This is a genomic window from Pseudomonas tremae, assembly GCF_001401155.1.
GTDB classification, from domain to species: Bacteria; Pseudomonadota; Gammaproteobacteria; order Pseudomonadales; family Pseudomonadaceae; genus Aquipseudomonas; species Aquipseudomonas tremae.
The window spans coordinates 132,031-173,270 of the sequence record NZ_LJRO01000313.1; the positions used below are offsets into that span (position 1 = coordinate 132,031).

Below are 41,240 nucleotides of genomic sequence, written 5' to 3' on the forward strand. Positions count from 1 at the left end.
GATGCTTTTCCAGCAGGTGCTGGAAGTTCATGATCGTGGTGTCTTCAGGTATCGGGGCGCTTAAAGTCAGGCGTGCAAACTGGCGCATGGGCGTGGTTTCGTAGAGCGCTTCTTCCATGGCCGGGTCGCTCAGGGAGAACCAGTTTTGCAGCAGATGAATGCGCAGCATGGTTTCCAGAGGATAAGGTTTTCTGCCACCGCCAGCCTTGGGGTAGAACGGCTCGATAAGGTCCAGCAGACCTGTCCAGGGCACGACCTGATCCATCTCGGCGAGGAAGCGTTCGCGGCGTGTCTGCTTGCGCTTGCCAGCATATTCGAAATCGGAAAAGCTCATCTGGCTAATGGGCAGCTCGGATCAGGTGGTCAGGCGTATTTCATCAGATTTGGGGACTTGTTCGGAGATTACCTTGGTCAAGGAGGAGGAATCACAGCCTTTCCACGTGACCAACGAGCCATCCATACGAGCAACACCATCATCCCTACCGGGCAAGCCATGACCGCCAACAATCCAATGTGAATGTCTGAATAATTTATGATGACACCCACCAACCAAGGGACAATACTACACCCCGCGTTGCCGATCGCTGTCAATACAGAGAACATTGTCGCCCCTCCCTGGGGGTAGGCATCAGCAGAAACAGCTAGCATCGTTGGCCAAAGGCAACTTCCCGAAAATCCTGCGGCAATAGCAGCAGCTATTGCAATTACAGAGCTAGGCGGAAAACTGATTAGTATGAAAAGAACAGCAGTAACCGCGCAACACCCCAGCATCAGAGGAACTGGTGGGACGTGCTCTTGCAAGACCGCAGCGACCATTCGGCCGAGTGCCATACCGACGGAAAATCCAGCCAGCGTAAAGCCACCAGCTTCTTTCGAGTACCCTAATCCTTGTTCGACGTAGGTAGGCAGCCATTGTGAAAGCCCTGTTTCGGTTGCCCCACCTAAAAAGATGGCGATCAGACAAACGATAAAAAAGGGTTGCCGGATAAGCCCCGGCATCGAGTCCCGTTGCGTGTCTTCATCTATTAAGGGCGGCAAGGTCAAACGCAGAAACAGCAAAAAAGTAAATAAAGGCGCAGCCATCATTACGAGTGAAACAATGCGCCACGAAATACCCCACCTCAGCGCGACACTGGCGATCAGCACTGCCCCCACAGCACCTACGCAGAAAAAAGCATGCAACCAGTTCATGGCTGCGCTACGCCGATCTGGCTGCAGGGCCGCCACGATGGGGCTCAGGATCATGTCCAGTACACCGGCGCCAAAACCCATAACCGCAACGGCGAACAACAGAAAGTAGTAGGAAGGAGAGCAGGCGACTACTCCCAAACCGGCCATGGTGATCAGCAGACCGATGAGAATGAAAGCTATGGCGCTGCCACGGTCCGCCAAAGGCCCCGTAACCAGAATTGCAACGATGAAACTGAGAAACATGACAGCGGGAATTCTGCCAAGTTGCTCAGCTGTAAGCCCTGATGCTCCACCGAACGTATCACTGAATGAAGTCAGGTATACCGGTAGGAAGTTAAGCGCCATGGCCAGACATGCCATGGCGGCGTAGCACGCATAAAGTGCGCGACTGTTTTGGCTGAATAGATTTTTCATTACTCACACGACTCTTTGAATTAGAAACGGGAGGAGGTATGCGCATCCCACAGACATTCTGTCCACTCTATTTCCGAAAAGTGTGCGGCAAATGACGAGTCACCGGGGCTACTCGCAAAGAACCCGAATTGAACCGTGGTATGTGCTTGAAACATATGAAACATCCGCATCATATTAAAGATTTTTCCGTCAGCGGAATGCTCGAGCAGAAAATCGTTGCCCCTGCGACTAAGTCGGTAGTACATAGTCTGCGTAACACGATCAAGATTGGTCATTGCCCAATCCGAAAACCCGTTATTCGTGACCACCGAAAAAAGCTGCTGATAGCCATTACTCTGATATTCGATCCCGCTTTTCATCCAGTTATTATCATCTATATAGATCAACATTCCACACTGATCAAAAAACATATTGGATTCAAACGCGACCTTAGATTTCAGCGTCCAGAAACGTTCCTCGCTGCGCATCACAATACCCGGAGCATTACTGTATTCAAGACCATAATAGGTACCCCGCCAAAAGTCAGTATCAGGTGACGTATGGATGACGAGTTCATTTTCGGTAATCGAGAAATTCTCAGGAGTGTTAATCCAGTTCAGCTCGGAAAAGTTGAGTTTTTTCATACTATTTTTCTGCAAACCATTGCTTGATGTCATAATGATTATTGGCGATCAGATCAGCAGCGCTCAGATCCTGCTGCAATGAGCTGGGATGACGCAAACCTATACAAAACATATGGGCGGCCTTCGCAGCGGTAACACCGTGATGGGAGTCTTCAATAACCAGACATGCACGAGGTGACACTCCAAGTCCCTTGGCCGCCGTAAGAAAAATCTCCGGATTCGGTTTACTCTCTTTAACATCAGTACCACAAATAACCTCTTTGAAAAATCGACGCAATTTCGTTTTCTTCAATATAAGCTCGACCAAATTACGTGGAGACGAAGAGGCTACGGCACAGGGCACTCCGGTATGCTCAAGTAAATTGAGAAGCGCCTCCACGCCAGGCATGGATTGAAACGATTCAAAACTGATTGAGCGCATTAATTGCTGTTGATGCTGTGCCATCAGGTGGTCGATGGATTCAGTGAGCGCGTACTCATTTTTAATCGTGCTCCACATGTAGTGCTGTGTAGTTCCCAAAAAACGTGACAGATCTTTTTCATTAAGGGTCACGCCGTAGCGCAAACAGGAACTCTTTTCCTGCTCCATATAAAGGGGCTCACTGTCAACCAGAACTCCATCCATATCAAAAATAACAGCCCCTATCGCCTGCATCAGTATGGGCTCCGATTGTTCGATTCGCGCTTGAAGTGCATGAGATTGTAATGGGGGCGTGCTTCTAAAGCATACAGCGTAAACGAATTGGCCATGTTGATATCCCGATACCCCACCCCGTCAACAAGCGTTGCAGTTGCCGCACCACCTATGATGATAGGCACCTGCATGAGTATAATTTCATCTACCAGATCGAGATTGAATACCTGCCAGTTCAGGTGGCCACCGCCCTCAACCATGATGTGGTTTATTCCGCGCGCCTCCAGCATAGGGAAAAGTCGTGTAAAGTCGACATGCTTTGCACCGACAAAGAGCACCTCCTTTCCACAAGCACGGATATGTTTGACCATTTCATGATCACGAGCCTGTTCGGTAGTTGCGATAATAGTTTTCTCTGGTGATTTGAAAATACTGGCGGAAGTAGGCAGATCTAAGGAGGTGGTGGGAATGATACGTATTGGGTTACGACCCGACTCATAGCGATTGGTCAATTGTGGATCATCAGTAACAATTGTATTGCGCCCTACCATGATTGCGTCGACTTCGCCGCGGAATTTATGGATAAAACGCATATCATCATCATCAAAGTTCTGAAACAACGGCTTGCTGGATGCGCCTTCGCCCATCGTCAACTTGCCATCAATTGATATCTGACTGAATACAGTAACTTTCATATTGATTCCTTTATTCCTTTATTCCTTTATTACTTTATTACTTTATTCCGCTCGTATCATACAGAGGAAATTGCGTATTAAAGATAAGCGAGATTTGGTGTGAATACGCTTTTTATATTGGGAGCGGAAGCATCGTTCAGAAGTGCATCGAAAACCTCCGAGTGATTTTCTAGTACGTAGCGATGCGTTACCAGCCGCCCTAGCTCAGGAAGTTTTTGCACAAGACGAATTGCTCTAGGAAAGTGCTGATTGTATTCTCCAGCAGAAATAATACTGATAGCGTTAACCAGGAAGTACTTTACAGGCAGCATGTAATGATAGTCACTATCAAATCCAAAAAGTACAATTCTCCCACCGCGACCGATGTAGCGTGAAGCTGTATCGATCTGATTACCGACAGTATCGATAACAACATCAAACTTTTCTTGGTGCTGCATCTGCAACTCAAGATCATCGGCATGTATAACATCAAGACTTTGTGAGCGGCCGAACTGTATGCGATGTGTGTTTCGATCAGTGGCGAGCGTGTCAACTCCCATTGAGCGCAGAACGATCTGCGCAATCAGACTCATAGGGCCAGACCCTAGGATCAACACACGCTCTCCCGCTCGAATGAACGCCTGGTCTATATTATTCAGAATGCAGGCAACAGGCTCAACCAACACACCAGCTGCCCAGCTCGTATCGTCTGGCAATTGATACACAAAACGCTCACGAGTAACGAAGCGCTCGGCAAAAGTTCCATGTTTGTTGACACCTGCGATATCCAACCCAGCGTTCACCCCCCCATTGCATAGGTGCGTTTTAGCAAGACGGCAAGGTTCGCAAACGCCACAGTATTCGTTGGGATCAACAACCACCCGCATCCCTTTTTGTAGGTGTACTACACCCTTACCTACATCGATAATAATGCCAACTGCTTCGTGCCCGCGTATAATGCCCACCTCTCCACCTTCACGGCCCGACAATACCGCCAGATCAGTTCCGCATATACCTGATAGCACGATATCGATTTCTACGCCGTCAGGAGCAAGCATGACAGGATCCTTGCAATCCACAAGTTCAAGCCTCTGGTTATCCATTAAGCCCAGTGCTTTCATAAGTTGATAATCACTCCATTTCTACCAGGAAAACATTAGCCATAAAGCGCTTGTGCTGCCAAACCTGCAGCAACGCTTAGCCTTAAGCAATGTTGGTGTCTGCCCAACTATCTCTGTCCCAAACCGACAAAATTCGCGCACGTGAGTGGATGTTTTTCCAGTTTTGGTTCCAAATTTTTCGCGCATCGCCTCCCTGCTGCCCAGTTCCCCATACAAACGGGTTGATTTTTCAGCCCCTCTCCTCACAGGCGCAATGAAGCAGGCTGAGGCAATCAAAGCCCCAAAGAGCCGAAATGGTCTGAAGCAAATGGCAAGGCGAAGGGTTTGAATGGAACGGGGAATAAGGGTAAGTGCCTTACCCGAAAAGGCCGGCGGGCCCGCCGGAAATGGATGCCGAAAGGGCTAGAAAGGCAGCTTTGCACGAATTGAATTTTACAAAAAACCATCCTAAACAAGCACTTGGACACTACATTTTCTTCGGCAAGCATGGCAACATCGGTTCGCTGACACTGTTTGGATCCCAACCATTCAGGTGGCGGCTGATGTACTTAACCTTTCCAGGATGGATATGGGTTTCGACTTGTCACGCTGAGCCCTATAGAGCAAAAGGCCCACCATGACTTCATCATGGGTGCCTCAATGCTTAGTTTCTTTCAGCGAAGAAAAACATCGCCAACCACGCTCTCCAATGCTGCTGCAGGGTTTATAAAACCCGAGTCTTCCGACGCGTTACTGTCTACTCCCCGACGGCGTCAGCTCATTGAAAACATTTGGCAGAGAACGTCCCTGCCCCGCGCGCAGTTCGATACGCTATACGTGCAGGCATTCAAGAGCTACGCAGCCTTGGTGCAGCATCTCCCTGCCTCGGAGAATCATCACCATGCCTATCATGGTGGCATGCTGGATCACGGTCTTGAAATCGTCGCCTACGCACTGAAGATTCGGCAAATGTATCTGCTGCCAATCGGAGCTCCGCCCGAGTCACAGGCTGCCCAGTCCGAAGCGTGGTCTGCAGCATCGGCTTATGGTGCGCTCGTCCATGACCTGGGCAAGATTGCGGTAGACGTCAAGGTTGAACTGGCAGACGGCACGACCTGGCATCCATGGCATGGGCCACTGGATCAGCCATACCGATTAAAGTACGTGAAAGGTCGGGACTACCGGTTGCATGGAGCTGCTTCGTCGCTGATCTACGCGAATGTCATTCCGGCGAAGGCCCTGGACTGGCTCAGCGGGTTTCCCGAGCTCTGGACCCAACTGGTGTTCGCGTTCGCAGGGCAATATGAGCATGCCGACATCCTGGGAGAAATTGTCTCACAGGCGGATCAGGCATCGGTGGCGCAAGAACTCGGCGGCAATCCGGGTCGGGCAATGTCAGCGCCTAAACAATCCATTCAGCGACAGCTGGCCGAAGGCTTGAGGATGCTCATCTCTGAGAAATTCAAGCTGAACCAGCCCGATGGTCCTTCAGACGGCTGGCTGACGCAGGACGGCTTGTGGCTTGTCAGCAAGCCTGCGGTAGACCAGCTCAGGGCTCATCTGCTGTCACAGGGCATTGAGCACATTCCGACGTCCAATGCCCCCATGTTCAATCTGCTCCAGGATCAGGCAATCATTCAGCCTAATGGAGAGGGAAAAGCCATTTGGAAGGCCAGCATCGACAATGGTCGAGGCTGGAAGAACACGCTCACGGTACTGAAAATCGCGCCGGCATTGATCTGGCCGAACGCTACCGAAAGACCAGAGGCGTATACCGGCACCCTTACGGTGGAAGCCGCAGGACCGGTGGAAGAAGTCGAGCAAGCGCTTGTGGGAGCCGCCGAACCACTAACGGTAGATAACAACAAGAAGATACCTGCCGCGGTCAATCAGACGGCGCAGCAATCCTCGCAGAAACAAGCACCGGCACCAGTAAAAGATTTTGATGCGCTGGATGAGCTGCTCGATCTATTTCCCGATCCAGTACCAACTGCACCAGTGCAAAGTAGCCCGGAGAGCACTGACGACGACCAGATCCCCTTTTCTCTTCCAACCAAACCACCTGCACGGCTTAGTCAGCCCAAGCAGGCTGAGGCTGACATCCCCGTTTTTGAGACAACTCCAGCAACAGACACTGCCAAGAACTCGACTGACTCGGCCCCGAATCATGGCACCAACTTCCTCACCTGGCTGAAGGGCGGTGTGATCTCTCACCGGATCATCATCAATGACGCCAAAGCGCGTGTACATACCGTGGACAGCACGGCGTTTCTGGTCAGTCCGGATATCTTCAAACGTTACGCGCTTGAGCATCCGGCGATTGAGCACGAGGCGAAAGAGCGCGATCTCGAAGCCTGGCAATTGGTCCAGCGATCTTTTGAGAAGCTGAAAAAACATCGGAAGACGCCCGCAGGCCTGAACATCTGGACATGCCTGGTCAAAGGACCGCGCAAAAGCAAGCAACTGCGGGGCTATCTGCTCCTAGAGCCCACCGACGTCTTCAGTGAAGTGCCCTACGATAACCCTGTGGTCAGCTTGGCGGACTTGGCAGATAAGGAAGCATCTGAATGAACACGATGACACTGCCTGAACTGACCCAGGAATACATCCTCACTCATGACCTGAGACCCGACACCGTCAAGATCTACTGGGCTGCCACAAAGTCCTATGTCAGATTCTTCGGTAACCGTCTGGCAAGCGAGACGACGCACCGGGACATGCTCGACTGGCGCAGATCCGAACTGGAGAGAGTTTCCAAGCGGAGCTGGAATACGTACTCCAGTCACCTGCGAACGGTATACCGGTATGCAATGGAACACGGTCTCGTCGAACTCAAGGTGAATCCTCTGAAAGAAACGCGCGTGATTCCAACAAAACGTCCGAAGAAAACCATCAACACAGACGCCATTGTGCGCGCAAGAAACTGGCTAAACATTTTGGTCCAGGAGGAGCGTGCAACCGGGAACAGAACAGAGATCACCCCCGCATGGTTCTGGCTCGCAGTATTTGAAATGTTCTACTACACGGGCATCAGGCTCAATGCACTGATCTGCTTGAGGTATGCCGATATAGATTTGGGACAACGCCTGATCAGAGTCAGGGGAGAGACAGAAAAAACCCATAGAGAATTCATGATCCCCATTCCAGACGGACTGATGCCTCATCTGAAATTGCTCATGGAAATCGCGCACAAAGTTGGCTTCGCACCCACGGATCAGATTTTCAATGTTAACAGGTTTTCCGGCCATTACAGTCGGTCACAGATGAACTCTGACCAGGTGGAAGCCATGTACAAAAGCTCACCGCTATGACGGGCGTTCGAATGACCCCTCATCGCTTCAGACATACCATCGCCAGTGAAATGATGCGACAACCGGAGCGCAATATTCACATTACAAAAAACCTGCTCAACCACTCCAATATCGCGACCACTATGGAATATATCGAGCCAGATTACGATGTGATGCGTGAGGTCATGAATGAGCGCGGCAAGAGACCGGCAAAAATTAATTATCTGCCCAAGTCAGATGCCGCCAACCGAGAGAGTGCGCGTACAGGTAAAAAAGCTCCCGCAAAACATCTGACCCAACGCTCAGTCATCAGCAGCCCTGCCGTCAAATCAGGTAGCCTCTCCCAACCTACACCCCCTGCTGCCCCAGCAGCCAATGCCCACTCACCATTGAAAGCTGATGAGATACACCGCGCGGGTATGCAGGTAAAAAACACCGAGTCCAATCTTTCAGAAAAATATGGAACTGACCCAGAGGAGCGAGCAAATCCTTTTGACGACTCCACTGAGACGCCCATGAGGCAGGCTCTGCCTCATGATCTGTTCAGCCCGGAAGACCTCGCACGACAGCTTGAAGCGTTTTCGCAGTGGGTAAGAGAAGCCGCTAGCGGCAGAATAGTCGTATGTCCTACAACCACTGACAGCCGATTACCGGCAGGCCCAAACGAGCAAATGGGCAACCCACTGTTGTCAGGCTTTGACGCAAGCGTCTGGAACAACCGCACCGGCTAAAGTAGGGTGCTAAGACAATTGCTAACTGCCATCAGTAATGGTCATACCCGCCTATTGTCTGTGCCAAGAGCCGGCGTCAGGAAGACGGTACGAGGGCAGATAAGCGATGAACGCTGATTCGCACCCGAAAAAAAACGCCCTGTTCACAAGCTTTCGCCTGGAACAGAGCGCTGCAATTTGACATCACCGCGTGTCGGAGTTATGTTTCCCGACAGACGGCTGCTTGCCTGGATAAATCGTTTCACATGCAATGCTCGCCCTCAATAAGCAGACGACACACCGTAATTGAAGATTTGAAGCACACAACAGTGTTTGGTCGGGGTAAGGGGATTCGAACTCCTGACATCCTGCTCCCAAAGCAGGCGCGCTACCGGACTGCGCTATACCCCGGTAAATCAAGGCACCTCAACCAGCTGCCTGCGACCTGATACGAGTGGCATCAGATCTTTAAGATTCGGCTCCAAGGTAAACCTTGGAACCAAAAATGGTGGGTCGTGTGGGATTCGAACCTACGACCAATTGGTTAAAAGCCAACTGCTCTACCAACTGAGCTAACGACCCAAATATGGTCGGGGTAAGGGGATTCGAACTCCTGACATCCTGCTCCCAAAGCAGGCGCGCTACCGGACTGCGCTATACCCCGACTGAAACTGTATTGAACCTTGCGAAATCTGGCTCCACGACCTGGACTCGAACCAGGGACCCAGTGATTAACAGTCACTTGCTCTACCAACTGAGCTATCGCGGAACTATCGATTTCAGATTCAACTTTACCACCTGTAGCCTTGAAACCAGCATGCTGTTAACTCGTTGATTTCAATCTCATCGACCTTTGCGCTTCGTTTGTATCGTTGCGTTCACGTCTCTGAGGCGCGCTATTCTACAATTTTAAAAACACCTGTCAACCCTATAAATTGCTTTTTAAGACAATGATTTGCGATTTTTTTCCAGATCGTCTTGCCGACCCGATTTTACGGTTGGCTGCCCCGACCTGAAAAGGGCCCTCATGCCGAGAGCCCTTCTCTAGAGACGCCGACGGGCGAATCAGCTGAACACAATCTCGTCGTCGACCACCTTGCCGGTGATGCTGGTACCGGCCTCGAAGCCGCCCGACAGGATCAGCTGCGCCAGCGGGTTTTCGATCCAGCGCTGGATGGCGCGCTTCAGCGGGCGTGCGCCATAGACCGGGTCGTAGCCGACGGCAATCAGCTTGTCGAGCGCCTCGGGGCTCAGCACCATTGTCAGTTCGCGCTCGGCCAGGCGCTTGCGCAGGCGGCCAAGCTGGATATCGGTAATACCGGCAATCTGATCACGCGCCAGAGGCTCGAAGATCACCACTTCGTCGATCCGGTTGACGAACTCCGGACGGAAGTGGGTGCTGACGGCATCCATCACCGCCGCGCGTTGCGCCTCGCGGTCGCCCACCAGCTCCTGGATCTGCGCCGAGCCCAGGTTGGAGGTCATGACGATCACGGTATTGCGGAAATCCACTGTGCGCCCGTGGCTGTCGGTCAGGCGCCCGTCCTCCAACACTTGCAGCAGGATATTGAACACATCCGGGTGCGCCTTCTCGACCTCATCGAGCAGAATCACCGAATACGGTTTGCGGCGCACGGCTTCGGTCAGGTAACCGCCCTCTTCATAGCCGACATAGCCTGGCGGTGCACCGATCAGGCGAGCCACGGAATGTTTCTCCATGAACTCGGACATGTCGATGCGCACCATGGCCTCTTCGGTGTCGAACAGGAATTCGGCCAGCGCCTTGCACAGTTCGGTCTTACCCACACCGGTCGGGCCGAGGAACATGAACGAACCGCTTGGGCGATTAGGGTCAGACAACCCGGCACGCGAACGGCGCACAGCGTTGGCAACGGCGACCACAGCTTCGTCCTGGCCTATAACCCGGTTGTGCAGCAGGGTTTCCATGCGCAACAGTTTGTCGCGCTCGCCTTCAAGCATCTTGGACACGGGAATGCCAGTCCACTTGGAGACGACTTCAGCAATCTCTTCCTCGGTCACCTTGCTGCGCAACAACTGGTTTTCGGGCTTGCCGTGCTGATCAACCATTTGCAGGCTGCGTTCCAGGTCCGGAATGATGCCGTACTGCAGCTCGGCCATACGATTCAGGTCACCACGACGACGCGCGGCTTCCAGTTCCTGACGCGACTGCTCGATTTTCTGCTGGATCTGCGCAGAGCCGGTAACTTCGGCTTTCTCGGACGTCCAGATCTCTTCGAGGTCGGCGTATTCCAGTTCAAGCCGCTCGATTTCGCCCTGAAGTTTTTCCAGACGCTTGATTGCCGCCTCGTCCTTTTCCTTCTTGAGCGCCTGAGCTTCAACCTTGAGCTGAATCAGACGACGCTCCAGACGGTCGAGCACCTCAGGCTTGGAGTCGATCTCCATGCGAATGCGGCTGGCTGCTTCATCGATCAGGTCGATGGCTTTGTCCGGCAACTGGCGATCAGTGATATAGCGATGGCTCAGTTTGGCCGCCGCAATGATCGCGCCGTCGGTAATCGCAACCTTGTGGTGTACTTCATAGCGCTCTTTCAGGCCACGCAGGATAGCAATGGTGTCCTCTTCACTCGGCTCGTCCACCAGCACTTTCTGGAAACGGCGTTCGAGGGCGGCGTCCTTCTCTATATATTGACGGTACTCGTTGAGCGTAGTGGCGCCGACACAGTGCAGCTCACCGCGCGCCAGCGCAGGCTTGAGCATGTTGCCAGCGTCCATCGAGCCTTCGCCTTTACCGGCGCCGACCATGGTGTGCAGCTCATCGATGAAGAGGATGATCTGGCCTTCCTGCTTGGACAACTCGTTGAGCAGCGACTTCAGGCGCTCTTCGAACTCGCCACGGTACTTGGCACCGGCGATCAGCGAGCCCATGTCCAGCGACAGCAGACGCTTGCCACGCAGGCCATCCGGCACTTCGCCGTTGATGATGCGTTGCGCCAGACCTTCGGCGATGGCGGTCTTACCCACGCCAGGCTCGCCGATCAGTACCGGGTTGTTCTTGGTGCGGCGTTGCAGGACCTGAATGGTGCGACGAATTTCGTCATCACGACCGATCACCGGGTCGAGCTTGCCTTCTTCGGCGCGCTTGGTCAGGTCGACGGTGTATTTGTCCAGCGCCTGACGTGACTCTTCGACGTTCGGGTCATTCACCGCGCCCTCGCCGCGCAGGTTGTTGATGGCATTTTCCAGCGCTTTCTTGCTCACGCCCTGCCCCAGCAACAATTTGCCGAGTTTGCTGTTCTCGTCCATTGCCGCGAGCAGCACCAGCTCGCTGGAAATGAACTGATCGCCTTTCTGCTGCGCCAGACGGTCAGCCTGGTTGAGCAGCCGCGCGAGGTCCTGCGACATGTTGACGTCGCCGGTCGGGTTCTGGATTTTTGGTAGTCGGTCCAGTTCTGCGCTGAGTTCCTTGCGCAGGCTGTTGATATCAAAGCCGACTTGCAGCAGCAGAGGCTTGATGGAACCGCCCTGCTGTTCCAACAGTGCCTGCATCAGATGCGCAGGCTCGATGGCTGGATGGTCGAGGCCGACGGCCAGAGACTGGGAATCCGATAACGCTAACTGTAATTTACTGGTCAATCTGTCGATACGCATTAGTCACCTTCCTTTTAATGCAGGCCGGAGCAATGAACACACCTATGAAGAAAACCTGCTTGATAGCCCGTTAGATGCGGCCGATTCTGCGTGTTTCAAGCTGGTGCGGGTTGATGCAGATCAGACGAATGATCAGGCAAGCCTAGCTGGTCCGCGTAAAACAGCCTGTAATCAGGCGTTATCGATCCAGATTAGCGAAGCGAAGCGGCCTGTGCGGGCAGCGCGGCGGTAGGAAAAGAAACGTGGATCGGTGAACGTATCCAGCCCGCCGCCATAAACAGCGGAGATGCCGTGGGCCGCCAATCGCAGCCGGGCGAGCGTATAGATGTCGGCCATGAAACGATCCAGATTAGGACTGGCGACAAATGCATCGGCGGTCTGCGGGTGACTGCCGATAAAGGCTTCACGCACTTCAGGGCCTACTTCGAACGAAGGCTGACCGATGGCGGGACCCAGCCAGACCAGAATGTCTTGCGGATCGCTTTGCAGGCTATCCGCCGTCGCTTCCAGCACACCCGCTGCCAGACCGCGCCAGCCCGCATGCGCCGCCGCGACACGCGTACCGTCGCGGCGACAGAACAGGGCTGGCAAGCAATCGGCAGTCATTATGGTGCAGGCCAAACCGGGGCTGCTGGTCCAGCTGGCATCGGCTTCGTCAACACGGGAGGGATCGGCATGGACGACATTCACGCCATGCACCTGACGCAACCAGGCGGGTCGAACATTCAGATGAGTGGTCAGGCGCAGGCGATTATCCGCCACGGCCGCTGGGTTGTCATCGACATGATCGCCCAGGTTGAAGCTGTCGAACGGAGCCAGGCTGGCCCCGCCCGAGCGGGTGGTGACGCACGACTTGATCTGCGCTGGCACAGGCCAGTCAGGTATCAGCCAGTCATTCACCCGATGAAGGCCTCGCGATCCTGCTTGAGCAGCGACAGCAACCAGACGAAATCATCCGGCAACGGCGATTCCCAGCTCATGCGCTTGCCGGTTATTGGATGGTCCAGCTCCAGAAAACGCGCATGCAACGCCTGACGCGGGAAGGTCTTGAGTGAATCGACCATCGTCAGGCTGGCCGCCGGGGGAATACGGAAACGGCCGCCGTAGGCTGGGTCTCCGACCAACGGGTAGTTGATGTGCGCCATGTGGACGCGGATCTGGTGCGTGCGGCCGGTTTCAAGCTTGACCCGCACGTGCGTGTGCGAACGGAAACGCTCCAGCACGCGGTAATGACTGACCGCCTGCTTGCCACCTTCCATCACTGCCATACGCTGGCGCTGCTGGCCATGACGACCGATTGGTGCATCGATCTTGCCACCCGCGGTGACCACGCCGATCACGATGCACTCGTAGATACGGCTGACACTGCGGCTCTGCAATTGAGTGACCAGTTGTGTCTGCGCCTGAATGGTCTTGGCGACCACCATCAAGCCGGTGGTGTCCTTGTCCAGTCGATGCACGATACCGGCGCGCGGGACATTGATGATGTCCGGCACGTGGTGCAGCAAGGCGTTGAGCAGCGTGCCGTCGGCGTGACCGGCAGCCGGATGCACCACAAGGCCCGCAGGCTTGTTGATGACGAGGATCTGGTCGTCTTCATAGATAATGTCGAGCTCGATGTCCTGAGCGACCCATTCACCCTGGGCCTCCTGCTCGGCAATCAGCTCGAGAACAGCGCCACCATGCACGATGTCACGAGGGCGCAGAACGCCTCCGTCCACAGTCAGGCGGCCGTCCTTGATCCAGGCGGAAAGGCGCGAGCGCGAGTGCTCAGCGAATAATTGTGCGGCGACTTGATCGAGGCGTTGACCGCCCAATTCGGACGGCACCTCTGCGCGAAGTTCTATATTTTCGGACATGACCAGACTAGGTGGCGGCTAGCCTTTGGTTTCGGCAGCGCGCTTGTGGTTAAATACGGCGTCTTTTGTCCCGCCGGTATCGCGGGGCGCTCATCATAACAGGACGGCCCCGCCCAAGACAGCAGGCCGTTATAGGGACGCAAGCCGCCATGCAAGTGAAACACCTGCTGCTGATCGCCATCCTCGCATTGACTGCGGCCTGTTCGTCGAAGGAAGTCATCGACGAAAACCTCAGCGAAGTCGAGCTGTACCAGCAGGCGCAGGCCGACCTGGGAAACAATAGCTATAACAGTGCCACGGAGAAGCTCAAGGCGCTGGAATCCCGCTATCCGTTCGGTCGCTACGCTGATCAGGCCCAGCTCGAGCTCATTTACTCGAACTACAAAAACGGTGAACCCGAAGCAGCCAAATCCGCTGCCGAGCGTTTTATCCGCCTGCATCCGCAGCACCCGAACGTTGACTACGCGTACTACATGAAGGGCCTGACCTCCTTCGACCAGGACGTGGGCCTGTTGGCGCGCTTCCTGCCGCTGGACCAGACCAAGCGTGACCCGGGTGCTGCACGCGACTCGTTCAACGAGTTCGCCCAGCTCACCAGCCGCTTTCCGAACAGTCGCTACGCGCCCGATGCCAAGCAACGCATGATCTACCTGCGCAACCTGCTGGCGTCCTACGAAATTCACGTAGCCGACTATTACCTGACTCGTCAGGCCTATGTCGCTGCCGCCAACCGCGGTCGCTATGTGGTGGAAAACTTCCAGGAAACGCCTTCGGTCGGCGACGGCCTGGCAGTGATGGTCGAGTCCTATCAGCGTCTGCATCTGGACGACCTGGCCGCCACCAGCCTTGAAGTCCTGAAGACCAACTACCCGAACCACCCGCAACTGGCTGACGGCAAGTTCACTCCGCGTGAGGCCGAGGCCGATAACCGCTCGTGGCTGTCGAAAGCGACGCTGGGCCTGATTGACGGTAGCGCGCCGCTGCCACCGGGCCAGACTCGTGCCGACCAGGACATGAAAAAGCAGTACCAGGATGCCAAGGACTCGATCCCGAAAGAGTTGCTGCCTGAAAATCAGGCAGAACTGGACGAGCAGGCTGAAAAGGAAGCCGAAGAAAACGGCACCAAGAGCCGCTCCTGGCTCAGCTACATGACCCTGGGTCTGTTCGACTGATCCTTGTCGGACATGACGCACCTGAAAAGAGGCTTTCGAGCCTCTTTTTTTATGCATCACATTTATCCACGACAGCCACTGTGCGCCCGCCTGCAGCTTGGCTACACTGCGCCATCGTCAATCACTAAGCGGGTAATCATGATTCGCCTATTAATGTGGGTCGCGTTGATCGCCGCGGTGATCTGGTTCGTCAAGCGCCTGATCAATCCCCCCAAACCAAAGACCCGCCCGGCGTCACCTGAAATCGACGCAGCGCCGATGGTCCGCTGCGCCCACTGCGGCGTTCACTCCCCACGAGACCGCGCGTTGAGTCAGGGGCAGCAATGGTATTGCAGCGAGGCACACCGGCTGCAAGGCCCTGCGGCACGTGACCGCTGATACGCCTTACCTTGCCAGCCCACAGGCGCAACGGATTCTGCGGCTGTATCACCTTTATCGACTGACCATCGGCGTCGTCCTGGTGTTGCTCATTTCCACAAGCATGGAGACCGAGCTTCTACAGTTGGCCAACCCGAACCTGTTCCGGGCAGGTTGCTGGCTGTATCTGGTGTTCAACATTCTGGTCGTGGTGCTACTGGAACGCCCTACGCGCCAGGCTCAGCTGTTCAGCCTGGCCATGACCGACGCAATCATGCTCTCAGGCCTGTTCTATGCGGCGGGCGGCCCTTCCAGTGGTATCGGCAATCTGCTGATTGCTTCGGTGGCCATCAGCAACGTGCTGTTGCGCGGTCGCATCGGTCTGCTGATCGCTGCCATATCGGCCATCGGCATCATTTACCTGACGTTCTATATCAGCTTCGGCACACCCTCGGTTTCCAATGATTACGTGCAAGCGGGGTCCTTGGGCGCTTTGTGCTTTGCTGCTGCGTTGCTGGTGCAGGCGCTGACGGCACGCATGCAGGTCAGCGAGGGGCTGGCCGAACAACGGGCCGCAGATGTCGACAGCCTTGAAGAACTCAACGCGCTCATCCTGCAACGCATGCGCACCGGCATTCTGGTGCTGGACGCCCGCCGCCAGGTGCTGCTGGCCAATCAGGGCGCGCTGACCCTGCTGGGCCACGAGCGGCTGGTCGGTCAGGTCATCGACGCTTATTCGCCGCAGCTGGTGGATCGCCTTCGGCAGTGGCTGATCAATCCGATCATGGTGCCACGCAGTATCAGCGTCTCGGCGATCGGCCCGGAGCTGCAGCCGAGTTTTGCCGCACTCAATCGTGGCGATCAGCGCCAGACGCTGATCTTTCTCGAAGACCTGTCGCAGATTGCTCACCAGGCACAGCAGCTCAAACTGGCAGCGCTGGGCCGTCTGACTGCCGGGATTGCCCATGAAATCCGCAACCCCTTGGGGGCTGTCAGCCATGCGGCGCAGTTGCTCAACGAATCGGAAGAGCTCAGCACGCCGGATCGCCGCCTGGCGCAGATCATTCACGACCAGTCGCAGCGCATTGACCGGGTGATTGAAAACGTACTGCAACTGTCCCGACGACGCGAGGCGAAACCGGACCTGCTGGACCTCAGCGTCTGGCTTGAAAGATTTGTCAGCGACCTTCGCGCCTCTGTCCCGCCCGATCAGACTATCCACGTGGAAACAGGTCCCGGCGTGCTGACCACCCGCATGGACGCGGAGCAATTGACTCAGGTCATGACTAACCTGGTGCAGAACGGCCTACGCTACAGCCGCCAAAATCATGCGTACGCGCAGGTCTGGCTGAGGCTGCACCATGATCCGAAAAGCGCCCTGCCCGTTCTGGAAGTGCTGGATGATGGTCCGGGCGTCAGTGAGCAGCACCTGAGCAAGATTTTCGAACCGTTTTTCACGACTGAAAGCAAAGGCACCGGCCTGGGTCTATACCTTTCCCGAGAGTTATGCGAAAGCAATCGGGCGCATTTGGAATACGTCTCCCGACAAAGCGGTGGCAGTTGTTTGCGCATCACCTTCGCCCACCCGTTCAAAACGAGTTGAGCATGAGCCAACGGCAAAAGATTCTGATCGTCGACGATGAGCCGGATATTCGTGAACTCCTGGAGATCACCCTGGGGCGCATGAAGCTCGATACCCGCAGCGCTCGCAATGTTGCCGAAGCGCACGAATGGCTGGCGCGTGAGCCGTTCGACATGTGCCTGACCGACATGCGCCTGCCTGACGGCAATGGCCTTGAACTGGTGCAGCATATACAGCAAGGCTACCCGCAGGTGCCCGTGGCAATGATCACGGCTCACGGCAACCTCGACACGGCCATCCATGCGCTCAAGGCCGGAGCTTTTGATTTTGTCACCAAACCTGTCGACCTCAACCGACTGCGTGAGCTGGTCAACAGCGCCCTGAGCCTGCCTTCCAGCCCGCCACCGGTGCGCAGTGTCGACAGCCGCCTGTTGGGCGAGTCGCCACCGATGCGCAGTCTGCGCACGCAAATCGGCAAGCTGGCACGCAGTCAGGCACCGATCTACATCAGTGGCGAATCGGGCAGCGGCAAGGAACTGGTCGCGCGACTGATCCATGAACAGGGTCCGCGCAACGAAAAACCCTTCGTCCCGGTAAACTGCGGTGCCATTCCTTCAGAACTGATGGAAAGCGAATTTTTCGGTCATCGCAAAGGCAGCTTCAGCGGCGCCCACGAAGACAAACCTGGCCTGTTTCAGGCGGCCCATAACGGTACGTTGTTTCTTGATGAGGTCGCCGACCTGCCGTTGGCTATGCAGGTAAAGTTGCTGCGAGCGATTCAGGAAAAATCCATCCGCAGCGTCGGCGGTCAGCAGGAGCAAGTAGTGGATGTGCGCATCCTGTGCGCCACTCATAAAGACCTGGCTGTAGAGGTCGCCGCAGGCAGGTTTCGTCAGGATCTGTATTACCGATTGAATGTGATCGAGCTGCGCGTGCCCTCATTGCGCGAGCGACGTGAGGACATCGACCAGTTGGCAGCCAGTGTTTTGCGACGACTGGCTGGCAACGGCGCTCAGCCAGTTGCGCGCCTGCACGCGCAGGCGCTGGAAACGCTGAAAAGCTATCGATTCCCCGGTAACGTGCGCGAACTGGAGAACATGCTGGAGCGCGCATACACCTTGTGTGAAAACGATGAAATCCATGCCAGCGACCTGCGCCTGGCCGAATGCGCCAGCTCCCAGGAACAAAATGGCCCGAGCCTGGCCGACATCGACAACCTTGAAGACTACCTGGAAAGCATCGAGCGGAAACTCATTCTGCAAGCCCTGGAAGAAACCCGCTGGAACCGCACTGCAGCGGCGGACAGGCTCAGTCTGTCTTTCAGGTCGCTGCGTTACCGACTGAAGAAGCTGGGGCTGGATTGAGGTAAGGGAGAACGCATATCGTGCCCATCGCTCCAGCGTGGGCACGTCGCTCTGAGCGCTCTGCGTCCAATTTTTGTCCTGACGTGGCAGCGCAAAGCGTGACCACCGCACGATACAGTCACTTATTGTTCACTTACACCAATGCCAGTAAGCTCCGCCACATGAACAAAATCATCGGCAATACAGCAGCAGGCCGTGGTCCGGTGGATCATGAGATTCGTGATCAGATCGTGATCGCGGCCACCGAGCATTTCAGCCAATACGGTTACGGCAAGACCACCGTCTCTGATCTTGCCAGGGCCATTGGTTTTTCCAAGGCATATATCTACAAGTTCTTCGAGTCCAAACAGGCCATCGGTGAAATGATCTGTGCCAACTGCTTGGGCGTAATCGAGGCAGAGGTCAGGGCAGCGGTGAACGAAGCCGTCAGCCCACCCGAAAAGCTCCGGCGCATGTTCAAATCGGTCGTCGACGCCAGCCTGCGTCTGTTTTCACAGGATCGCAAGCTGTACGAGATCGCCACATCGGCAGCGACCGAGCGTTGGCAGGCGACGTTGATTTACGAGGAGCACCTCAAGGCTATTCTTCAGAACATTCTTCAGGAAGGACGGCAAAGCGGCGACTTCGAACGCAAGACACCGCTCGATGAAACCGTCATGGCGATCTATCTCGTGATGCGCCCCTATATCAACCCGCTGCTTCTGCAGCATGGCTTCGATCACACCGAAGAAGGCCCCGGCCAGTTATCGAGCCTGGTGCTGCGCAGCCTGTCGCCATGAAAAAACAACGATTGTGACCATTGACTAATTTAGTCACTAGAATCAAAGTACAGGCATTAATCCCTGCACGTTGAGATTTCCATGCTCCGGCACCGCTTTGCTTTGCTTGTTCTCGCCAGTGTCCTGCCAGTTGCCCTGACCGCTTGCAGCGAAAAACCGCAACCAGACCCGCGCAGCGAGTCGCCGTTGGTGCGGGTCACGGTACTCAAGAAGGCTGGCGCAACGCCCCGCTCTTTCACAGGAACCGTTGCAGCGCGAGTGCAGAGTGATCTTGGTTTTCGCGTCTCGGGCAAGGTGTTGGAGCGGTTTGTCGATACCGGGCAGACGGTGAAAACCGGTCAACCGCTGATGCGGATAGACCCTGCCGACCTGAAGCTGGCTGCACTCGCACAACGCGAAGCAGTGACAGCAGCGCGAGCACAGGCCAGGCAGACGGCGGACGAAGAGAAGCGTTACAGCAGCTTGCGCAGCAGTGGTGCCATATCGGCCTCGAACTACGACCAGATCAAAGTGGCGGCGGACTCGGCCAAAGCCCGATTGAGTGCTGCCGAGGCACAGGCAGAGGTCGCCTTCAACGCGACTCGCTACACCGACCTCCTGGCGGATGCCGACGGTATCGTCATGGAAACCCTTGCCGAGCCCGGTCAGGTCGTCAGCGCCGGGCAGGTTGTGGCGCGCATAGCGCATGTTGGCCCTCGTGAGGCGGTTATCCAGCTTCCGGAAAACCTCCGGCCAGCGCTTGATTCCAGCGCCCAGGCCACTCTGTTCGGCAGACCGGGCCTCAATGCCGCGACACGGCTGCGTCAGCTCTCGGATGTTGCAGACCGCCAGACCCGCACCTTTGAAGCGCGGTATGTGCTTGAAGGCGAAATGGCTAATGCGCCACTTGGCACCACCATTACCGTGCAGATTCCCCCTGCAGACCTCTCCGCACAGGAATGGATGCAAGTGCCTGTCGGGGCCCTTCACGACGCAGGCAAGGGACCGGGTGTCTGGGTGATTCAAGGCGAGCCGGCACAGGCGCACTGGGCGCCGGTATTGATTCGGCAGATGGACGACGAACAGGCACAAATCAGCACGCAGCTCGCACCCGGTACGCGAATAGTCGCGCTTGGCGCGCATCTTCTGCATGAAGCACAGGCTGTGCGGGTGATCGCCCAACCGACTATTGCCGAAACCCAAGGGGCGCGACCATGAGCAATCGTCGTTTCAATCTGTCCGCGCTGGCTGTACGCGAACGCTCGATCACTTTGTTCCTGATCTGCCTCATCTCACTGGCGGGGATCATTGCCCTCTTCAAACTGGGACGCGCGGAAGACCCGGCGTTCACGGTCAAGGTGATGACCGTGGTATCCGTCTGGCCCGGAGCGACCGCCCAGGAGATGCAGGATCAGGTGGCAGAAAAAATAGAAAAGCGCCTTCAGGAATTGCGTTGGTATGACCGCTCGGAAACCTACACACGCCCCGGCCTGGCGTTCACCACCCTGACGCTGCTCGACAGTACGCCGCCATCGCAAGTACCGGACGAGTTTTATCAGGCGCGCAAGAAAATAAGCGATGAATCCATGGCTCTTCCGTCCGGGGTCATCGGGCCAATGGTCAATGACGAGTACTCGGACGTTACCTTCGCTGTTCGCGCTCAAGGCCAAGGGCGAACCGCAGCGCGTGCTCGTGCGTGAAGCCGAAACCATGCGCCAGCGCCTGCTGCATGTGCCGGGCGTGAAGAAGGTCAATATCGTCGGCGAGCAGCCCGAGCGAATTTATGTCGAGTTCTCTCACGAACGGCTGGCAACACTGGGTATAAGCCCTCAAGAGGTATTCACTGCGCTGAATAACCAGAATGCGCTGACTGCAGCAGGGTCGGTCGAAACCCGAGGGCCGCAGGTTTTCATTCGGCTTGACGGTGCGTTCGATGAGCTGCAGAAGATCCGCGACACGCCGGTTGTTGCACAGGGCCGCACGCTCAAGCTGTCGGACATTGCCACGGTCAAGCGTGGCTACGAAGATCCGGCAACGTTCATGATTCGCAACGGCGGCGAGCCGGCATTGCTGCTGGGGATTGTCATGCGTGATGGCTGGAACGGTCTCGACCTGGGCCAGGCGCTGGATCACGAGACAAGCGCGATCAACGCCGAGCTGCCGCTGGGCATGAGTCTGAGTAAAGTCACGGACCAGGCCGTCAATATCAGCTCGGCAGTCGATGAGTTCATGATCAAGTTCTTCGTTGCGCTGCTGGTCGTCATGCTGGTGTGCTTCATCAGCATGGGCTGGCGCGTGGGGATAGTGGTAGCTGCCGCAGTACCGCTGACCCTGGCGATGGTCTTTGTGATCATGGCCATGAGCGGCAAGAATTTCGACCGCATCACGCTGGGCTCGCTGATCCTGGCGCTTGGGCTGCTGGTCGACGACGCGATCATTGCCATCGAAATGATGGTAGTGAAGATGGAAGAAGGTTACGACCGCATCGCCGCCTCGGCCTATGCCTGGAGCCACACCGCAGCCCCCATGTTATCCGGCACGCTGGTAACCGCTGTCGGCTTCATGCCCAACGGTTTCGCGCGCTCCACCGCTGGCGAATACACCAGCAATATGTTCTGGATCGTCGGCATCGCGCTGATTGCCTCGTGGGTGGTCGCCGTATTTTTCACGCCATACTTGGGCGTCAAACTATTGCCCGATGTGAAGCCTGTCGAAGGCGGGCATGAAACGCTCTACAACACACCACGCTATAACCGGTTCCGCCGGATTCTGGCACGCGTCATCGCAGGCAAGTGGCTGGTCGCCGGCTCGGTCATCGGGCTCTTTGTGCTGGCCGTGGCGGGCATGGGGCTGGTCAAGAAACAGTTCTTCCCGGTGTCCGACCGCCCTGAAGTGCTGGTCGAAGTGCAAATGCCTTATGGCACTGCAATCGCCCAGACCAGCGCCGCAGTGACAAAAGTGGAAAACTGGCTGGCCGAACAGCCAGAGGCCGCTATCGTGACCGCCTACATCGGCCAGGGAGCTCCGCGTTTTTACATGGCGATGGGCCCGGAATTACCCGACCCGTCATTTGCCAAGATCGTGGTCCGAACCAGTAGCCAGGAGCAGCGCGAGGCACTGAAACAAAAATTGCGCCAGGCGATTTCCGAAGGCCTCGCAATGGAAGCGCAGGTGCGCGTCACCCAATTGGTCTTCGGCCCGTACTCGGCATTCCCTGTGGCCTACCGTGTGACTGGCCATGATGCGGATACCCTGCGCAGCATTGCAGCACAGGTGCAGGCGGTCATGATTGCCAGCCCGATGATGCGCACCGTCAACATGGACTGGGGCACTCGCACCCCGACACTGCATTTCACGTTGCAACAGGATCGCCTGCAGGCCATCGGGCTGAGCTCCAGCCAGGTCGCGCAGCAACTGCAGTTCCTTTTGACAGGCCTGCCTGTTACAGAGGTGCGCGAAGACATTCGCACCGTCCAGGTGGTCGCTCGCTCGGCAGGCGACACGCGGCTTGATCCGGCGAAAATCATGGATTTCACGCTTTCGAGCGCCAACGGGCAACGGATCCCGCTGTCGCAGGTGGGTAGCGTCGATGTGCGTATGGAGGAACCGGTGATGCGGCGTCGCGACCGCATGCCGACCATCACGGTGCGAGGTGATATCGCCGACGGCCTGCAACCACCGGACGTGTCGACGGCAATCACACATCAACTCCAGCCCATCATCGATAAGCTGCCCAGCGGTTACCGCATCGAGCAGGCAGGTTCGATTGAGGAGTCAGGCAAGGCGATGACCGCAATGCTGCCGCTGTTCCCGATCATGCTGGCGGTCACGCTGATCATCATCATTTTGCAGGTGCGCTCGATATCGGCCATGGTCATGGTATTCCTGACCAGCCCGCTTGGGCTGATCGGCGTGGTGCCGACACTGCTTCTTTTTCAGCAGCCATTCGGCATCAACGCGCTGGTCGGGCTTATCGCACTGTCCGGCATCCTGATGCGCAACACGCTGATTCTGATTGGCCAGATTCACCACAACGAACAAGAAGGGCTCGACCCATTTCAGGCGGTGGTCGAAGCGACCGTGCAACGTGCGCGCCCCGTGCTACTGACGGCGCTGGCGGCCATTCTGGCGTTCATACCGCTCACTCACTCAGTGTTCTGGGGCACGCTCGCCTACACGCTGATCGGCGGCACATTCGCCGGTACGGTACTGACGCTGGTGTTCCTGCCAGCCATGTATTCGATCTGGTTCCGAATCAGGCCGGACAGCAGCAAACAGCCAATAGCGGGGCAACCTGCCTGAATACAGTCAGTCAGACAAGCAGCCGGCCTGCCGCTACGTAAGGCGCAGGATCGATGATCGGCTTGCGGCCCAGCAACAGGTCGGTGAGCAACTGGCACGAGGCAGGCGCCAGCACCAGGCCGTTGCGGTAATGGCCGCAGTTGAGCCACAGCCCGTCGAAGCCGGCCAGCGGTCCAATGAAGGGGATGCCTTCGGGCGAGCCCGGACGCAAGCCTGCCCACTGGAAGACCGGTTGGGCATTGGCCAGCTCCGGAAGCAATTCGATGGCCGAGGCCTTGAGACTTTCCAGCGCGGCCTGCGTGGTGGTCTTGTCGAACCCTTCGTGCTCCAGCGTGCTGCCGATCAGGATATGTCCGTCACGACGCGGGATAGCGTAGCGGCCTTTGGCCAAAACGATGCTGGACAAGAAGTCCGATGCACACTTGTAGAGGATCATCTGGCCTTTTACCGGTTCGACCGGCAACTCCAGACCGAGGGTCTTGAGCAGTTTGCCGCTCCAGGCACCCGCTGCGAGAATCACCCGATCACCGGTAACAGTCCCCGCCAATGTGCTAACGCCTGAAACCCTGTTGCCTTCGCGCACAAAACCGCTGACTTCGCATTGCTCGCGAATCTCGACATTGGGCATCGCCAGCAGCGCGGCCTTGAGCGACTTGACCAGCCGCGGGTTGCGCACGTTGGCTACATCGGCCATGTAGATCGCCCGTGAGTAGCCCTCTCCCAGCGCTGGCACCGCATCATTCACCGCCGAGATATCGACACTGCTCAATGGCCGGTTCTCGCGCGCAGCCCAATCGAGTGCAGCCTGTTCGTCATCAAGGTCGAGCCAGTACAGGCCAGTCTTGTGAACTTCGGGGTCGATGCCGGTCTGTGCCAGCAAACGCTCGCCGAGATGCGGATAGAAGTCCTGCGACCAGTGCGCCAGTGCGGTAACAGCCGGGCTGTAGCGCCATGGGTAAAGCGGCGAGACAATCCCGCCACCGGCCCAGGAAGACTCTTGCCCGACAGCCGAACGATCAAGCAATACGACATTGATCTGCTCGGAGGCGAGGTTGAAAGCGGTCAGCAGACCTATGACTCCACCACCGACAATGACTACTTTTTGCTTGGACATCTTGGTCTCGGGACAAGGAAAACGGTTCTAGCGGCCCCAGCAGTCCTTGGGCGTTACGCCAGCTGCGGAACCAGGGTTAGTACGCGCCCCGGTATTGGTAATCACGAAACTGCCGCACTTGTCGCCAGCCATCATCGTGCCTGGGATAGGTGTGGCGGTCAGGGTGAAATCAGTGGCCGTTGGGACCGAGTCAATCTTGTAATACGTGTTACCACCACTCACGGTCGCGCCTATGTAAGTAGACGGACTGATTCTCGAATAGTAACGCTCCAGCGCTTGCACCTGCTCTGAAAGCAGGCTGGCGATAGCCGAACGCTGAGTGCGCTTCACGTATTCGGTGTAACTGGGATACGCAATGGCGGCCAGAATACCGACAATTGCCACGACGATCATGAGTTCGATCAACGTAAAGCCCCTGGATATCGCTGGCATGATTCGTTTCCCTATTGAATTTGTCGCCACATGATGCGCTGGAAGACGTTGCCACTGCCGCCTCTTTCTTTCAGACGATCAGGCGTGTCACCCGTGGAATTGTTGATGATCTTGACTTCATTACCGTCTGCCGTGCCCGAGACGATCGCCGAGACGACAGGGATACCCGTGTACCCTATCCCGGCGGCATACAGGTCTGAACTGTTGATGCTGTTATCGCCGTTGGTGTCGAGCACCTGATAGTTGAGCATGCTGCCGGTGGCAGCATTGAGTTCAAATACGCGCCCGGTGCCTGTGCTTTCACAAGGGTCAGCGGAGTTTACGGATGCGGTCGAGAAAATAATCCGGTCTCGACTGGTCTGCGCAGGATAGATGATTCGCTCACCCAGATACGGCGCCACAGCCGAGAGCGGCATGTACCAGCCTTTTTTGACAGACCAATCCACATCATTGTTGGTTGACGTGAAATAAGTGGCGCCGTTGCTGGTGACACTGCCATTGACTGCTTGCGCCTGCAGGTTTGCCTCTACAGTGCTGCCCGCCCCGGTATCAGCGTCCCATATCGCATAGAAGTCCTGAAGTCCGGTAGTTTGCTTGTCTGCGACCTCAATGAACTTGCCGGTCCCGAAATAGACGATCTTGCCGTTGAGGGGGTGATCCAGCACAAATGGCTGGACTGTAATGGGCTGAGCGGCCCCACGTGGCGCGGTAAACATAGGCGCGCCGCCAAAAGCCACTTTCCAACTGGTGGCGGCTGCCCCAGTCATATCGAACTTCCACAACCGCCCTTTCAAATCGCCGGCGTATGCAGCCTGAACCACATTCTGAGCGTTGACGCGCAGTTTGACCGACGACAGACCGTTATCTGTTTCACTGTTAAGAACAGGGGTCTGGATCTCGGTGATGAATGCCCCGGTATTGGCATTCAGTACATAAAGCGACGCCCTGCCGGTGAAGCTGCCATAACCGTTCCCGACCACCACAATTCCGGTGCCATCCGCCATCCGGGCAACGTCCGGTTTCGCATAGGTATAGCCAAGATTGTTGAATTTATTGTTGGTGTCGGACGTATCGGGCGCTTTGACCTCCCACAACGCGCTGACAGTGTTACTTGTACCCTCGAATAACTTGATGGCGAAGAATGCCTTGCCCCCCGCGCCGGTACCGCCGTAAGCCACGGTGCGCCATGAGGAACCCGCAGAAAGTTGTGTATCGAAAACCGCAACCTGACCATCTACGGTAAATTTGTGTACGCCAGCCCCATAGGTGGTCGATGCGATGGTCGCCAGTGACGTTAAGGCCGTAGACGGCATATAGGCGTATCGTCTCGAACCATCGCTGGTGCTGATTACATTGAAAAAGCCATCATTGGCGTTGGCCAGAATGCTGGGGGTCATGCTGCTTGCCTTGGTGGCCAGATACGCGGTGTAGGTAGTGTCACCCGTCAGGTCAGCGGCAGTCTTTTGCAACGGGAATGCAGTACCGAGTGAAGAATTGACAATATCGCCCAGCAGCCGAGTGCGTGTTCGAAACTTCGCATTGGCAGTGCCCTTGGCCCAGGCAATAAGCTCTGTACCGGTGACATTGGTTGGCAGCGTTGCATTCAGTGCTGCCTGTTGAGCAGGGCTGAAGTTCGCGTAATCCAGGGTAATCCTCTTCGGCGTGGCAAGAGTGCTCCACGACTCGAACACCGGCGGGGTAGAGCCACTGACAATGGCCGTATCCGTAGTCCATACCGGCGTACTCAAAGTCCCGGTAATCTGATCCAGATTGAAGGCTCTGACGGTGCCATGCCAATCCGTTGGATCATAAAGCGTCTGGTAGAACTGGGTACCTGTCTGAAGCGTCGACGAGTTGGCCGCGCCCCCTGCGCCAGAGCCGACTTTCGCATAGATGTCGCTCAACGCCAGATTCAAGGCTGAAGTCAGCCCCGCGCTGTCATTGGCCTGAAAGTATCTGCCATGTCCATGAGTATCATTGGCGGCATCGCTCAGCATCTGATTAGACGCAGTGAAGCCGATGGTATACGTACTCATGTTCTGTTTAACGAAACCCGCGGCGTCCCAGCTTTTGCCGGTCAGGTCCCCCCCGGAAGTCACGGCATCCCGGCGCAGATCAATGTCGTAGGCAAACTTGGCCAGATCGTCCAGATAGAGGGTATCCCCCTCGTTATCACCAAACCGGTTGGCACCGTCATTGGCTGCGTTCAGGTCCCAATTGGGCAGTGAGCGAGTCCGGTCCAGAGCAGCATCAGGATCATCGGTGGGAAAGGTTCGATCGTAAGTCGGCAAACCATCAGTCACTACTACGCCGTAGTTTTTTTGGCAGCGGTACTGAATCGGACTCACGTAGTTCGAACCACTTTGATAGAACGGTGACATCCCGCGAAAATATCGTGTGATTTCGTAGTAGGTCTCCGCCAGCGGGGTGTTGGCTGTCGGGTTCAGGTTGGTAATAGCCTGTTTCAGAGCGTTGATGTTTGCGGTGGCCTGCGCCTGGGTAACACCAACGGGCTGGTAGGTATTCGCCGTCACAGGGGACAGGTCTGTAACGATCCTGGCTATCTTGCCTCCCGCCCCCAGATCGAAATTGTTTGGATCATTGAACGTCGCAAGCCCGATCCTCAGCGACGTATTGTTGGTTACCAGATTGGTCGCTACGTTCTTTGCGACGTTCATGCGGTAATCGTTGGGGATGACGCCATTGGTGTAATTGCGAACACCAAAGAAACCAGGATTGACCAGATCAATGAGGTACGACAGGTAGTCAGCTGTGTAACGAGTTAGGCCATTCCCTGCGGGATCCGGCAGGTTGAGGCAGTATTGGTTGCCATTACGAAAAACAGGGCGCCCGCCGAAAGGGCACATCAATGACAGGTCGATAATACTGAGGGCGTTGATGTCCCCCAGTGCCAGTGTATCGTCGCCAGAAATAGTACTTATGAAGGGGCACACCACAGTGACCAGACCACTTATGCATTGCGTCGAGAAGTAATCGATATTCGGGCGATCCAGCAACGGGTCGAACCCCGATGCCCAGATGATGTTGTACATGCTGCCCGAGTTGTCCACGAGTAGCATCAGATTGGGCGGCACTGCCGGGGAGCTCAACAAGGGCACTTGTGCTGGCGTGAAGGCATAAACCGGGCTGGCCAGATAGAGCGCCAGCAGCGCACCGTAGATATATTTCAGACCGCCACGAAGCGCCTTAACAATTCGCATAGATACTCTCCAGCACCGTTCGCGACGTGCCTTGAATGGCAATGGCGGTGACCCGATACATCGTGACCGAGCCTGTGCAATTTGCAGGACGTCTTATGGGAGTAGCTGTTGTGCCCAGATTCTGGATGCCGAACAAGGCCACGCTTGTCCCGATCCAGTTCACGCCAGAAGTACCCACCCCCGGATTAACCACGGTAGTCGACTCGACAGGTGGGGCGCAGGTATTTAGGCTGCAAGCAGGAATTGGGACGTCAGCCGCCTTGATCTTCGACTCGCCGAGGCGCAGTTGCGCCTCGGCCGCCTGAAACGAAATATTTCGAACCGCGACGCTGCCCGCCATCTTTTCCTGCAGAGTAGCGTTCTGCATGGATGAAATACCCAGTAGCGTCAGCAGGAGCAGAAACACCAGACTGACCAACAGCACCATCCCGCGTTGCCTGACAGGGAGTGCAACCGGGTAATTGAAACGCCTTTTAGTGTTCATGCTCGGCCCGTTCAAAAGCGATTACGCAGATAAGCGACGACGTTGTACTGCTGATCCTGAACCCGTCGATCAGGGTCCGATAATGTCAAGCGGATGCGCACGCTGCGTATATCGCCAGCGTTGGCTGGCGTAATGGTCTGGGTGTAGGACATCGGGTTACCAACCATACCGAAGAAAACCTCGAACCCGACGACATTCTGCAGCAACGGCTCCGGCCTTCCCGTCGTAGTGGACTGAATGCTCAGGTCTGTCCCGGTGAGGGTGTAAACCAGTTGCCGCACAGGAAACGCGATCTCCCCGACAGCTGGCGCTCGAGGGCCAACATATAGCTGGGTCGATGCTTTGCAATCAGAGATGATCGTCCAGGTCGGCGCGCTGCCAGTGTTTCCGATATCAGCGGTCACCAGCGTCAACCTGCGGTTCGCGTTATCCCAGAGTATCTGGTTGTTAAACGCAGCCGGCGGGCTGATTGCAGGCGCGACGGGTAAAGATCCGTCGAGCCTCAGGCAACCATTCATTCCGGTCATCCTGATTTCCTGAATCAGTTTGCTCAATATAAACCGGGCATCTTCCTGCATCCGGGCGGCCGAGTTCTGGCTCTGATAGGTGGCTCGGGAGGCGCTGAATATCTGGACGATCCCCAGGCTCACCACCAAGCCGATGACCAGCGCCACCATGATTTCGACCAGCCCGAACCCTCTGGAAAGCTTTCTCATTAGTTGACCCCGATCCGGGACTTCAGGCTGAATCTCTGGGTAGTCGGACTGCCGGTCGTGCTGCCTATGGCCTGATTGCTTGCACCTGCCGCTCGCGTATCGCTCCAGCCAATGTTGATGGTGACTTCAGGTGCGTGGGTGACATCGATACTGCCCGTACCGCTCGCGCCTGCAAAAGTAATGATGTTGTCTCTGAAATCGGACAGATCCTGCTCACGCGCATTATTAGGGTTCGCAACCGGGGCCGCTGCCAGACTCGGCAAACTATACGTCGCCAACACATTGGTCGAGCCGTTGGCACTCGCGTTGCCATCAACATTGGCGCGAATGCGGTCCATCATGTCGTAGGCAATGAAGCTGGCCTGGCTGCTCATGGTCGAGCTGTCGGTGTACTTGAGCGCATTGAGCTGAATGGCGGCCGCGCCCAACAGGCCGATGGCCAGGATCAATATCGAAACCAGCACCTCGATCAGTGTCATGCCGGTCTGACGATGTAGGGCGCTATTGGGCATTGCAGGTCCCACCGAGGACGATTCGGCCAGTCAGACAAATATTCATTGTTTTGGTAATGCTGCCCCGGGTGTAGGTCATGGCCAGCGCTGTCGCCGGCGCAGCAAGCCCGCCAAGGTTGTTGAATTCAAGTGCCGCAACGTTATTTTCCGTGACCAGCGTGCCGCCGCTACTCATGGCTGGCACCTTGCGAAGTGCAGTGGGTGGCGTGCCGACGTCAGATTTCAGATACACCTGCAATTCACCAGTCCACGCCGTCCCGCTGGTCGGTGCAATACGCACCGTCACTCCCCTGTTTATCGCCTCGAGCCGCGCATAGTTGAGCGCCCGCTGCAAATCGCTGATTTCGGTGTCGGCCTTGTTGCTCTGGATGGAGCTGGTGAAATTCGGGATAGCAATAGCCGCCAGGATACCCACCAGGGACACAGTGACTAACAATTCGATGAGGCTGAATCCCTTGGCTATATGACGCATTGAGTGTCTCCTAGACGTTATGACTATAAGGCAGCAACGCCGCAGGAAAATCCATAGCGGGACGTACGGTTGTTTTGTGACGACGAACGCCCGCAAGGTTCTGAAACAGCGTTTTCCAGGGAGGAAAAGCACATGAGGCATGCAGGGTTCACACTGATCGAATTACTGATCGTCGTCGCACTGGTCGCCATTCTCGCCAACATCGCAACACCTTCTTTCAAAGAACTGATCGATTCCAGTCGGGGGCTTGCAACCGCGCAGGAACTGGCCAGCGGCATTCGCTCGGCAAGGGTCGCTGCGATAACGCGCAATCAGATCGTGACGATTCACGCCATTGACGATGACTGGAGCAATGGCTGGCGGATCATACTCGACCCGAATGGCAAAGGTCCGGATGAAAACGATACGTTGCTTGTAGAACGTGCCAATGACGGCAAAAGTCGGGTTGCAGGCAGCCGCAAGCGCGCCAGGCAGATGAGTTTCAACGGCTTGGGCGGTTTGCGAGGCAGAACCAACGATACGCTGCATGTATGCGCCAGGGCCCAACCGGTCAGCAACTATCGTGTGATAGTCGCCGCCACCGGCAGGGTCAGACTTGAGGATAACAAGAAGGCTTCAGCCTTGTGTGGCTGAGGGGGCCTAGAGCAGCGACTTGACGCGCAGCTCCTTGGGCATCGAGAACGTGATGTTCTCTTCGCGGCCGGCCAGCTCGTCCGCACCGGTCGCGCCCCAGGCCTGCAGTTGCTGAATCACGCCACGCACCAGCACTTCGGGCGCGGACGCACCGGCAGTAATACCGATACGCTCGACGCCTTCGAACCAGCTCTGCTGCATGTCCTCGGCCCCATCAATGAGGTACGCCGGGGTGGCCATGCGCTCGGCGAGCTCGCGCAGGCGGTTGGAGTTGGAGCTGTTCGGGCTGCCCACTACCAGCACGACGTCGCATTCGTCGGCAAGTTGCTTGACCGCATCCTGACGGTTTTGTGTGGCGTAGCAGATATCGTCCTTGCGTGGCCCGCCAATGGCCGGGAAACGCTGGCGCAGGGCGTCGATGACCCGGCTGGTGTCGTCCATCGACAAGGTGGTCTGGGTCACGAATGCCAGCGATTCAGGGTTACGCACCTGCAGGCTGGCGACGTCTGCCTCGTCTTCGACCAGATAGATCGCGCCACCGTTGGCAGCGTCGTACTGGCCCATGGTGCCTTCGACTTCCGGGTGGCCAGCGTGGCCGATCAGAATGCACTCACGACCATCCCGGCTGTAGCGAGCGACTTCGATGTGAACCTTGGTCACCAATGGGCAGGTGGCATCGAAAACTTTCAGACCCCGGCCAGACGCCTCAGTACGCACGGCCTGGGATACGCCGTGGGCACTGAAGATGACGATCACGTCGTCCGGCACCTGGTCCAATTCCTCGACGAAGATAGCCCCGCGCGAGCGCAGGTCTTCGACGACAAATTTGTTGTGAACGACTTCATGGCGCACGTAGATCGGCGGACCAAACACTTCCAGAGCGCGATTGACGATTTCGATCGCGCGGTCCACACCGGCACAAAAGCCGCGGGGGTTGGCGAGTTTGATTTGCATGCTGTGCCTCATGGTTGGTACGGGGCAGCCCGGCCTGAGCCGGGCTTGACGGCGAAGGTCAGGAAGCCAGAATCGCCTTCACTTCGAAGATTTCCACTTCAAAGCTCAGAGTCTTGCCTGCCAGCGGATGGTTGAAGTCGATGGTGACCTGCTCGTCATCGAATACTTTCACCACGCCAGGCAACTCGGTGTTGGCCGCGTCATTGAAGATCACCAGCAACCCTTCGGACAGTTCCATGCCCGCAAACTGCGAGCGTGGCATGATCTGTACGTTTTGTGGGTTGGGCTGACCAAAGGCGTTTTCTGGTGGAATCTGTACGGTCTTTCTGTCGCCCGCTTTGAAACCGAAAATCGCCATTTCAAAACCGGGCAACAGATTACCGTCGCCAACCTTGAACGTGGCCGGAGCCTTTTCGAAGGTGCTGTCGACGGTGTCGCCGTTTTCCAGGCGCAGGGCAAAATGCAACGTGACCTGCGTGTTCTGACCGATACGCAGCTCGTCAGACGAGCCTTGAGCCGACGTCTGTTCAGCCATTGACGGTTTCTCCGGTTTTCTTGCTCTTGAACATGTCCAGAGCCAGCATGATTGCACCGACAGTGATTGCGCTGTCGGCGACGTTGAACGCAGGGAAGTACCAGCGGTTCTGCCAGTGGACCAGAATGAAGTCAATCACATGACCCAATACAATGCGGTCATAGAGATTACCCAACGCGCCACCCAGCACCAGCGCCAACGCGACAGCCAGCCATGTGTCATCGCGGCCCAGGCGTTTGAGCCAGATCACAAGCACAGCACTGACCGCCACCGCAATCAGGGCGAACAACCAGCGCTGCCAACCGGCGCCATCCGCCAGAAAACTGAAGGCAGCCCCTGTGTTGTAGGCCAGGGTCCAGCTGAAGTAATCCGGAATCACGATGATCTGTTGATACAGGGTCAGCGCGTTCTCGAAGTAATACTTGCTGGCCTGGTCAATGACCAGGACCAGCACGCTCAACCACAGCCAGGCCAGGCGGCCGAACGAGGCATTAGGCATAGTGACGCACCTCGCCTGCACCGCTGATGTTGTCCACACAACGGCCACAGATTTCCGGATGTTCGGGGTTCACACCCACATCCTCGCGGTGATGCCAGCAACGGGCGCACTTGGCATGGCTGGACTTGACCACTTTCAGCTTCAGACCTGCAACCTCGGTGACCACCGCATCAGCCGGAGCCGATGCGAACGAGGCCACACTGGCCGTCGAGGTGATCAGCACGAAACGCAGCTCGTTGCTCAGCTTCGTCAGGTCAGCAACCAGCGAATCTTCTGCGTACAGGGTCACTTCGGCCTGCAGGTTGCCACCGATAGCCTTGGCAGCGCGCAAGTTTTCCATTTCCTTGTTGACCGAGGTTTTCACCGCCATGATCCGCTCCCAGTAGGCGCGGTCCATTTCAAACCCGGCAGGCATTTCGGTCAGGCCTTCGTACCAGGTATTAAGCATCACCGATTCATTGCGCTCGCCCGGCAGGAACTGCCACAGCTCGTCGGCGGTGAACGCCAGGATCGGCGCGATCCAGCGCACCAGCGCCTCGGAGATGTGGAACAGAGCGGTCTGGCAGGAGCGCCGCGCAGTGCTGTCGGCAGCCGTGGTGTATTGACGATCCTTGATGATGTCGAGATAGAAACCACCCAGCTCCTGCACGCAGAAGTTGTGGATCTTCGAGTACACGTTCCAGAACCGGTATTCGCCGTAATGCTCTTGCAGTTCGCGTTGCAGCAGCAGCGTACGGTCCACCGCCCAACGGTCCAGCGCGAGCATTTCCTCGGCGGGCAGGATGTCGGTGGCCGGGTTGAAACCGGTCAGGTTCGAAAGCAGGAAGCGTGCAGTGTTGCGGATACGCCGATAGGCGTCGGCGCTGCGCTGCAGGATCTGGTCGGAAACCGCCATTTCGCCTGAGTAATCAGTGGCCGATACCCATAGGCGCATGATGTCCGCACCCAGCGAATCGTTGACCTTCTGCGGCGCCACCACGTTGTTCAGCGACTTGGACATCTTGCGGCCGTTCTCGTCGACCACAAACCCGTGGGTCAGCAGTTCGCGATACGGTGCGTGGTCGTCCAGCATGCAACCGGTCAGCAGCGACGAGTGGAACCAGCCGCGATGCTGGTCTGAGCCTTCCAGGTACAGGTCGGCGCGCGGACCGCTTTCATGGCCCATCGGGTGTGAACCGCGCAATACGTGCCAGTGCGTGGTGCCAGAGTCGAACCAGACGTCCAGTGTGTCAGAGATCTTGTCGTACTTACCGGCCTCGTCACCCAACAGTTCGCTGGCGTCCAGCTTGAACCAGGCCTCGATGCCCTCTTTCTCGACACGCTGCGCCACTTCTTCCATCAGCTCGACGGTACGCGGGTGCAGGTCGCCGCTTTCTTTGTGCAGAAAGAATGGAATCGGCACACCCCAGTTGCGCTGACGCGAGATGCACCAGTCAGGGCGGTTGGCGATCATCGAGTGCAGGCGCGCCTGGCCCCAGGCCGGCACGAACTGGGTGTCTTCAATGGCTTTGACCGCACGCTTGCGCAGCGTGTCGCCGCTTTCAGGCTGCTTGTCCATGCCGACGAACCACTGCGCGGTGGCGCGGTAGATCAATGGCGACTTGTGGCGCCAGCAGTGCATGTAGCTGTGGCTGATGGTTTCGGTGTCCATCAGGCTGCCGACTTCAACCAGTTTGTCGATGATGTTCTGGTTGGCCTTGAAGATGAACTGGCCACCGAAGAACTCCAGCGACTCGACATACACACCGTTGCTCTGCACCGGGCTGATGATGTCGTCGTTGCTCAGGCCGTACTGCTTGCAGATATTGAAGTCGTCCACGCCATAGGCAGGCGAACAATGAACAATACCGGTGCCCGCGCCCAGCTCTACGTAATCAGCCAGATAGACTGGAGACAAACGGTTGTAGAACGGGTGACGGAAGTTGATCAGTTCCAGCGCCTGACCGGTGGTGGTCGCGATGACCGAGCCTTCCAGTTTGTAGCGGGCCAGACAGCTTTCGACCAGCTCGGACGCCAGCACCAGCAGCTTGTCGCCAACATCGACCAGCGAGTACTCGAACTCCGGGTGGACGTTCAGCGCCTGGTTGGCGGGAATGGTCCACGGCGTGGTAGTCCAGATCACGATGGAAGCAGGCTTGCCCAGCGCGGTCAAGCCGAACGCTGCTGCCAGTCTGGCCTCGTCGGCAATCGGGAACGCGACGTCGATGGTCGAGGATTTCTTGTCCTGATACTCGACTTCGGCTTCAGCCAGGGCCGAGCCACAGTCGAAACACCAGTTGACCGGCTTCAGGCCCTTGAAGACGAAACCGCCCTTGACCATTTCGGCCAGCGCGCGGATTTCCCCGGCTTCGTTGGCGAAGTTCATGGTCAGGTACGGATTGCTCCAGTCGCCCAGCACACCCAGACGGATGAACTCGGACTTCTGGCCTTCGATCTGCTCGGCGGCATAGGCACGGCACAGCTCGCGCGTGCGATCGGCAGAGAGGTTCTTGCCGTGGGTCACTTCGACCTTGTGTTCGATCGGCAGACCGTGACAGTCCCAGCCCGGCACATAAGGGGCATCGAAGCCCGCCAGGGTCTTGGAACGCAGGATCATGTCCTTGAGAATTTTGTTGACCGCATGACCGATGTGAATATTGCCGTTGGCGTACGGAGGGCCGTCGTGCAGGACGAACTTGGGACGATCCTTGCCAATCTCGCGCAGCTTCTGGTACAGGCCAATGCTGTCCCAGCGCTGCAGAGTTTGCGGCTCGCGCTGGGGCAGGCCGGCCTTCATAGGGAAGGCGGTGTCCGGAAGGTTTAGCGTGGATTTGTAGTCGGTCATTTCAGGCTCTTGTTTAGCGGTTGGCCATGCCAATGGGCACGGGCGGCAGCGACGTCCGCATTGATCGCCGTCTTGAGCGCCTCCAGTGAGGCAAAACGCTGCTCATCACGCAGCTTGTGGTGGAAAGCCACCGTCAAACGCCGGCCATACAGGTCGCCGGCAAAATCCAGAAGATGCACTTCAAGGTGAGCACTGCCATCACCTGCCACCGACGGGCGTACGCCGATGTTGGCGACACCCGGCCAGGACTTGCCGTCTATGTCCATGCTGACCAGGTATACCCCGCTCAACGGCACGCGACGACGCTTGAGCTGCACGTTGGCAGTGGGCGTACCCAACTGACGTGCCAGCTTCTGGCCATGCAATACCCGTCCGGTGATCTGGAACGGGCGACCGAGCATGCGCTCGGCAAGTGCGAAGTCCGCCACAGCAAGGGCTTTACGCACCTTGGTGCTGCTGACCCGGACGCCATCGATCTCAACGGTCTGCGCCGCTTCTACGGTAAAACCATACGTCGTGCCGGCCTGCTGCAGGAAGGCGAAGTCACCGACCCGGTCGAAACCGAAACGAAAGTCATCACCCACTTCCAGGTGCTGAACACCAAGACCGTCGATCAGCACGGTTTCAACGAAACTCGCCGCGCTGAGTTTGCACAGGCGCTGATTGAAGGACAGGCACAGAACCCGGTCAACGCCTTCGGCACTCAGCAACTCGAGCTTGTCTCGTAGACGGGCCAGGCGCGCCGGCGCCGTCTCAGGCGCAAAAAACTCACGCGGCTGCGGCTCGAAAATCACCACGCAGCTGGGCACCCCCAATTCGACGGCACGTTCGCGCAGACGCGCCAGGATAGCCTGGTGGCCGCGGTGAACGCCGTCGAAATTGCCAATCGTGGCGACGCAGCCCCGATGCTCGGGGCGCAGGTTGTGAAGGCCTCTAACCAGCTGCATAACGCACTTCTTGCTCATAAAGTGGCCGATTATAACCACACACGGCCGTGGACGACAGGCAACACACCAAGAGCGGGGCAACGTTCTTGATGTGTTACGGAAAAAACCGACAGCCAACCCCTGTCATGCAGCCTACATGACCGCCTTGCGGGCGAAATCCTTCAAGCGAAAGCCCAGCAACAGAAGCATCGCGAAATAGGTGACGACGCCCGCCGCTACCAGCGCCCCCAGACGCAGAAAGCGCTCAAGCATCTGCCCTTCGTCCCATGCAGGCATCCAGTGCATCAAACCCAGCAGGACAGCCGACATCACGGCGACAGCAACCACTAGCTTGAACAGGAACTTCGTCCAGCCGGGCTGGGGCTGAAACAAATCCTGCTTGCGCAATTGCCAGAACAGCAGCCCGGCGTTGATGCACGCCCCCACACTGATAGCCAAGGCCAGACCCGCGTGCTGCAACGGCACGATGAACGCGAGGTTGAGCAACTGAGTGACTATGAGGGTGAAGACCGCAATTTTCACCGGGGTGCGGATATTTTGTTGAGCATAAAAGCCGGGAGCCAGCACTTTGATCAGAATGATGCCCAGCAACCCGACCGAATAAGCGACCAGTGCGCGCTGGGTCATGGCGGAGTCCAGCGCATCGAACTTGCCGTACTGAAACAGCGAAACGGTCAGCGGCTCGGCGAGCAACCCCAGCGCCAGCGTGCAAGGCAGGACCAGCACGAAACACAGACGCAGTCCCCAGTCGAGAATCCGTGAATACTCCTGGCGATCACGCTGTGCGTAGGTTTTAGACAGGATCGGCAGCAGGATCGTACCCAGCGCAACGCCCAGCACACCGGAAGGCAATTCCATCAGACGGTCGGCGTAGTACATCCACGATACGGAACCTGCGACGAGGAACGAGGCAAATATCGTGTTGATGATCAGTGAGATCTGACTGACCGATACGCCAAGAATCGCAGGCAGCATCTGTTTCATCACTCGCCAGACGCCAGTGTCGCGCAGGTTCAGTCGTGGCAGTACCAACATGCCGATCTTTTTCAGGTGCGGCAATTGGTAAAGCAGTTGCAGCAGACCACCGACCAGTACCGCCCAACCCAGCGCCATCACCGGCGGGTCGAAGTACGGCGTCAGGAACAGCGCAAAGAAAATCATGCTGACGTTGAGCAGTGTCGGTACGAACGCAGGCACCGAGAAGCGGTTCCAGGTATTGAGGATCGCGCCGGCCATCGATGACAGGGAGATCAGCAATATATAAGGAAAGGTCACGCGCAGCAGATCGGAGGTCAGCGCGAATTTTTCCGGCGTATCGACAAAGCCTGGTGCCGTGGCCCAGATGACCCAGGGCGCAAAGATCACCCCCAGCAGCGTCACCAATGCCAGCGCCAGCGTCAGCAATCCGGTCACATAGGCGACGAACGTACGCGTCGCCTCCTCACCCTGCTGGCTTTTATATTCAGCCAGGATCGGCACGAACGCTTGGGAAAAGGCGCCCTCTGCGAAAATCCGGCGCAGCAGGTTGGGCAGTTTGAAGGCAATGAAAAACGCATCCGTCGCCATACCCGCCCCGAAAGTGCGCGCGATAATGGTGTCGCGGACAAAGCCAAGAACCCGGGAAACCATGGTGATAGAGCTGACGGCGGCAAGTGACTTGAGTAGGTTCATTGAAAGAATTGTGCGCCTTGGCAAAGGATGGGCGATTAAGCCAGCCGTTTATGCGATACTTCGCGCCGCAAAAACGCCCGAAGCAAGGCCGCGAGTTTACAGGTCACAGGCCGGAAATAAATCCTCTGGTCAAATGTAGCAACCACTCAGCGGATCACCTTAACTGCCCTTGACAAGACTTCAACTCATCGGCATGATTCGCGGCCTATTTTGTTTGCTATTTCACAAAGTCTTTCGAGGAGCTCGACGGTGGCCAACACACCTTCCGCCAAAAAACGTGCAAAACAGGCTGAGAAGCGTCGCAGCCACAACGCCAGCATGCGTTCCATGGTTCGTACCTACATCAAGAATGTAGTTAAAGCCATCGACGCAAAAGACGCTGAAAAAGCGCAAGCTGCTTATGTTCTGGCAGTGCCGGTTATCGACCGTATGGCCGATAAAGGCATCATCCACAAGAACAAAGCTGCTCGCCATAAAGGTCGCTTGAACGGTCACATCAAGGCTCTGAGCCTTGCTGCTGCAGCCTAAGCGATCCGCTTGTTAAAAAACCGACCTCAGGGTCGGTTTTTTATTGCCTGTAGGAAAGCTGCACAGGCAGTGAGCCTACAGAATCCCCCCCCCGAGAGGCATGCTGCTGCCGCAGCCTCAGCACCCAGGCTATTTCTGCCGGGGGGATAAAACACTGGCGACTTTTTTCCCCAACCTGATAAACGGCGTTTCAATCCAGTTGAACATCACGAACGCCACACCGATGCTGACAGTGATCGACAGGACGAATAGACCTGCTTTATCAATGGTCGATGCGTTATCAGGGATGAATCGACCCAGGAAAATTATCAGCGCGTAATGAACGAGATAAAGCGAGTAGGAAATATTACCGAGAAAAATCAATACACCGCTACCGGCTGCCTCAGAGTGGTAACTGAGCATGACTGTCGACACCACGATTACCAATGCCAGCCAAAAGCCGCCACTCATGCCGAAAACCCGCGACCCGATAATGCAGGCACTTATCACTGCAAGTGACAGGGTCATTTGTATAAGCCTTCGGCCGGACCGCGTCAGAACGGGCAGCTTGTTCGCGAGCATTAACTCGGCCAACATCATGCCAGCAATGAACTCGACAGTGATGGTATTGGAAATCAATTTAATCCAGGCTTGCCAAACATGCACCGTAGGACTATCAAGCGCAGACTGTGCAGAGAAATCAAAACGGCCATTATAATACAACTGAAAAACTATCGAAGACGCCATGAAAAAAAGTGCACAAACCGCGCTGCGGTAGCGATAGCTGATACTCATTGAAAGGGTAAATATGAGGTAGAACATAACCTCATAGGTAAGAGTCCAGGGCGGCCCCAGCGGGCTAAAGCCGAACGACGGCCCCTCGGCGCTATAGTCCTGAAGACAGAAATAGAGACTGCACACCCTCTGAGAAAAGTCGGCCTCAGGATACACAAACAGACAGGAAACCAGCCACACAACAAACAGGGCCGGCCACAGACGAAAGAGGCGTCTGATAAAAAACGATATCGGCCGCTCAGGAGACTGATAAGTGATCAGCGTCATAATGAAGCCACTGATAATAAAAAAAACATCCACTCCCAACGCACCCGGTATGTGACCCGCCCAGCCCTCTCCTAATAAAAACGAGTTATGCGCAACGACAACCAACAATGCAGCGAACCCTCGCAAATACTGTAACGAGACTATCTTCATTAACTGGTGATCCTCGCAACACGCCAGACACGCCAGACACGCCAAGAACATACCCACTGACGAGCACGATTATTAATTAACAATCTGCTCGCCTGACACCACACAATCGAAAGCAATGCCGATTTAATTCAAGGATGGCACTAGCACCCAACCTTTAATATCTTGAGTTACTTCAACAGAACCCCGGCAGACCGCCCCTTTTCCGACATTCGCCGTTCGAACGCGAAAAACACCTCAGCCGACTATTACGCGAGAGCTACATCAAGCCACTTCACTCATCCATCCGTCTACTGTCAGAAATAACAGGTACGCAGAGGCCGCAGCCTGATACTCCGTCAAACGACACGGGCTCATTGACCTGCAAAGCTTCAGATGTGGGTGCGCGAGGAAGGGATCACGAAATACCTGCCAATGCGGAGCATTGGCAGGCGAGCAAGGCCTGAATCAAGGTGCGGGCGCGGCTGTCCATGGCAGGATCGGGATCGCGGTGACAGCGTTTTGCGGACTGCCTTCGATGACGCGGTCGCTGTAGACCAGATAAACCAGCGCGTTACGCTTCTTGTCGAAGAAACGCACCACCTGCATGGTCTTGAAGACCAGCGAGGTACGCTCCTTGAATACCTCGTCGCCGTCCTTGAGGGTTTCCTTGAAGCGGATAGGCCCCACCTGACGGCAGGCAATGGATGCTTCGGCGCGATCTTCGGCCAGACCCAACCCACCCCTTACCCCGCCCGTCTTGGCGCGCGACAGGTAGCAGGTCACTCCGTCGACCTTGGGATCATCGAACGCTTCGACAACGATCCGGTCGTTAGGCCCCACCATTTTGAACACCGTCGATACCTGACCG

33 protein-coding genes, 4 tRNA genes and 2 pseudogenes are annotated in these 41,240 nt (G+C 56.5%); 11 read left to right on the forward strand and 28 right to left on the reverse strand.

Translation table 11 applies throughout. From position 1 onward, the window contains the following. The 6 genes from ALO43_RS31560 to ALO43_RS18350 all read right to left on the reverse strand — a co-directional run. Positions 1 to 343 (reverse strand): transposase (locus ALO43_RS31560; protein WP_412778922.1); only part of this gene is annotated, 343 nt, incomplete at its 3' end. A gap of 68 nt (positions 344 to 411) precedes the next feature. After that, a complete protein-coding gene (locus ALO43_RS18330) occupies positions 412 to 1,605 on the reverse strand; it encodes an MFS transporter (protein ID WP_054997886.1) in 1,194 nt (397 codons plus the stop codon). A 20-nt stretch (positions 1,606 to 1,625) separates the two neighbouring features. After that, on the reverse strand, positions 1,626 to 2,228 hold the full coding sequence (locus tag ALO43_RS18335; protein WP_054997887.1) for a DUF1349 domain-containing protein: 603 nt from the start codon (positions 2,226 to 2,228) through the stop codon (positions 1,626 to 1,628). Between the two features lies 1 nt (position 2,229). Next, entirely contained in the window at positions 2,230 to 2,883 is a 654-nt protein-coding gene (locus tag ALO43_RS18340; protein WP_054997888.1) for an HAD family hydrolase, read from the reverse strand. Next, complete coding sequence (locus tag ALO43_RS18345; protein WP_054997889.1) at positions 2,883 to 3,557, reverse strand: RibD family protein; 675 nt, start codon at positions 3,555 to 3,557, stop codon at positions 2,883 to 2,885. The genes ALO43_RS18340 and ALO43_RS18345 overlap by 1 nt, the downstream gene beginning before the upstream one ends. Before the next feature lie 77 nt (positions 3,558 to 3,634). Further along, positions 3,635 to 4,657, reverse strand: coding sequence for a zinc-dependent alcohol dehydrogenase (locus tag ALO43_RS18350; protein ID WP_054997890.1), 1,023 nt, complete (start codon positions 4,655 to 4,657; stop codon positions 3,635 to 3,637). Positions 4,658 to 5,284: 627 nt separating this feature from the next. Between ALO43_RS18350 and mobH the strand changes: the two genes are divergently transcribed. Both mobH and ALO43_RS18360 read left to right on the forward strand, forming a co-directional pair. Further along, positions 5,285 to 7,207, forward strand: coding sequence for a MobH family relaxase (gene mobH, locus ALO43_RS18355; RefSeq protein WP_083492201.1), 1,923 nt, complete (start codon positions 5,285 to 5,287; stop codon positions 7,205 to 7,207). Further along, positions 7,204 to 8,657, forward strand: a pseudogene (locus tag ALO43_RS18360) (site-specific integrase). The gene mobH and the pseudogene ALO43_RS18360 overlap by 4 nt, the downstream one beginning before the upstream one ends. Before the next feature lie 313 nt (positions 8,658 to 8,970). On the opposite strand, the gene ALO43_RS18365 reads toward ALO43_RS18360, so the two are convergent. From ALO43_RS18365 to rluD, 7 genes are all read right to left on the reverse strand, one after another. Then, positions 8,971 to 9,047, reverse strand: a tRNA-Pro gene (locus ALO43_RS18365). Positions 9,048 to 9,142: 95 nt separating this feature from the next. After that, a tRNA-Lys gene (locus tag ALO43_RS18370) sits at positions 9,143 to 9,218 on the reverse strand. Between the two features lie 5 nt (positions 9,219 to 9,223). Continuing rightward, a tRNA-Pro gene (locus ALO43_RS18375) sits at positions 9,224 to 9,300 on the reverse strand. Between the two features lie 29 nt (positions 9,301 to 9,329). Next, positions 9,330 to 9,405: transfer RNA gene (locus tag ALO43_RS18380), tRNA-Asn, on the reverse strand. Positions 9,406 to 9,701: 296 nt separating this feature from the next. Continuing rightward, entirely contained in the window at positions 9,702 to 12,266 is a 2,565-nt protein-coding gene (gene clpB / locus ALO43_RS18385) for an ATP-dependent chaperone ClpB (RefSeq protein ID WP_054997892.1), read from the reverse strand. 171 nt (positions 12,267 to 12,437) lie between these two features. After that, positions 12,438 to 13,166 (reverse strand): peptidoglycan editing factor PgeF, encoded by a 729-nt coding sequence (gene pgeF, locus ALO43_RS18390; protein WP_024690548.1) that lies wholly within the window; start codon positions 13,164 to 13,166, stop codon positions 12,438 to 12,440. After that, on the reverse strand, positions 13,163 to 14,125 hold the full coding sequence (gene rluD, locus ALO43_RS18395; RefSeq protein ID WP_005895286.1) for a 23S rRNA pseudouridine(1911/1915/1917) synthase RluD: 963 nt from the start codon (positions 14,123 to 14,125) through the stop codon (positions 13,163 to 13,165). The genes pgeF and rluD overlap by 4 nt, the downstream gene beginning before the upstream one ends. 149 nt (positions 14,126 to 14,274) lie before the next feature. Between rluD and ALO43_RS18400 the strand changes: the two genes are divergently transcribed. The 7 genes and pseudogenes from ALO43_RS18400 (at position 14,275) to ALO43_RS18430 (ending at position 23,660) form a co-directional block, all read left to right on the forward strand. Beyond that, entirely contained in the window at positions 14,275 to 15,297 is a 1,023-nt protein-coding gene (locus tag ALO43_RS18400) for an outer membrane protein assembly factor BamD (protein ID WP_005895284.1), read from the forward strand. Between the two features lie 138 nt (positions 15,298 to 15,435). Continuing rightward, the gene (locus tag ALO43_RS18405) at positions 15,436 to 15,675 is read left to right on the forward strand and encodes a PP0621 family protein (RefSeq protein WP_054997897.1); all 240 of its coding nucleotides are present in this window, start codon (positions 15,436 to 15,438) and stop codon (positions 15,673 to 15,675) included. After that, complete coding sequence (locus ALO43_RS18410; RefSeq protein WP_024669785.1) at positions 15,665 to 17,257, forward strand: two-component system sensor histidine kinase NtrB; 1,593 nt, start codon at positions 15,665 to 15,667, stop codon at positions 17,255 to 17,257. The genes ALO43_RS18405 and ALO43_RS18410 overlap by 11 nt, the downstream gene beginning before the upstream one ends. 2 nt (positions 17,258 to 17,259) lie before the next feature. Further along, on the forward strand, positions 17,260 to 18,600 hold the full coding sequence (locus tag ALO43_RS18415) for a sigma-54-dependent transcriptional regulator (RefSeq protein WP_005895276.1): 1,341 nt from the start codon (positions 17,260 to 17,262) through the stop codon (positions 18,598 to 18,600). Positions 18,601 to 18,761: 161 nt separating this feature from the next. Next, positions 18,762 to 19,379 (forward strand): TetR/AcrR family transcriptional regulator, encoded by a 618-nt coding sequence (locus tag ALO43_RS18420; protein WP_005895274.1) that lies wholly within the window; start codon positions 18,762 to 18,764, stop codon positions 19,377 to 19,379. Positions 19,380 to 19,460: 81 nt separating this feature from the next. Then, on the forward strand, positions 19,461 to 20,576 hold the full coding sequence (locus tag ALO43_RS18425; RefSeq protein ID WP_005895271.1) for an efflux RND transporter periplasmic adaptor subunit: 1,116 nt from the start codon (positions 19,461 to 19,463) through the stop codon (positions 20,574 to 20,576). Next, positions 20,573 to 23,660 (forward strand): annotated as a pseudogene (locus tag ALO43_RS18430) (efflux RND transporter permease subunit). The gene ALO43_RS18425 and the pseudogene ALO43_RS18430 overlap by 4 nt, the downstream one beginning before the upstream one ends. 10 nt (positions 23,661 to 23,670) lie before the next feature. On the opposite strand, the gene thiO reads toward ALO43_RS18430, so the two are convergent. From thiO to ALO43_RS18465, 7 genes are read right to left on the reverse strand one after another with little or no spacing between them, the layout of a single operon-like run. Beyond that, complete coding sequence (gene thiO, locus ALO43_RS18435; protein WP_054997893.1) at positions 23,671 to 24,774, reverse strand: glycine oxidase ThiO; 1,104 nt, start codon at positions 24,772 to 24,774, stop codon at positions 23,671 to 23,673. 27 nt (positions 24,775 to 24,801) lie between these two features. Further along, positions 24,802 to 25,206 (reverse strand): type IV pilin protein, encoded by a 405-nt coding sequence (locus ALO43_RS18440; RefSeq protein ID WP_005895265.1) that lies wholly within the window; start codon positions 25,204 to 25,206, stop codon positions 24,802 to 24,804. An 11-nt stretch (positions 25,207 to 25,217) separates the two neighbouring features. Next, positions 25,218 to 28,427, reverse strand: a complete 3,210-nt coding sequence (locus tag ALO43_RS18445) for a pilus assembly protein (protein ID WP_005895262.1) — start codon at positions 28,425 to 28,427, stop codon at positions 25,218 to 25,220. Beyond that, positions 28,414 to 28,911, reverse strand: coding sequence for a pilus assembly PilX family protein (locus tag ALO43_RS18450; RefSeq protein WP_054997894.1), 498 nt, complete (start codon positions 28,909 to 28,911; stop codon positions 28,414 to 28,416). Before ALO43_RS18450 ends, ALO43_RS18445 begins: the two co-directional genes overlap by 14 nt. Before the next feature lie 11 nt (positions 28,912 to 28,922). Next, positions 28,923 to 29,627, reverse strand: coding sequence for a PilW family protein (locus tag ALO43_RS18455; RefSeq protein WP_053932114.1), 705 nt, complete (start codon positions 29,625 to 29,627; stop codon positions 28,923 to 28,925). After that, on the reverse strand, positions 29,627 to 30,139 hold the full coding sequence (pilV, locus tag ALO43_RS18460) for a type IV pilus modification protein PilV (RefSeq protein ID WP_054997895.1): 513 nt from the start codon (positions 30,137 to 30,139) through the stop codon (positions 29,627 to 29,629). Before pilV ends, ALO43_RS18455 begins: the two co-directional genes overlap by 1 nt. Further along, positions 30,129 to 30,611, reverse strand: coding sequence for a GspH/FimT family pseudopilin (locus tag ALO43_RS18465; protein ID WP_005895253.1), 483 nt, complete (start codon positions 30,609 to 30,611; stop codon positions 30,129 to 30,131). Before ALO43_RS18465 ends, pilV begins: the two co-directional genes overlap by 11 nt. 132 nt (positions 30,612 to 30,743) lie before the next feature. Here ALO43_RS18465 and ALO43_RS18470 point away from each other — a divergent pair, with 132 nt between their 5' ends. After that, the gene (locus tag ALO43_RS18470; protein ID WP_024669796.1) at positions 30,744 to 31,244 is read left to right on the forward strand and encodes a GspH/FimT family pseudopilin; all 501 of its coding nucleotides are present in this window, start codon (positions 30,744 to 30,746) and stop codon (positions 31,242 to 31,244) included. Positions 31,245 to 31,250: 6 nt separating this feature from the next. On the opposite strand, the gene ispH is transcribed toward ALO43_RS18470, so the two are convergent. From ispH to murJ, 6 genes are all read right to left on the reverse strand, one after another. Next, positions 31,251 to 32,198 carry a 4-hydroxy-3-methylbut-2-enyl diphosphate reductase gene (gene ispH / locus ALO43_RS18475; RefSeq protein WP_005895250.1) on the reverse strand — a complete coding sequence of 316 codons (948 nt, stop codon included), beginning with the start codon at positions 32,196 to 32,198 and terminating at the stop codon, positions 31,251 to 31,253. A gap of 58 nt (positions 32,199 to 32,256) precedes the next feature. Then, positions 32,257 to 32,733, reverse strand: coding sequence for an FKBP-type peptidyl-prolyl cis-trans isomerase (locus tag ALO43_RS18480; protein ID WP_005895247.1), 477 nt, complete (start codon positions 32,731 to 32,733; stop codon positions 32,257 to 32,259). Further along, complete coding sequence (gene lspA, locus ALO43_RS18485) at positions 32,726 to 33,232, reverse strand: signal peptidase II (RefSeq protein ID WP_005895243.1); 507 nt, start codon at positions 33,230 to 33,232, stop codon at positions 32,726 to 32,728. Before lspA ends, ALO43_RS18480 begins: the two co-directional genes overlap by 8 nt. Then, positions 33,225 to 36,056, reverse strand: a complete 2,832-nt coding sequence (ileS, locus tag ALO43_RS18490; protein ID WP_054997896.1) for an isoleucine--tRNA ligase — start codon at positions 36,054 to 36,056, stop codon at positions 33,225 to 33,227. The genes lspA and ileS overlap by 8 nt, the downstream gene beginning before the upstream one ends. Beyond that, positions 36,053 to 37,003, reverse strand: coding sequence for a bifunctional riboflavin kinase/FAD synthetase (ribF, locus tag ALO43_RS18495; protein WP_005895236.1), 951 nt, complete (start codon positions 37,001 to 37,003; stop codon positions 36,053 to 36,055). The genes ileS and ribF overlap by 4 nt, the downstream gene beginning before the upstream one ends. Before the next feature lie 132 nt (positions 37,004 to 37,135). After that, positions 37,136 to 38,674, reverse strand: a complete 1,539-nt coding sequence (gene murJ, locus ALO43_RS18500) for a murein biosynthesis integral membrane protein MurJ (protein WP_024669798.1) — start codon at positions 38,672 to 38,674, stop codon at positions 37,136 to 37,138. Positions 38,675 to 38,923: 249 nt separating this feature from the next. Here murJ and rpsT point away from each other — a divergent pair, with 249 nt between their 5' ends. Then, positions 38,924 to 39,202 carry a 30S ribosomal protein S20 gene (gene rpsT / locus ALO43_RS18505; protein ID WP_005895230.1) on the forward strand — a complete coding sequence of 93 codons (279 nt, stop codon included), beginning with the start codon at positions 38,924 to 38,926 and terminating at the stop codon, positions 39,200 to 39,202. A gap of 129 nt (positions 39,203 to 39,331) precedes the next feature. Here rpsT and ALO43_RS18510 read toward each other — a convergent pair whose 3' ends face one another. After that, positions 39,332 to 40,393, reverse strand: coding sequence for an acyltransferase family protein (locus ALO43_RS18510; RefSeq protein WP_024669799.1), 1,062 nt, complete (start codon positions 40,391 to 40,393; stop codon positions 39,332 to 39,334). A 444-nt stretch (positions 40,394 to 40,837) separates the two neighbouring features. Next, a partial coding sequence (locus ALO43_RS18515) for a CreA family protein (RefSeq protein WP_054997898.1) occupies positions 40,838 to 41,240 on the reverse strand: 403 nt, incomplete at its 5' end.

Coding starts and splice junctions, on each gene's coding strand:
- ALO43_RS18330 (WP_054997886.1), bottom strand. CDS start 1,605: ATGAAAAATCTATTCAGCCAAAACAGTCGCGCACTTTATGCGTGCTAC.
- ALO43_RS18335 (WP_054997887.1), bottom strand. CDS start 2,228: ATGAAAAAACTCAACTTTTCCGAGCTGAACTGGATTAACACTCCTGAG.
- ALO43_RS18340 (WP_054997888.1), bottom strand. CDS start 2,883: ATGCAGGCGATAGGGGCTGTTATTTTTGATATGGATGGAGTTCTGGTT.
- ALO43_RS18345 (WP_054997889.1), bottom strand. CDS start 3,557: ATGAAAGTTACTGTATTCAGTCAGATATCAATTGATGGCAAGTTGACG.
- ALO43_RS18350 (WP_054997890.1), bottom strand. CDS start 4,657: ATGAAAGCACTGGGCTTAATGGATAACCAGAGGCTTGAACTTGTGGAT.
- mobH (WP_083492201.1), top strand. CDS start 5,285: ATGGGTGCCTCAATGCTTAGTTTCTTTCAGCGAAGAAAAACATCGCCA.
- clpB (WP_054997892.1), bottom strand. CDS start 12,266: ATGCGTATCGACAGATTGACCAGTAAATTACAGTTAGCGTTATCGGAT.
- rluD (WP_005895286.1), bottom strand. CDS start 14,125: ATGTCCGAAAATATAGAACTTCGCGCAGAGGTGCCGTCCGAATTGGGC.
- ALO43_RS18400 (WP_005895284.1), top strand. CDS start 14,275: ATGCAAGTGAAACACCTGCTGCTGATCGCCATCCTCGCATTGACTGCG.
- ALO43_RS18405 (WP_054997897.1), top strand. CDS start 15,436: ATGATTCGCCTATTAATGTGGGTCGCGTTGATCGCCGCGGTGATCTGG.
- ALO43_RS18415 (WP_005895276.1), top strand. CDS start 17,260: ATGAGCCAACGGCAAAAGATTCTGATCGTCGACGATGAGCCGGATATT.
- ALO43_RS18420 (WP_005895274.1), top strand. CDS start 18,762: ATGAACAAAATCATCGGCAATACAGCAGCAGGCCGTGGTCCGGTGGAT.
- ALO43_RS18425 (WP_005895271.1), top strand. CDS start 19,461: ATGCTCCGGCACCGCTTTGCTTTGCTTGTTCTCGCCAGTGTCCTGCCA.
- thiO (WP_054997893.1), bottom strand. CDS start 24,774: ATGTCCAAGCAAAAAGTAGTCATTGTCGGTGGTGGAGTCATAGGTCTG.
- ALO43_RS18440 (WP_005895265.1), bottom strand. CDS start 25,206: ATGCCAGCGATATCCAGGGGCTTTACGTTGATCGAACTCATGATCGTC.
- ALO43_RS18445 (WP_005895262.1), bottom strand. CDS start 28,427: ATGCGAATTGTTAAGGCGCTTCGTGGCGGTCTGAAATATATCTACGGT.
- ALO43_RS18450 (WP_054997894.1), bottom strand. CDS start 28,911: ATGAACACTAAAAGGCGTTTCAATTACCCGGTTGCACTCCCTGTCAGG.
- ALO43_RS18455 (WP_053932114.1), bottom strand. CDS start 29,627: ATGAGAAAGCTTTCCAGAGGGTTCGGGCTGGTCGAAATCATGGTGGCG.
- pilV (WP_054997895.1), bottom strand. CDS start 30,139: ATGCCCAATAGCGCCCTACATCGTCAGACCGGCATGACACTGATCGAG.
- ALO43_RS18465 (WP_005895253.1), bottom strand. CDS start 30,611: ATGCGTCATATAGCCAAGGGATTCAGCCTCATCGAATTGTTAGTCACT.
- ALO43_RS18470 (WP_024669796.1), top strand. CDS start 30,744: ATGAGGCATGCAGGGTTCACACTGATCGAATTACTGATCGTCGTCGCA.
- ispH (WP_005895250.1), bottom strand. CDS start 32,198: ATGCAAATCAAACTCGCCAACCCCCGCGGCTTTTGTGCCGGTGTGGAC.
- ALO43_RS18480 (WP_005895247.1), bottom strand. CDS start 32,733: ATGGCTGAACAGACGTCGGCTCAAGGCTCGTCTGACGAGCTGCGTATC.
- lspA (WP_005895243.1), bottom strand. CDS start 33,232: ATGCCTAATGCCTCGTTCGGCCGCCTGGCCTGGCTGTGGTTGAGCGTG.
- ileS (WP_054997896.1), bottom strand. CDS start 36,056: ATGACCGACTACAAATCCACGCTAAACCTTCCGGACACCGCCTTCCCT.
- ribF (WP_005895236.1), bottom strand. CDS start 37,003: ATGCAGCTGGTTAGAGGCCTTCACAACCTGCGCCCCGAGCATCGGGGC.
- murJ (WP_024669798.1), bottom strand. CDS start 38,674: ATGAACCTACTCAAGTCACTTGCCGCCGTCAGCTCTATCACCATGGTT.
- ALO43_RS18510 (WP_024669799.1), bottom strand. CDS start 40,393: ATGAAGATAGTCTCGTTACAGTATTTGCGAGGGTTCGCTGCATTGTTG.